The sequence below is a fragment of the Bradyrhizobium sp. CCBAU 051011 genome, assembly GCF_009930815.1.
Lineage (GTDB): Bacteria > Pseudomonadota > Alphaproteobacteria > Rhizobiales > Xanthobacteraceae > Bradyrhizobium.
The window spans coordinates 623,762-677,160 of record NZ_CP022222.1; the positions used below are offsets into that span (position 1 = coordinate 623,762).

General features: G+C 62.7%; 62 protein-coding genes and 1 riboswitch (1 of these 63 cut by a window edge). Of the genes, 38 read left to right on the plus strand and 24 right to left on the minus strand.

Features of this window, described 5'->3' with window-relative positions:
- Positions 1-27 precede the first annotated feature (27 nt).
- Positions 28-1,368: an adenylate/guanylate cyclase domain-containing protein gene (locus tag ACH79_RS03005; protein WP_161849696.1), complete on the plus strand. Its 1,341-nt coding sequence runs from the start codon at positions 28-30 to the stop codon at positions 1,366-1,368.
- 232 nt (positions 1,369-1,600) lie between these two features.
- On the opposite strand, the gene ACH79_RS03010 is transcribed toward ACH79_RS03005, so the two are convergent.
- Positions 1,601-2,533: a hypothetical protein gene (locus tag ACH79_RS03010; protein WP_161849697.1), complete on the minus strand. Its 933-nt coding sequence runs from the start codon at positions 2,531-2,533 to the stop codon at positions 1,601-1,603.
- Positions 2,475-3,233, minus strand: a complete 759-nt coding sequence (locus ACH79_RS03015) for a Crp/Fnr family transcriptional regulator (RefSeq protein WP_161849698.1) — start codon at positions 3,231-3,233, stop codon at positions 2,475-2,477. The genes ACH79_RS03010 and ACH79_RS03015 overlap by 59 nt, the downstream gene beginning before the upstream one ends.
- Positions 3,234-3,857: 624 nt before the next feature.
- Here ACH79_RS03015 and ACH79_RS03020 point away from each other — a divergent pair.
- The 9 genes from ACH79_RS03020 to ACH79_RS03060 all read left to right on the plus strand — a co-directional run bounded on the left by ACH79_RS03020 (position 3,858) and on the right by ACH79_RS03060 (position 10,688).
- A complete protein-coding gene (locus ACH79_RS03020; RefSeq protein ID WP_371419444.1) occupies positions 3,858-4,280 on the plus strand; it encodes an Rrf2 family transcriptional regulator in 423 nt (140 codons plus the stop codon).
- Positions 4,277-4,954 carry a class I SAM-dependent methyltransferase gene (locus ACH79_RS03025; protein ID WP_246738405.1) on the plus strand — a complete coding sequence of 226 codons (678 nt, stop codon included), beginning with the start codon at positions 4,277-4,279 and terminating at the stop codon, positions 4,952-4,954. Before ACH79_RS03020 ends, ACH79_RS03025 begins: the two co-directional genes overlap by 4 nt.
- A 1,276-nt stretch (positions 4,955-6,230) precedes the next feature.
- Positions 6,231-7,052, plus strand: a complete 822-nt coding sequence (locus tag ACH79_RS03030; RefSeq protein WP_161849699.1) for a hypothetical protein — start codon at positions 6,231-6,233, stop codon at positions 7,050-7,052.
- A gap of 253 nt (positions 7,053-7,305) precedes the next feature.
- Positions 7,306-7,755, plus strand: coding sequence for a nuclear transport factor 2 family protein (locus tag ACH79_RS03035; protein WP_065753417.1), 450 nt, complete (start codon positions 7,306-7,308; stop codon positions 7,753-7,755).
- 162 nt (positions 7,756-7,917) lie between these two features.
- On the plus strand, positions 7,918-8,184 hold the full coding sequence (locus tag ACH79_RS03040; protein ID WP_161856186.1) for a hypothetical protein: 267 nt from the start codon (positions 7,918-7,920) through the stop codon (positions 8,182-8,184).
- A 171-nt stretch (positions 8,185-8,355) separates the two neighbouring features.
- Positions 8,356-8,790 (plus strand): nuclear transport factor 2 family protein, encoded by a 435-nt coding sequence (locus tag ACH79_RS03045; protein ID WP_161849700.1) that lies wholly within the window; start codon positions 8,356-8,358, stop codon positions 8,788-8,790.
- Positions 8,791-8,881: 91 nt separating this feature from the next.
- Positions 8,882-9,793: a hypothetical protein gene (locus tag ACH79_RS03050; protein WP_246738406.1), complete on the plus strand. Its 912-nt coding sequence runs from the start codon at positions 8,882-8,884 to the stop codon at positions 9,791-9,793.
- 184 nt (positions 9,794-9,977) lie between these two features.
- Positions 9,978-10,394, plus strand: coding sequence for a hypothetical protein (locus tag ACH79_RS03055; RefSeq protein ID WP_161849701.1), 417 nt, complete (start codon positions 9,978-9,980; stop codon positions 10,392-10,394).
- A 156-nt stretch (positions 10,395-10,550) separates the two neighbouring features.
- Positions 10,551-10,688, plus strand: a complete 138-nt coding sequence (locus ACH79_RS03060; protein ID WP_161849702.1) for a hypothetical protein — start codon at positions 10,551-10,553, stop codon at positions 10,686-10,688.
- A 37-nt stretch (positions 10,689-10,725) separates the two neighbouring features.
- On the opposite strand, the gene ACH79_RS42845 is transcribed toward ACH79_RS03060, so the two are convergent.
- The 3 genes from ACH79_RS42845 to ACH79_RS03070 form a co-directional block, all read right to left on the minus strand.
- The gene (locus ACH79_RS42845) at positions 10,726-10,869 is read right to left on the minus strand and encodes a hypothetical protein (RefSeq protein WP_202639169.1); all 144 of its coding nucleotides are present in this window, start codon (positions 10,867-10,869) and stop codon (positions 10,726-10,728) included.
- Between the two features lie 117 nt (positions 10,870-10,986).
- Positions 10,987-11,493: a MaoC family dehydratase gene (locus tag ACH79_RS03065; protein WP_161849703.1), complete on the minus strand. Its 507-nt coding sequence runs from the start codon at positions 11,491-11,493 to the stop codon at positions 10,987-10,989.
- Positions 11,494-11,495: 2 nt separating this feature from the next.
- Complete coding sequence (locus tag ACH79_RS03070) at positions 11,496-11,957, minus strand: MaoC family dehydratase (protein WP_161849704.1); 462 nt, start codon at positions 11,955-11,957, stop codon at positions 11,496-11,498.
- A 202-nt stretch (positions 11,958-12,159) separates the two neighbouring features.
- Here ACH79_RS03070 and ACH79_RS03075 point away from each other — a divergent pair, with 202 nt between their 5' ends.
- Positions 12,160-12,453: a DUF4282 domain-containing protein gene (locus ACH79_RS03075; protein WP_028350758.1), complete on the plus strand. Its 294-nt coding sequence runs from the start codon at positions 12,160-12,162 to the stop codon at positions 12,451-12,453.
- 131 nt (positions 12,454-12,584) lie between these two features.
- Here ACH79_RS03075 and ychF read toward each other — a convergent pair whose 3' ends face one another.
- The 4 genes from ychF to ACH79_RS03095 all read right to left on the minus strand — a co-directional run bounded on the left by ychF (position 12,585) and on the right by ACH79_RS03095 (position 15,664).
- Complete coding sequence (gene ychF, locus ACH79_RS03080) at positions 12,585-13,682, minus strand: redox-regulated ATPase YchF (protein WP_161849705.1); 1,098 nt, start codon at positions 13,680-13,682, stop codon at positions 12,585-12,587.
- A 155-nt stretch (positions 13,683-13,837) separates the two neighbouring features.
- Positions 13,838-14,446, minus strand: a complete 609-nt coding sequence (gene pth / locus ACH79_RS03085) for an aminoacyl-tRNA hydrolase (protein ID WP_161849706.1) — start codon at positions 14,444-14,446, stop codon at positions 13,838-13,840.
- A gap of 21 nt (positions 14,447-14,467) precedes the next feature.
- Positions 14,468-15,187, minus strand: a complete 720-nt coding sequence (locus tag ACH79_RS03090) for a 50S ribosomal protein L25/general stress protein Ctc (RefSeq protein WP_161849707.1) — start codon at positions 15,185-15,187, stop codon at positions 14,468-14,470.
- A 183-nt stretch (positions 15,188-15,370) separates the two neighbouring features.
- Positions 15,371-15,664 (minus strand): accessory factor UbiK family protein, encoded by a 294-nt coding sequence (locus ACH79_RS03095; protein ID WP_161849708.1) that lies wholly within the window; start codon positions 15,662-15,664, stop codon positions 15,371-15,373.
- Positions 15,665-15,850: 186 nt separating this feature from the next.
- Between ACH79_RS03095 and ACH79_RS03100 the strand changes: the two genes are divergently transcribed.
- From ACH79_RS03100 to pgeF, 4 genes are read left to right on the plus strand one after another with little or no spacing between them, the layout of a single operon-like run.
- Positions 15,851-16,585: a dienelactone hydrolase family protein gene (locus ACH79_RS03100; protein ID WP_161849709.1), complete on the plus strand. Its 735-nt coding sequence runs from the start codon at positions 15,851-15,853 to the stop codon at positions 16,583-16,585.
- 12 nt (positions 16,586-16,597) lie between these two features.
- Entirely contained in the window at positions 16,598-17,443 is an 846-nt protein-coding gene (gene lgt / locus ACH79_RS03105; RefSeq protein ID WP_161849710.1) for a prolipoprotein diacylglyceryl transferase, read from the plus strand.
- An 8-nt stretch (positions 17,444-17,451) separates the two neighbouring features.
- The gene (locus ACH79_RS03110; RefSeq protein WP_371419355.1) at positions 17,452-18,579 is read left to right on the plus strand and encodes a class I SAM-dependent methyltransferase; all 1,128 of its coding nucleotides are present in this window, start codon (positions 17,452-17,454) and stop codon (positions 18,577-18,579) included.
- Positions 18,576-19,343 carry a peptidoglycan editing factor PgeF gene (gene pgeF, locus ACH79_RS03115; RefSeq protein ID WP_161849712.1) on the plus strand — a complete coding sequence of 256 codons (768 nt, stop codon included), beginning with the start codon at positions 18,576-18,578 and terminating at the stop codon, positions 19,341-19,343. Before ACH79_RS03110 ends, pgeF begins: the two co-directional genes overlap by 4 nt.
- A 5-nt stretch (positions 19,344-19,348) precedes the next feature.
- On the opposite strand, the gene ACH79_RS44705 is transcribed toward pgeF, so the two are convergent.
- Both ACH79_RS44705 and ACH79_RS44710 read right to left on the minus strand, forming a co-directional pair.
- Positions 19,349-19,573 (minus strand): zinc-binding dehydrogenase, encoded by a 225-nt coding sequence (locus tag ACH79_RS44705; protein ID WP_161849713.1) that lies wholly within the window; start codon positions 19,571-19,573, stop codon positions 19,349-19,351.
- A complete protein-coding gene (locus tag ACH79_RS44710; protein WP_161849714.1) occupies positions 19,542-20,129 on the minus strand; it encodes a zinc-binding dehydrogenase in 588 nt (195 codons plus the stop codon). The genes ACH79_RS44705 and ACH79_RS44710 overlap by 32 nt, the downstream gene beginning before the upstream one ends.
- A gap of 10 nt (positions 20,130-20,139) precedes the next feature.
- Here ACH79_RS44710 and ACH79_RS03130 point away from each other — a divergent pair, with 10 nt between their 5' ends.
- From ACH79_RS03130 to ACH79_RS03140, 3 genes are all read left to right on the plus strand, one after another.
- A complete protein-coding gene (locus tag ACH79_RS03130; protein ID WP_161849715.1) occupies positions 20,140-20,397 on the plus strand; it encodes a hypothetical protein in 258 nt (85 codons plus the stop codon).
- Positions 20,398-20,486: 89 nt separating this feature from the next.
- On the plus strand, positions 20,487-21,110 hold the full coding sequence (locus tag ACH79_RS03135; RefSeq protein WP_161849716.1) for a hypothetical protein: 624 nt from the start codon (positions 20,487-20,489) through the stop codon (positions 21,108-21,110).
- Positions 21,111-21,278: 168 nt separating this feature from the next.
- Positions 21,279-22,232 (plus strand): ribose-phosphate pyrophosphokinase, encoded by a 954-nt coding sequence (locus ACH79_RS03140; RefSeq protein WP_161849717.1) that lies wholly within the window; start codon positions 21,279-21,281, stop codon positions 22,230-22,232.
- Positions 22,233-22,475: 243 nt separating this feature from the next.
- On the opposite strand, the gene ACH79_RS03145 is transcribed toward ACH79_RS03140, so the two are convergent.
- Positions 22,476-23,285: an SDR family NAD(P)-dependent oxidoreductase gene (locus ACH79_RS03145; protein WP_161849718.1), complete on the minus strand. Its 810-nt coding sequence runs from the start codon at positions 23,283-23,285 to the stop codon at positions 22,476-22,478.
- 181 nt (positions 23,286-23,466) lie between these two features.
- The gene (locus tag ACH79_RS03150) at positions 23,467-24,051 is read right to left on the minus strand and encodes a 6,7-dimethyl-8-ribityllumazine synthase (protein WP_161849719.1); all 585 of its coding nucleotides are present in this window, start codon (positions 24,049-24,051) and stop codon (positions 23,467-23,469) included.
- Between the two features lie 78 nt (positions 24,052-24,129).
- Positions 24,130-24,282: riboswitch (FMN riboswitch) on the minus strand.
- A 185-nt stretch (positions 24,283-24,467) separates the two neighbouring features.
- On the opposite strand from ACH79_RS03150, the gene ACH79_RS03155 reads away from it, so the two are divergent.
- A complete protein-coding gene (locus ACH79_RS03155; RefSeq protein WP_161849720.1) occupies positions 24,468-25,445 on the plus strand; it encodes a tripartite tricarboxylate transporter substrate binding protein in 978 nt (325 codons plus the stop codon).
- Positions 25,446-25,453: 8 nt separating this feature from the next.
- Here the strand turns inward: ACH79_RS03155 and ACH79_RS03160 are convergent, their stop codons facing one another.
- Positions 25,454-26,149 carry a class I SAM-dependent methyltransferase gene (locus tag ACH79_RS03160; protein WP_161849721.1) on the minus strand — a complete coding sequence of 232 codons (696 nt, stop codon included), beginning with the start codon at positions 26,147-26,149 and terminating at the stop codon, positions 25,454-25,456.
- A 270-nt stretch (positions 26,150-26,419) separates the two neighbouring features.
- Between ACH79_RS03160 and ACH79_RS03165 the strand changes: the two genes are divergently transcribed.
- The gene (locus ACH79_RS03165; protein WP_161856188.1) at positions 26,420-27,463 is read left to right on the plus strand and encodes a glycosyltransferase family 2 protein; all 1,044 of its coding nucleotides are present in this window, start codon (positions 26,420-26,422) and stop codon (positions 27,461-27,463) included.
- Complete coding sequence (locus ACH79_RS03170; RefSeq protein WP_161849722.1) at positions 27,463-28,062, plus strand: bifunctional 2-polyprenyl-6-hydroxyphenol methylase/3-demethylubiquinol 3-O-methyltransferase UbiG; 600 nt, start codon at positions 27,463-27,465, stop codon at positions 28,060-28,062. The genes ACH79_RS03165 and ACH79_RS03170 overlap by 1 nt, the downstream gene beginning before the upstream one ends.
- Positions 28,063-28,070: 8 nt before the next feature.
- Here ACH79_RS03170 and ACH79_RS03175 read toward each other — a convergent pair whose 3' ends face one another.
- Positions 28,071-29,582, minus strand: a complete 1,512-nt coding sequence (locus tag ACH79_RS03175; RefSeq protein WP_246738408.1) for a hypothetical protein — start codon at positions 29,580-29,582, stop codon at positions 28,071-28,073.
- A gap of 177 nt (positions 29,583-29,759) precedes the next feature.
- Here ACH79_RS03175 and ACH79_RS03180 point away from each other — a divergent pair, with 177 nt between their 5' ends.
- From ACH79_RS03180 to proC, 3 genes are all read left to right on the plus strand, one after another.
- Positions 29,760-31,382, plus strand: a complete 1,623-nt coding sequence (locus tag ACH79_RS03180; protein ID WP_161849723.1) for a glycosyltransferase 87 family protein — start codon at positions 29,760-29,762, stop codon at positions 31,380-31,382.
- Positions 31,383-31,804: 422 nt separating this feature from the next.
- A complete protein-coding gene (locus ACH79_RS03185; protein WP_161849724.1) occupies positions 31,805-32,305 on the plus strand; it encodes a YbjN domain-containing protein in 501 nt (166 codons plus the stop codon).
- 193 nt (positions 32,306-32,498) lie between these two features.
- Entirely contained in the window at positions 32,499-33,320 is an 822-nt protein-coding gene (gene proC, locus ACH79_RS03190; protein WP_371419356.1) for a pyrroline-5-carboxylate reductase, read from the plus strand.
- A 145-nt stretch (positions 33,321-33,465) separates the two neighbouring features.
- Here proC and ACH79_RS03195 read toward each other — a convergent pair whose 3' ends face one another.
- From ACH79_RS03195 to ACH79_RS03210, 4 genes are all read right to left on the minus strand, one after another.
- Complete coding sequence (locus tag ACH79_RS03195) at positions 33,466-33,861, minus strand: thioesterase family protein (RefSeq protein WP_161849726.1); 396 nt, start codon at positions 33,859-33,861, stop codon at positions 33,466-33,468.
- 190 nt (positions 33,862-34,051) lie between these two features.
- Entirely contained in the window at positions 34,052-34,261 is a 210-nt protein-coding gene (locus tag ACH79_RS03200; RefSeq protein ID WP_161849727.1) for a tautomerase family protein, read from the minus strand.
- 111 nt (positions 34,262-34,372) lie between these two features.
- The gene (hisS, locus tag ACH79_RS03205; protein WP_161849728.1) at positions 34,373-35,875 is read right to left on the minus strand and encodes a histidine--tRNA ligase; all 1,503 of its coding nucleotides are present in this window, start codon (positions 35,873-35,875) and stop codon (positions 34,373-34,375) included.
- A 106-nt stretch (positions 35,876-35,981) separates the two neighbouring features.
- Complete coding sequence (locus ACH79_RS03210) at positions 35,982-36,512, minus strand: YegJ family protein (RefSeq protein WP_161849729.1); 531 nt, start codon at positions 36,510-36,512, stop codon at positions 35,982-35,984.
- Positions 36,513-36,736: 224 nt separating this feature from the next.
- Here ACH79_RS03210 and ACH79_RS42850 point away from each other — a divergent pair, with 224 nt between their 5' ends.
- On the plus strand, positions 36,737-36,955 hold the full coding sequence (locus ACH79_RS42850) for a hypothetical protein (protein ID WP_202639386.1): 219 nt from the start codon (positions 36,737-36,739) through the stop codon (positions 36,953-36,955).
- Between the two features lie 222 nt (positions 36,956-37,177).
- Here the strand turns inward: ACH79_RS42850 and ACH79_RS03215 are convergent, their stop codons facing one another.
- Both ACH79_RS03215 and ACH79_RS03220 read right to left on the minus strand, forming a co-directional pair.
- Positions 37,178-38,068 (minus strand): branched-chain amino acid aminotransferase, encoded by an 891-nt coding sequence (locus ACH79_RS03215; RefSeq protein WP_161849730.1) that lies wholly within the window; start codon positions 38,066-38,068, stop codon positions 37,178-37,180.
- A gap of 126 nt (positions 38,069-38,194) precedes the next feature.
- Positions 38,195-39,271, minus strand: coding sequence for a branched-chain amino acid aminotransferase (locus ACH79_RS03220; protein WP_161849731.1), 1,077 nt, complete (start codon positions 39,269-39,271; stop codon positions 38,195-38,197).
- Between the two features lie 319 nt (positions 39,272-39,590).
- On the opposite strand from ACH79_RS03220, the gene ACH79_RS03225 reads away from it, so the two are divergent.
- The 3 genes from ACH79_RS03225 to ACH79_RS03235 are packed head-to-tail and all read left to right on the plus strand — an operon-like array spanning position 39,591 to position 42,270.
- The gene (locus ACH79_RS03225; protein ID WP_161849732.1) at positions 39,591-40,139 is read left to right on the plus strand and encodes a MarR family winged helix-turn-helix transcriptional regulator; all 549 of its coding nucleotides are present in this window, start codon (positions 39,591-39,593) and stop codon (positions 40,137-40,139) included.
- A gap of 20 nt (positions 40,140-40,159) precedes the next feature.
- Entirely contained in the window at positions 40,160-40,876 is a 717-nt protein-coding gene (locus ACH79_RS03230; RefSeq protein ID WP_161849733.1) for a response regulator, read from the plus strand.
- Positions 40,877-40,884: 8 nt separating this feature from the next.
- Positions 40,885-42,270, plus strand: a complete 1,386-nt coding sequence (locus ACH79_RS03235) for an ATP-binding protein (RefSeq protein ID WP_161849734.1) — start codon at positions 40,885-40,887, stop codon at positions 42,268-42,270.
- Positions 42,271-42,449: 179 nt separating this feature from the next.
- On the opposite strand, the gene ACH79_RS03240 is transcribed toward ACH79_RS03235, so the two are convergent.
- Together ACH79_RS03240 and ACH79_RS03245 are read right to left on the minus strand one after the other, a co-directional pair.
- Positions 42,450-42,983: a DUF3617 family protein gene (locus tag ACH79_RS03240; protein WP_161849735.1), complete on the minus strand. Its 534-nt coding sequence runs from the start codon at positions 42,981-42,983 to the stop codon at positions 42,450-42,452.
- 104 nt (positions 42,984-43,087) lie between these two features.
- Complete coding sequence (locus ACH79_RS03245) at positions 43,088-43,393, minus strand: hypothetical protein (protein WP_161849736.1); 306 nt, start codon at positions 43,391-43,393, stop codon at positions 43,088-43,090.
- A gap of 166 nt (positions 43,394-43,559) precedes the next feature.
- Between ACH79_RS03245 and ACH79_RS03250 the strand changes: the two genes are divergently transcribed.
- The 4 genes from ACH79_RS03250 (at position 43,560) to ACH79_RS03265 (ending at position 46,835) form a co-directional block, all read left to right on the plus strand.
- On the plus strand, positions 43,560-44,021 hold the full coding sequence (locus ACH79_RS03250; protein WP_161849737.1) for a hypothetical protein: 462 nt from the start codon (positions 43,560-43,562) through the stop codon (positions 44,019-44,021).
- Positions 44,022-44,133: 112 nt separating this feature from the next.
- Positions 44,134-44,811 (plus strand): ribonuclease T2, encoded by a 678-nt coding sequence (locus ACH79_RS03255; protein ID WP_161849738.1) that lies wholly within the window; start codon positions 44,134-44,136, stop codon positions 44,809-44,811.
- A gap of 673 nt (positions 44,812-45,484) precedes the next feature.
- A complete protein-coding gene (locus ACH79_RS03260; RefSeq protein ID WP_161856190.1) occupies positions 45,485-46,345 on the plus strand; it encodes a 23S rRNA (adenine(2030)-N(6))-methyltransferase RlmJ in 861 nt (286 codons plus the stop codon).
- A 274-nt stretch (positions 46,346-46,619) separates the two neighbouring features.
- Positions 46,620-46,835: a cold-shock protein gene (locus ACH79_RS03265; protein ID WP_028350729.1), complete on the plus strand. Its 216-nt coding sequence runs from the start codon at positions 46,620-46,622 to the stop codon at positions 46,833-46,835.
- A gap of 164 nt (positions 46,836-46,999) precedes the next feature.
- Here the strand turns inward: ACH79_RS03265 and ACH79_RS03270 are convergent, their stop codons facing one another.
- On the minus strand, positions 47,000-47,623 hold the full coding sequence (locus tag ACH79_RS03270; RefSeq protein WP_161849739.1) for an outer membrane protein: 624 nt from the start codon (positions 47,621-47,623) through the stop codon (positions 47,000-47,002).
- A gap of 212 nt (positions 47,624-47,835) precedes the next feature.
- Here ACH79_RS03270 and uvrC point away from each other — a divergent pair, with 212 nt between their 5' ends.
- From uvrC to ACH79_RS03300, 6 genes are all read left to right on the plus strand, one after another.
- Complete coding sequence (gene uvrC, locus ACH79_RS03275) at positions 47,836-49,902, plus strand: excinuclease ABC subunit UvrC (RefSeq protein ID WP_161849740.1); 2,067 nt, start codon at positions 47,836-47,838, stop codon at positions 49,900-49,902.
- Between the two features lie 100 nt (positions 49,903-50,002).
- The gene (pgsA, locus tag ACH79_RS03280) at positions 50,003-50,617 is read left to right on the plus strand and encodes a CDP-diacylglycerol--glycerol-3-phosphate 3-phosphatidyltransferase (protein ID WP_161849741.1); all 615 of its coding nucleotides are present in this window, start codon (positions 50,003-50,005) and stop codon (positions 50,615-50,617) included.
- Positions 50,614-50,865, plus strand: a complete 252-nt coding sequence (gene moaD / locus ACH79_RS03285; protein WP_161849742.1) for a molybdopterin converting factor subunit 1 — start codon at positions 50,614-50,616, stop codon at positions 50,863-50,865. Before pgsA ends, moaD begins: the two co-directional genes overlap by 4 nt.
- 9 nt (positions 50,866-50,874) lie before the next feature.
- The gene (locus ACH79_RS03290) at positions 50,875-51,342 is read left to right on the plus strand and encodes a molybdenum cofactor biosynthesis protein MoaE (protein ID WP_057835868.1); all 468 of its coding nucleotides are present in this window, start codon (positions 50,875-50,877) and stop codon (positions 51,340-51,342) included.
- On the plus strand, positions 51,342-52,307 hold the full coding sequence (gene prmB / locus ACH79_RS03295) for a 50S ribosomal protein L3 N(5)-glutamine methyltransferase (protein WP_161849743.1): 966 nt from the start codon (positions 51,342-51,344) through the stop codon (positions 52,305-52,307). Before ACH79_RS03290 ends, prmB begins: the two co-directional genes overlap by 1 nt.
- A 106-nt stretch (positions 52,308-52,413) precedes the next feature.
- Positions 52,414-53,399: the 5' portion of an aspartate aminotransferase family protein gene (locus ACH79_RS03300; RefSeq protein WP_161849744.1), read on the plus strand. Its footprint extends 361 nt past the window's final position; 986 of the gene's 1,347 nt are visible here — the first part of the coding sequence; the start codon lies at positions 52,414-52,416; the stop codon falls past the right edge of the window.

A 53,399-nucleotide genomic window follows, 5' to 3' on the forward strand; every position in this document is an offset into this window, starting at 1 on the left:
GCGCGGTTTGTCACGCAGTAGGCCAACATGGCTGACATCCCGGCCACTCACTACGTCAGAAGTGACGACGTCCATATTGCCTATCAGGTGATTGGCGACGGTCCGCGCGACCTGCTGTTCGTCCCGGGCTTTGTCTCGAATGTTGAAGCGCTTTGGCAATCGCCGGCGCGCGCCGCCTTTTTTCGCAAGCTTGCGACGTTTGCGCGGGTCATCACGTTCGACAAGCGCGGCACCGGAATGTCTGATCGCGGCTCCCAGATCTTCACGCTTGAACAGCGGATGCACGACGTGCAGGCCGTGCTTGACCAGGTTGGCTCCCAGCGGGCCACCTTGTTTGGCGTGTCCGAGGGCGGTCCGATGTCGCTGCTCTATGCAGCGACATATCCCGAGCGCACGTCGGCTCTGGTGCTCTATGGCACCTATGCGCGACGCTCGTGGGCGCCTGACTACACATTCGCATGGACCGATGCGCAATGGAGCACTTTCCTCGACGACATTGAGCGCCACTGGGGCTCGGCAGATGCAATGAGTTTGCTGATGTGGGCGCCTAGCCTTACCGGCAACAAGCAGGCACTTGAGCAAATCGCCGCCTACTTCAGGGCCTCAGCAAGCCCCGGCGCGGCATCTGCGGTCTTGCGCATGAACCGGGAGATCGATGTCAGGGATATCCTGCCCGTTACGCGTGTACCGACCCTGATTTTGCATCGCACCGATGAGCGCGTGCTTGACGTCAGGCATGCGCGCTACATGGCGCAGCATATTCCTGGCGCAAAACTGATTGAGCTCAGCGGTCAGGATCATGTGGCCTGGGTTGGCGATCAGGATGCAATTATCAACGAGGTCGAAGAGTTCGTCACCGGGCATCGGCAAATAGCGGAGCCGGACCGGGTGCTTGCGACAGTGCTCTTCGTCGACATCGCGGGATCGACGGAACGCGCCTCCGCACTCGGCGACGGCGCTTGGCACGTGCTGCTCGACGCGTTCTATGCCAAAGCTCGGGGCGTGCTCGGCCAATATCGAGGTCGCGAAGTCAACACCGCCGGCGACGGTTTCCTGGCCACGTTCGACGGTCCTGCGCGCGCCGTGCGTTGCGCCAGCGCAATCGGCGATGCGGTGCGCCCCCTCGATCTGAAGGTCCGTTGCGGTTTGCATACCGGCGAGTGCGAATTCGTCGCTCACGATATTGTTGGTATTGCCGTGCATATTGGCGCGCGTGTCGCGGCGCTGGCGGCCCCGGGTGAAGTTCTGGTCTCACAGACGGTTCGCGATCTCGTCGCAGGCTCCGGATTGACGTTTGAAGAGCGCGGCCGTCACATTCTCAAAGGCGTGCCCGACAAATGGCGTCTGTTCCGTGCGTTGACGACCTAGCACGCTTCATCCGCCATGCGGTCAGAGCAACGAACGATCGCTTTTGGCCGTTTCGGACGTGACGAGCAAGATCGTCCATATCCGTTATCGCGGGCACAACGGAAGTGGCGCAGACCAACTCCGACCGCGCCTTTTGACCCATTGCGGAAGGCGCCTCTCCTCAGCGACGTCTAACCGAATTCGGTTTGGCGCTGGCAGTGATCAATGGTGCGCTGCTCTCAACTGTGCTCATTCAATTCGCGCTATCATTCCGCGGCTGGTTGCCGATGGTTCGATCGGAGCCCCGAGCTTGGACGTCGCCACCTTCCGACGTCCTTGCACGCGGCGCGTCGGTTTGTTCCTCGTCCGCAGGTGGCGAAGGTAGTTGGGGTTGATCTTTGCCGCGATTGCCGAGGAAGCGCCGGTGCAATTTTTCGCCCTGGTCGAAAATAATGTTGAGCAGCCAGCCTGCGATGGGTCGCGCGATCGCACGAAACGGTTTGGCGATGATGAAACCGCCTTTGACATTTTCGATCGGGAAGGCCAATGCGTTGATCAGCGTATCGGCGGAAACTTGCCGATAGTTTTCCGCCAAATGCTCCGTGTTCATCAGCATCTGGATGGCAGGTTTGTCGCTTTCACCGTCGACCAGGATCTTTGAGGAGAACTTATTGTCCGAGCCGGCTAGTGCATTGGCCTGCGCAGGTGCGATGGGATGCAAGCGCACGACGCTGGCTTCGGTTTGCTGGCGGTAATGCACGGCCAGCGTAAGCTGGCCCATCTGCACCGCAGCCAGCAACGTATTGAGATAGTCGGCATCGAGCTCGGGTTTGTCGAAACTTACGCCCGGAACCATTTCTATGATATCGAGAATGCGGCCCAGATCAGCGGCCGCTGCGGCGCGGTTAGCAAGACTGGCGGCTAGGTCGGCAATTGCCGTGGAGGCGTTCGCGAACTGTCCGCTGACGCTTTTCATGGCGCCTGTGGCCAGATTTTGAGTTTTGAAAGCACGCCCAACCCCTTCGTGAATTTCCGCGCCTCCGGCGTCACCGGTTCTCAGCGCCTCGCGACAATCGCGGCAGACACGGCCGATACGCCCAGTCCAGCAAGCCCCAAACTCGAAACGATCATCCACCGTGAGACTTGCCGGCTGACGGAAAATGCAGGCGCGGCGTCTCGGCTTCATTCGGGAGGATCCGATCGGTCTCATGGCGCATGATGCTATAGCATTCGCAGGTAGCTTCCTCGAGCCGCGGCCTGTCAATTTCGATCAAGCCCCGCCGATCGGATCTGATAGCACCAACGGCACGGAGTTTGGCAACCATCTGTGTCACGGTCGTTCGTCGCACTCCAAGCAATTGCGAAAGCGTTTCCTGCGTGACTGACATGATGGGGCCCTCGCTGCGATCGTGCAGCTCAAGCAGCCAACGGGCCAGGCGGGTCTCGACCGGGTGCAACCCATTACAGGCTGCGACGTGCTGGAGCTGCGATAGAATCCACCCCGTGTGCGCCTGAACCACGTCTCTGATGGCGCTGCTTCTCATGTAGGCAGCGTGAAACCGCGATACGGAAATCTGGGATGCGGTGCCGCCTACCCGCACGACCGCGGTCACGGAAGAACGGGAGGGCCCCAGGACCGATAGAGCGCCAAGGGCTCCCTCGCGCCCGATAACCGCGGTTGCAATCGTTGCTCCGTTCGGCATGTCGAGCATGAAGGAAATGGCCCCGCTGTGGGGAAAGTAAACATGCTCGCGTCGATCTCCCGATCGCACGACCACGGCATCCTGTTCAAGCGAGACCTTCTGGAGATGAGGGCTGAGCAACGCGAGGTCCGCCGGCGGCAATGCAGCTAGGAGACGATTACCGCCATTGGCAGGACGCCCCATCACCGGGGACTCCTTCTCTCAGCAGAACGCGCAGCTCTCCTGCAATGTCTTTGGCGGCTGCGTTGTCTGTGCTGCGGCGATACCAAATCGACCTTCATTGTGCTGGCTTGGAAATTACCTCTTGGATGCAACATTCACTCACTACCGCAACCCGCTGGGCCGGTAAAGGTCGCTAATGGCGATCATCTTTCGGGGACTAGGATGCAGGTTGCCGGTTACGATAAGAACAGTTGGCTTCGGCTCTGAGCGGAGTTGGGGAACCTACGGGAGCAGACTGCACTCTGGCAGCATCTTACAGCGCGACACTGGGGTGCCGGGGTCGTCATGATGTGCTTCCAGGTGCCATTGCGACGCTCGCTCGCCTGCAAAGTACCTCGGCAAGACGGGCGGTGGTGGATAGGTCGGTTGTGAGCCGAAGTGATCGACGACTTCCGCCTTTGGCCCCATAGCCGACGCCGGCATTTGGGACCCTTTCCGGACATTCGTATTTGCCCGACTTCAATGTTGAGCATCCGCGTCACCAGCGGTCTGTCGGACAGCTTGACACTCAATCCATCATGTAACAACATATGTTACATGAGAAGAGACAGTCGTTTATCGGACGTGCTCCACGTCCTTCTGCACATGGCCCGACAAGATACACCCGCAACCTCGGAGGTTCTTGCGAAGGCTATGCGCACCAATCCTGTTGTGCTTCGTCGGACAATGGCTGGTCTACGCGATCGAGGATTTGTTCAGTCCGAGAAAGGGCATGGCGGCGGCTGGACGCTTGCTTGCGATCTTTCGAAGGTGACGATGCTCGACATTTACCTGGCGCTCGGCAAGCCGGCCTTGTTTGCCTTCGGCAATCGATCCGACGCGCCGGACTGTTTGGTGGAGAAAGCCGTCAACGCCAACCTGAACCAGGCCTTCCTGGAGGCTGAGCAGAGGCTGATGACCCGGTTTGGCGAAATAACCCTTTCCAAGCTCAACGCCGACCTTCAATTGCGGGTTAAACAACGCCGTGACGCTCTCGACGTGGAGAAAATTCACGGAGGCGCGGCGTGAAACCTTCTGTCTTTGACGCACGCGCCGCCAGCTCTTACGCTGAAGGCCCACCACGACAAGTTCCTGGTTATTCGAGCTTGCACCGCATGGTGTCACTGCTACTCGCAGAGCGAACCCCACAGGATGGCCGCGTGCTGGTCTTGGGTGCTGGGGGCGGCCAGGAGCTCAAGGCGATGGCGGAAGCGCATCCAGGATGGTCATTCGACGGGGTGGATCCCTCCAGCGAAATGCTTCGTCTGGCCGTTCAAGTGGCGGGGCCGGACGCTGCACGCATGCGGTTTCATCGAGGCTACATTGACGACGCTCCCGGCGGGCCTTTCGATGCTGCCACATCCATTTTGACTTTCCATTTCATCCCTCATGACCAACGCCTCGAAACCTTAAAGCAAATGCGGCGTCGGTTGAGAGTCGGTGCACCCTTCGTCCTGGTCCATCTCAGCTTCCCGCAAACTGAGCCTGAGCGGTCGATATGGATAGACCGTCATGTCGCGTATGGCCTGTCGAATGGATTAGAACCGGCCGATGCCAAGAGAGCCCGCCAAGCAATCAGCAACGGACTAACAATCCTGTCGCCCGAAGAAGACGTGGCCATGCTCCGCCTTGCCGGATTTTCGAATGCTAGCCTGTTCTATGCAGGATTGAGCATCAGAGGCTGGGTCGCCTACGCCGAATAGCTCTGTCCGTCGCCGGCACAGAGGCGTTGGCCAATGTGCCCTCCAGAGCGCGTGGCCGGCCTCCATCACCGGGATCTTGGCCAGGGCCGATGCTTGGCGCGCCATTTCGGGCCGGGGCCCCGCATGTAGTGCAGCTCGGGCCGGTAGCTATCGCGTACGTCCATAACCAGGTTGTGAGCGACGCTGGCGAAGTCGGAAGCTGTCTCGGCCGTCTTGCGGGCAAAACCAGATATTGCGGTCCAGCGCGCACAAGCGGGTGCGATCGCACGGGGGCTGACGATGCTTTTCCAGATCATCTTTTTTCTCCGTCCGGTTGGATTTGGGCACTGTGATGATCTATCGGATCGGAGCAGCGACCGCGCCAGAGCGATTGCCGTACCTGCAGAGCGATTGCTGCTAACGCCTGTGCCTCAGCTCGTGAAAGAACCACTAGAGATTGCGTGGCTTGTCAGGCAAATCAGGCATGGCTTGGTCCAGTCGTCCTTGCAAAAATATTCCGCTTCGCGATTACCCCAAATCACTCCTACAACTCCCGCCATCCCGCACCCGCTGGAGGGGCGTATCGCGATCGTCACGGACGTTGGGCGCGGGATGCGGTGGACGCGGCAGCGTCGGGCGCGCCAGTAATCGCAGGGCGGGCTTTGTCCTGTGAGCGATCGAACGGTGCGCGACGAACGGCGCTTAAACGCCTTCGCCAGAACTTTGATTTGGCAGCATGCGGGCCAATCGAAACATTCTGGCGGGGGAAGCCGCGGACGGCAAAGGCGTGTGGTTCTGGCACCCGTGGCTGGTGTCAAGCTGGCGGAGATTGATCTGTCACAACCGGGCTTCGATCGATCGTCAATTCGTCAGCGACGGAGGCCAAAGGAATTCGGCTCCGGGAAGAGCGCGCTATAAACCGTTAAAACCATTGCGCAGGGAAGGCCGGGTGTTCCGGCGCACCTGCAGTCCGCCGTGTGCACCCCTGTGCGCACGACTGCGGGTGTCATGGGCACCCGGCCTTCCCTGCGCCCTCTTCGATTTTCGAGGGCAACGCAGATCGCAAAACTCGGGCGCAATGCGCCGCGAGAATGTGGAGATGTGTCCACCGTCATTGCGAGCGGAGCGAAGCAATCCATCTCTCCGAGCACGCAGAGCCATGGATTGCTTCGTCGCTGCGCTCCTCGCAATGACGCGGAGCGAGCGTTGATGGCTGTTTGACATTCGAATCCGCGCATTGTCGTCTGCCACAAAAACCTGTCTAGTGACGAACAAAAGGCCACCACGGGAGACTCTCTTGAAAACAATCCGCGCGGCAATCCTGCTCGCACTCGTGAGCCCACCGGCCTTCGCGCAAACCAAGGACAAGGCGCCGAACGCCGACCGGCCATTGCTCGCGACATTCTGCGATGCCGCTGACATCAAGGGATCGGCCTGCAGGCGGGCCAAGGCATATCCCGGCGGCAAGCGGTGCGACGTCAAGCTGCGGCCGGATCGTTACAGCGGCAAATTCCTCGCCGACGGCAGCACGCTTCTCGTCGTCAATTACGAGAGCGGCTGCGAAGCGCACGCCAATGATTTCGGCGGCTCCGTGATCTTCGAGCAGAAGGATGGCGCCGCCATCTTCAACGGATATCAGCCGGGCTTTCAGGTCAACGATTGCATCACGCTTGCGCGCAATGACAAGCAGGACCGGTTGATCTGCATCACCGGCCATATCGGGCAAGGCCATCTCGAATCCGGCGTCGCCGAAATGGTGTTCACCCGCGACTTCAACAAGACGATCGATATGTCCCTGAACTATTTCGTGACCGGAGAGGACGCGGTCGGCGCCTACGGATCCAACGTCGTCGAGTGCAAGGAGACGTCGAAATATTTCGGCTTCGCCAGGCTCGGCGCCGGACCAGCGCCCGATACGGTTGCCGTCGAGATCGCCCATGCCGACAAGGCGACCATCGAGACCGCATGCACCAAGGGCTTTCCGAAGCCGAAGCAGCTCTTTGGCGAGCTTGGGCCCGGCGAGGCCTATGTCCCGCCCGGACACGAGAAGAAAGCGAGGTTCGTGATTGACCTCACCACCAGCAAGGCCGTGCCGGAAGCAGAGTTCGCCAAGCGGTAACATGAGCCGCTATGGTTACCCGAAAATAGCGTCGCCGGCATTGCGAGCGCCGCCGCGGGAGCCGCCCCGCCGCGCAACGGTGATGGCCTACCGCAGGCCGGCGTTGTGCAGCCGCCGTTGAACCTTTCGCCGGGCAGGCGCGTCAAAGCCCTTTCAGAATACTTTAAGTCCTTTTGCCGATTGTTGGTCGTGCCGTTCCGTTCACAATGGATACGGCCCGCGAAAGCCGGCTCGAACACAGGTAGGTGGGCGAATGACCGAGGGATCGAATCGCCAGCGCGTGCTGGATTTCCTCAACGTCCTGTATTCCGGCGACGTCGAAGCCGCGCTGGAGCGCTGCACCGACGATTGCGAATCCCTCGCCAACGCCCCGATCGACATCCTTCCGCATATGGGTCATCGCCGCGGCAAGGCCGAGCTGCGCGAGATGTGGAATGCGGTGCGCGCCCGCTATTCCGAGCTGCGCTGCGAGGTGCCGATGCTGGTCACCGAGGGCGACAAAGCGGCCGCGTTCATCCGCGTGTTCTTCCGCAAGAACATCAATCAACGCATGGTGCAGTTCGACATCGCCGGCTTCTACACGCTGCGCGACGGCAAGATCAGCCACATCAGGGAAATCATCGACACCTTCGACCTGGTCCAGCAACTGCTCGAGCGCGACATCGCCGCGATCCTGACCGGCCGGCGGCCCGACCCGATCTAGCGCGGTCGTTCACTCGGACCAGCGACGCGGATCCCTGATGGCCCGTCGCGCAATGACGCATCAACAGGCAGCACATCCGCACCGCTCATTTTCCCGGCACCCTTGAACCTCATCGCGTTCAACGTGACACACCACAAGGCTTGTTCCGGACCAGATGAAGATATGAAAATCGCGTTGCTGGCTTTGCTTGGTTTGGCGTTGGGGGCGCTGGGAGGCGCGGCACTGGGCATCGGGGCGGGTCTGGTCTGGGTGGAAATCTTCAGAACCACGAGTTTTGAAGGCTATAGCGGGATGCTGGTGTTCTTCACCTTCATGCCGCTGGGGGCCGCAATCGGCGGTATCGGCGGTGCCCTGCTGTTCGGCATCATCGCCATCCGCGACGCCGAGATCGCCATCGAACGCGAGCCGGTGCGTCGCCACGACCGCTAAAGCGGCCTAAACCGCCGCATTTGTGCAATGCAGAAACGGCAATTGCGTTTTGGCCGAACTACTCTATTTCTGGCTGCAACAGTGAAGTTCGGCATTTCGGCCCGGCATCGATGAAGACGCTCCGTTGGCGCGCTTGCCGTTTTTAATTCCAGTTCCAAGGACCAGATCAAAATGACAGAGCATAGTCTCTGGCGTTTTTCGCGCGCGTTGCATCGCGCGATCAATGAACGCCAGCCTGCCGATCTCGAAGCCGTGCTCGACGAAGACGTCGACTGGGCGATCTATGGACCGATTGACATGTATCCGTTCTTCGGCTCGCGCCGCGGCAAGGCCGCCGTGATCGATGTCATCAGGCAGATCGCCGACAATTTCCGCGTCCACCGCTTCGACCGCGAATCGATCATGCTGGGCGTGGACTCGGCCGCCTCGATGATGCGCTATTCGCTGACCGCGCTGGATTCGAACAAGCCGATCAGCCTGCGCATCGCCCATTTCGCCCAGTTCAAGGCCGGCCGCCTGACCAACTTCCGTGTGCTGGTCGACACCTTCGACCTGGTCGAGCAGACCGTGGGCTATCCGATCAACCTGCCGCGGATGGCGGTTTAGTTCGGTCGTTCGCTGCACCCGCCATAATTTCGCAACAGAGCGAACGCATTCTGGGCGCGACTTGGAATGCGGGCGGGCAATGATTCCGAAAATGCGATTTGGCTGGGCGCGGCTGCCAATGCTGGTGGCCGGCGTAAGTTTGGCTGCGATGCTGGCGGCCGCGGCGCAAACGCCGCCGGCGGACGACGAACCGGAGACGCAGGAGGCTGAAGAGGTCGAGCAGGCGCCTGCGGCTCCCAGCGTCAACGACGTCGACATCATGAAGGACATCGACGTCGATAAACTCGACTGGAGCCAGCTCAATGTCGATGCATCGACCCTGATGGACCTGGCGGCGAAAGGAAGCAGCTCGTCGAAAGGCGCGGCCAGCGCCGACGCTTCATGGTCCGCCAATGAAAGGGCGAACGGCACTTCCGCGGTGTCGGTCAAGCAATCGATCTCGCCGTTCTGGGATACGCGCATCGGCGCCGACATGACGGTCGCCCGGCAAGGCACGGCGACGACGTCCGAACTGCTTTCGGAACGGCTGGCCAATGGCGGCAGCCTGCCGCAATCGTCCGGCAGCGCCTGGGCGGCGATCACCGCTCCCGGCGTGGCCTCGATCTGGGACAAGACCGCAGTCGAAGCCCGCGTCGATCCCGGGTCCGAGCAGAGCAAGCTCGGCACCTCCTTAAGCAAGTCGCTGCCGATCAGCGAGCAATATTCGCTGACGCTACGAAACGACTACAACCTGATCCAGCAGGGCATCGTGCCGGTGCCCGGCATCGTCAGCCATCCGTCCCGCAGCTACGAGACCGACCAGTCGGCACGGCTCAGCATCGCCGATACCGGCACCAGCTTCCTTGCTGGCCAGACCCTGTCGACCTCCGATGACAGGTGGCTGCGCAAGGTCGGCGCCGAGCAGAAGCTGTTCGACGGCGTCACCATCTCCGGCTCGATCGGCGAAACGCCCTCGGGCGTTGCCAGCAAGAGCCTCAGCGCAGGCTTCAGGCGGAGCTGGTAAGGAGTGAAATCGGCCGATTTGGCTAGGGTTTTCAGCCCCTTAAGGTTAACGCCGGAGAATGAACGACCATTGCCGCAGATTGGCCAAGATGCGGTCAAAATCGGCGGGACAGATGGGACCCGCTCCACTTCGTCGTGCGGGGGACTGTCCGCGCTCGCCTGAAAGCGAAACAGAGGAATAGCCGATGAACGCTACCAATCGTTCCGAACAGACTGATGCAAACACGGAGGTCGACAGCGATCTCGCCGCCGTCTCCGAAGTCGAGGCCGGCATCCGCGATTTCGTTCGCAACGATATCGCCTATCTGCGCCGCCCCGCAGTCGCTCCGGACACCGCGCCGCTCGACGCCAATGCGGAAGCCACCGTCAACAACGTCAATTCGCTGATCCAGCGCGTCGCCGGCACCTCGCTGGCGGAAATCGAGAAGCTGATTTCCGAACTCGAAAGCCTCCGCGACCTGCTGCATGCCGAAGGCCAGCGCGTTCAACGCGAGATCTCGGGCTACGCCCAGCTCAGCCAGGCGGCGATGAAGTCGACGCGCATGATCGCCGACAACGTCACGCAGTGGAAGCGCGCCGCCGACGGTCTGCGCAACGCCTGATCTGATCGTTGCAAAAATCTAACACTCCGCCGCGTTCCGTACCGGAGCGCGGCGGTTTTGTTTGGCTGTGTTCGATCTGAACTTTATAAGCACGGTCGCGTCCAAGCACCGCTGTCGTCACGTGGCGACAGGCATCTTTTTAAGGACACACCGGCGATGCAAAACGTTCAGCCAGACAACGTCGATTCAATGCCGTTGCGGCAATCGTCCCATAGCATGGGCACGCTCGTGATCCGCTTCGTCGGACTGCTGACGCTCGCGGTCGTGGCAATGACGCTTATCTGGAGCCGCTGAACTTTTCGTCAGCGTTCACGACTATCCGATCCCACGATTACTGACGCGCGAACGAGGTTTCCTCGATCGTGTAGACGCCGTCGGCGTAGGACTTCACCACCATGGTGGCGGTCAGCATCACCGCCAGCGTGACGGTTGCGAAGACAAAGCCGACGAATTTCAGGCTGCTGCGATCTGCCATGTTCATCCCCTCGGTACTTCCCCTGAGACGCTTATGGCAGGCAGAAAGTTCAAATTGCGTTAGCAAAAAATCGGTTTCGCGGAGTCATGGATGACGAAACACTAACGAAACAATTGGCTAACCATGTTGCCCCGGACGGTCCCCTGAAATCCCACCCCGCCGCGGCACGAAGGCGGTGGCGAGGAACGAGAACACGGCTTCGCCGCGCTGATTGATGCCGGTATTGCGGGCCTGGAGGATGCCCCATTCGGGACGCTTCTCCGAGGTCCGCTTGGTTTCGACCTGGTTGGAGAAGCTGACGGTATCGCCTGCCAACACCGGCCTGATCCAGCGCAGTTCGCGAAAACCCGGCGACGGCCCCCATACCGCGACCCGCTCACCGCGCGCGGCGGCTTCCGCCGACAGACGCTTGCCGTCGGCGACCAGCAGCTTCATGCACACCGCCGCAACGTGCCAGCCCGATGCGGCCAATCCCCCGAACAGGGATTTGCGCCCCTCCTCCTCATCGAGGTGAAAGCGCTGCGGATCGAACTGCGCAGCAAACCGCTTGATGTCGTCGGCGGTAAAGGTAAACGAGCCGAACTCGCGCCGGGCGCCGATCTCGATATCCTCAAAGAAGCGCATCGCTACTCCGCTCCCGCCTCGAGACGCCGACGCACGATGATCGGCGACTCCATCTCGCACAGCACGACGCCTGCCGCATTGTGGATCGTGCCCTTGAAGGTCACGATGCCCGTCTCGGGGCGGCTCTTCGAAATCCTGGCCTCCGCGACGTCGACATCCAGCATCAGGTCGTCACCCGGGCGCAGCGGCGCCAGCCAGCGCATTTCATTGACACCGGGCGAGCCGAGCGAGGCGGTGCGGCCGATGAAGCCGTCGAACAGCATTCGCATCATCAGCGAGCCGAGATGCCAGCCCGAACCGGACAGCCCCTTCAGCATGGATGCGTTGGCCGCCTCCTCGTCCAGATGCATCGGCTGCGGGTCGTATTCGGCGGCGAAGGCCAAAATCTCCTCGCGCGTGACATGGCGCGGTCCGAACGTGCCGAAATGGCCGGGCTTGAAGTCTTCGAAGGTCAGCGTGGTCATGTCTGGGAATTGGGGATTGGCTGTGGGCAAGCCCGAATGTGGCCGTTATTTGCGGCAATCTCAACCCGCCCACTCGCATGGCTCGTTCGCCGGGAAAGAGTGCCGTCCGCGGTCTCGACCTTGGCTTGCCCGAAGCAATTTTCGGGGCTAGCCCTGTGTTATCTGGGGACCAGCTTATTTGACTCGCCGGGGAGGGCCACCGATGTTCGATTTTCAGGATCTGTTTCAGTGGGATCGTTTCATTACGCCCACGATCATCAAGACTTTCTACTGGCTGGTCATCGGCTTGATCGTGCTGTTCGGCCTCTCCGGGATCTTTTCGGCGCTTGCAGCGATGGCGGTCAGCCCGTTCGGCGGCTTCATCCTGCTGTTGTCCTCGATCGCCGGCGTCGTGGTCGGCGTGGTGTTTTCGCGCATCGCCGCGGAGTTCATCCTGATCGTCTTCCGCATCAACGAGCATCTCGGAGCAATCCGCGATCAGGGCGGGATGCGGTAAGCATGGGGGAATTGTAGGGTGGGCAAAGCGTAGCGTGCCCACCATTTCTCTCGCGCTGCTGGAAAGATGGTGGGCGCGGCGCGACGCGCCTTTGCCCACCATACGGATCTGCCTCTGCGACAGCCAATATCTCAGGTATTAAACCTGAAATGCATCACGTCGCCGTCGGCGACGACATATTCCTTGCCCTCCAGCCGGAGCTTGCCGGCATCGCGGGCGCCGGCTTCGCCGCTCAGCGCGACGTAGTCGGGATAGGCGATGGTCTCGGCCCGGATGAAGCCCTTTTCGAAATCGGTATGGATGACGCCGGCCGCCGCGGGCGCCTTGGTGCCGCGATGAATAGTCCAGGCGCGGGCCTCCTTCGGCCCCACGGTGAAATAGGTGATGAGGTCGAGCAACTGGTAGCCGGCGCGGATCAGGCGGTCGAGGCCGGCCTCTTCCAGGCCGAGGGTATCGAGAAACTCGGCGCGCTCTTCGCGTGACAGGGTCGCAATCTCGGATTCGATCTTGGCCGAGATCACCACCGCGACCGCGCCTTCCTTCTTGGCGTGCTCGAACACCTGCTTCGAAAAGCTGTTGCCTTCCTTGGCCGAACCTTCCTCGACGTTGCAGACGTAAAGCACTGGCTTCGACGTCAGGAGGCCGAGCATGCCGAAGGCACGCTCTTCTTCCGGCTTGCGCTCGAGAAAGCGCGCGGGCTTGCCGTCGCGCAGCAGCACCAGGGCGCGATTGACGAGGTCGAGCGCCTCCTTGGCGTCCTTGTCGTTACCCTTGGCCTTCTTTGCCAGATTGTCGACCCGCTTTTCCAAGCTGTCGAGGTCGGCAAGCATCAGCTCGGTTTCGATGGTTTCGATATCGGCCAGCGGCGCGATCTTGCCTTCGACATGAGTGATGTCGGAATCCTCAAAACACCGCACCACATGCGCGACCGCGTCGACCTCTCGGATGGTGGCGAGGAACTGGTTGCCGAGGCCTTCGCCCTTGGAGGCGCCACGGACGAGACCGGCGATATCGACGAAGGTAAGCCGCGTCGGAATGATCTGCGCGGACTTGGCGATATCGGAGAGCTTGTCGAGTCGGGGATCCGGCACCGCGACCTCGCCGACATTCGGCTCGATCGTGCAGAACGGATAATTCGCCGCCTGCGCCGCTGCCGTCTCCGTCAGCGCGTTGAACAGCGTCGACTTGCCGACATTGGGCAGGCCGACGATACCGCATTTGAATCCCATCGTGTCCTCAACTATTTCTCTTCGTCATGGCCGGGCTTGTCCCGGCCACGTCCTGTTTCGTGCCGGCAAGGAAGACGTGGATGCCCGGCACATCTGCGTGAAGACGCGCTTCGCGCTTTAGGCCGGGCATGACGGCGGAGCAGTAACGCGAAAAATCAGCCCTGCTTCCCGTCGTCTGCCTTGTCGAAAATTCCCTTGGCCTGCAGCGCCAGATGCACCTTGTTCGCAAACGAGGAGTCGTGCCCTGCCGCCAGCAAGCCGGCATTGTCGGCCACCGCCGCGCACAAGGCTTCCACCCAGGCCCGGTCGCTCTTCGCAAAGTCCGACAACACGTGGCTGTGCACCATTTCCTTGATGCCGGGATGACCGATCCCGAGCCGCACCCGGCGATAGTCGTTGCCGATATGCGAGGAGATCGAGCGCAGCCCGTTGTGGCCGGCGATACCGCCGCCGACCTTGACGCGCACTTTTGCCGGCGGCAGTTCGAGTTCGTCCTGAAACACGGTGACATCGGAAGCACCGAGCTTGAAGAAATTCGCAGCTTCCTGAACCGCGCGCCCGGACTCGTTCATGTAGGTGGTCGGCCGAAGCAGAACGACCTTCTCGCGATCGAGCGTGCCTTCGGAAGTCTCGCCCTGAAAACGGCGGCGCCACGGTGCGAAACCGTGACGCCGCGCAATTTCATCGACGGCCATGAACCCGATGTTGTGCCGGTTGTTCGCGTATTTCGAACCGGGGTTACCGAGACCGACAAACAGGCGCATGACGCGGCATCCTGCCGCTGCTTACTTCTTCTTGTCGCCGCCCGCCGGCGCCTTGGCGGCCGCCGCCGGAGCTGCAGCACCCGCCGCAGGCGCGGCGGCAGCAGGAGCGGCACCCGCCGCCGGAGCAGCCGTGCCGGCAGCCGCAGCAGCAGCCGCAGCCTTCTGCTCTTCAGCATAGCCGGACGGCGGCACGATGGTCACCAGCGTCGCGTCCTCACGCGACAGCGCCTTCACGCCGGTCGGCAGCTTGATGTCGGAGAGATGCAGCGAGTAGCTGATTTCCAGCGCGCCGACGTCGGCTTCGAGGTACTGCGGGATGTTATCGACCGAGCATTCGAGATCGATGGTGTGGGTGACGATGTTGACGGTGCCGCCACGCTTGACGCCGGGCGAGGTTTCGCCGTTGACGACGTGCAGGGGAACGCTGACGCGGATGGTGGCGCCTTCGCCCAGCCGCAGGAAGTCGACATGCAGCGGGAAGTCCTTCACCGGATCGAGGTGGAAGTCGCGCGGAATCACGCGGTGCTTCTTGCCCTCGAGATCGATGTCGAACAGCGTGGTCAGGAACCGGCCGGCCAGGATGCGCTGCCGCAGTTCCTTGTCGTCGACCGAAATGGTCACGGGGGGCTGGTTGTTGCCGTAGATCACTCCGGGCACTCTCCCGGCGCGACGCTCTGCCCGGGCGGCCCCCTTGCCGCTCTGCGGACGCGCGGTCGCCTTCAATTCCTTGACGGTCGCCATCGTGCTAAGTCCTTGTTTTCTAAAAAGTTAAAGGCCGCATCGCGGCCCGTTGGCGTCCCACAGCAAGCCTCCAGGGGTGCGGGGGCTGCGGACGTGGCGGGCTTTTAGCCCCAAAGCGACGAAATGACAAGGAAATGAAGGGATTTTTCTTGGGTTTGCACCCTCCAGGGAGGGTGAAATCCCCTACCCGTCCGCCTGCGTGCTGCCGGCATCCGGCACCGCGGGCGAAATGCCGAGCTTGGCTTCCAGCGCCGCGATCCGGCTCTTGAGCGCCTCGTTTTCCTCGCGCGCCAGGCGGGCCATGTCCTTGACCGCGTCGAACTCCTCGCGCTTGACGAGATCGAGGTCGCGCAGGATGCGCTCGGCCTGGTTGCGCATGACCGTATCGACCTCGCGCTTGACGCCCTGCGCGGCGCCGGCGGCGTCGTTCATCAGACGGCCGATCTCGTCGAAAAACCGATTGCTGGTCTGGGTCATCTTAAAACGCTCCGGTCGCTGCAAATTGATCGTCACGACAAGACAATGGCAATCCCGGGAGTAACGTTCAAGAGCGCGGTTCAAAGCCCGACGTGACGGCCGTTCGCCTTGTCATGCTGCGGTTTCCTTGCAATCGTATCGAACACCCAGCCAGACACCAGAATCACAAAGCAAAAAGAAACGCCCATGATCGACCAGCAGATCGATATTGCGACCAAGGACGGCAAGACCACGACCTTCATCACCCATCCCGAGCGCGGCGGGCCCTTCCCGGTCATCATCTTCTACATGGATGCGCCGGCGATCCGCGAGGAACTGCGCGACATGGCGCGCCGCCTCGGCACGTCGGGTTATTACGTGATGCTGCCAAATCTGTATTACCGTTCGGGCGTCATGGAGCTGGGGCCGATCCCGCCGGATCCAGAGGCGCCCGAGCGGAAGCGGATGTTCGGCTTCATGAACTCCATCAACATTCCCATGGTGATGGAAGACACCAAGGCATTGCTCGCCTTCGCCGAGACGCAAGAAGCAGCAAACACGAAGATCGTCGGCACCGTCGGCTACTGCATGAGCGGCCGTTACGCCGTCAACGCAGCGACGCAGTTTCCGGATCGCGTGAAGGCGGCGGCTTCCATCTACGGCACCCATCTTGCGACCGACCAGACCGACAGCCCGCATCTGGCTGCATCGAAGACCAAGGCCGAATTGTATTTCGCCTGCGCCGAGACCGACATCTACGCGCCGCAGGAGATCATCGACAAGCTGAAGCAGGCAATGCAGGGAACGAAGAACGAGGTCGAGATCTTTCCAGACACCCATCACGGCTTCGCTTTCCCGAAGCGGCCGGTCTATCACCGCGACGCCGCCGAGCGGCATTGGGAGCGGCTGTTGGCGCTCTATCGCCGCAACCTCGCGCAGTAGACATCCCGCACGATGCCCTTCCTCACCATTACCTTTCCGGAAATCGATCCGGTCGCCATTTCGATCGGACCGCTCGCGATCCGATGGTATGCGCTGGCCTATATCTGCGGCATCGTGCTTGGATGGATCTATGCGCGCGCGCTGATCAGAAGCGAGAAAGTGTGGGACGGGCCGGCGCCGATTGCGCCCGTGCAGCTCGACGACTTCATTCTCTGGGTCACGCTCGGCATCATCATCGGCGGCCGCACCGGCTATGTGCTGTTCTATAACCCGGCCTTCTTCATCCAGAATCCTGCCGCCATTCTCAAACTATGGGAAGGCGGCATGTCCTTCCATGGCGGCTTTCTGGGCTGCGTCGCGGCGGTGATGCTGTTTGCGCTCAAGAACAACATCTCCATCCTGTCGCTCGGCGACATCACTACCGCCGTCGCTCCGATCGGAATATTCCTCGGACGGCTCGCCAACTTCATCAAGGGTGAGCTGTGGGGGCGAGAGGCGGATGCCAGCGTGCCCTGGAGAATGGTCTTTCCCGACGACCGGTTGCAACTCTTCCGCCACCCAAGCCAGCTCTACGAAGCGGCGCTCGAGGGCGTCTTGCTGTTTGCGGTCCTGGCGATCATGGTCCGGATGGGCGCCCTGAAGCGACCGGGCCTGATCCTCGGCAGCTTCATTGCGATCTACGCGCTTGCGCGCATCGCCAGCGAATTCTTCCGTGAACCCGATCCCCAGCTCGGATTTTTGTGGGGCGGGCTGACCATGGGTATGCTTTTGTCGGTGCCGATGATCATTGCCGGGGTCATCCTGATCATGATGGCATGGCGCCGCGGAACGCCGCAGCATATAGAGAAGTCGATTTAAGGCAGGCCGTGACCGAATTTTCACCGTTGCAGGCGGAGATCCACAAGCTGATCAGATCGTCAGGACCGATGCCGGTCTGGCGGTACATGGAGCTGTGCCTGATGCATCCCGAGCACGGCTATTACGTGTCGCGCGATCCGCTGGGCCGCGAGGGCGATTTCACCACCGCACCCGAGGTCAGCCAGATGTTCGGCGAACTGCTCGGCCTGTGGGCGGCCTCGGTCTGGAAGGCGATCGGCTCACCGCCGACGCTGCGGCTGGTCGAGCTTGGTCCTGGCCGGGGCACCATGATGGCGGACGTGCTGCGGGCGGTCCGGGTGCTGCCACCGCTCTATCAATCGCTCCACGTCGACCTCGTCGAGGTCAATCCGGTGCTGCGCGAGAAGCAGCAAGCGACGCTGTCCGGCGTGCGCAACATCACCTGGCATGACAACATCGACGACGTGCCCGAGGGCCCCGCGGTCATTCTCGCCAACGAATATTTCGACGTGCTGCCGATCCATCAGGTGGTCAAGCGCGAGACCGGCTGGCACGAGCGCGTTGTCGAGCTCGACGCCAACGGCAAGCTGGTATTCGCAGCCGCGGACGAGCCAATACCGCGCTTCGAGGTGTTGCTGCCGCCGCTGGTGCGCGCGGCTCCTGTCGGCGCCGTGTTCGAATGGCGGCCGGACAACGAGATGATGAAGATTGCGACGCGGGTGCGCGACCAGGACGGCGCGGCGCTGATCATCGATTACGGGCATGTGCGCAGCGACGCCGGTGATACTTTCCAGGCGATTGCCCGCCACAGCTTTGCCGATCCCCTGAAAAATCCGGGACAGGCCGACGTCACCGCCCATGTCGATTTCCAGGCGCTGGCGCGCGCGGCCGAAGACGTCGGCGCGCGCGTTCACGGGCCGGTGACGCAGGGGGAATTCCTCAAGCGGCTCGGCATCGAGACCCGGGCGGTCACGCTGATGGGAAAAACCACCGCGGAAGTCTCTGCCGATATTTCCGCTGCGCTGAAGCGCCTGACCGACAGCGGCCGCGGCGGCATGGGATCGATGTTCAAGGTGATTGCGGTCACCGAGCCCAATCTCACTTCGGTCGCAGGTCTCAGCGACGAACCGCAGGCCGCCGGAGACGAAACGGAATGACGTTCGGATCACCGCTGCTCGCTGCCATTCCCGGCCTGCGCCACGCCTTCTTCTCCCGCGAGGGCGGGATATCCAGTGGAATTTATGAAGGCCTCAATGGCGGGCTCGGCTCGAACGACGATCCGGCCAATGTCGTGGAAAATCGCCGCCGGATGGCCGAGCAGATGGGCGTTGCGCCCGAGCACTTGCTCAGCGCGCACCAGATCCACTCACCCGATGTCGTGGTGGCGACCGGGCCATGGCAAGGCGACAAGCCGCGCGCCGACGCGCTCGTCACCCGCACCGAAGGCATCGCGATCGGCGTCACCGCCGCCGATTGCGGGCCGATCCTGCTTGCCGATGCCGGCGCACGCGTGATCGGCGCGGCACATGCCGGCTGGAAGGGCGCACTGACCGGCGTCCTGGAATCCACCATCGAGGCGATGGAAAAACTCGGCGCCGATCGCTCCGGCATCGTCGCCGCCATCGGCCCGCTGATCCGCCAGCATTCCTATGAAGTCGGCGGCGAATTCGTCGAGCGCTTCCTTGATGCCGACGCGGAGAATGGCGTATTCTTCATCCCCTCGGCTCGATCAGGCCATGCCATGTTCGACCTCGCCGGCTTCATCCGCATGCGGCTGGAGAATGCCGGCATCCTGATGATCGACGACATCGGCGTCGACACCTATTCCGACGAGCGCTTCTACAGCTACCGCCGCTCGGTGCATCGCAAGGAGCCGGACTACGGCCGCCACGTCCACGCGATCGCGCTGGCAGCGGAGTAATTCCCCTACTTCACCTTCAACACCACCTTGCCGCGCGCCCGGCCTGCTTCAAGATAGGTCAGCGCAGCCGGCAATTGTTCGAAGGCAAATTCGCGATCGATCACCGGCTTGATCGCACCGCTCTCTACGAGCCCGGCGATCTCGCGCAGTTGATCGCCGCTCGGCTCGGTGAAAAACCAGCAATAGGTCGCGCCGGCTTCAGTGCTCGCGGCATAGACCTTGCGGCTCATCAGCCAGACCGCCGCGCGGACCAGCCAGCCTGCGCTCCTCGCGGCGGGCGAAATCGCGGTCGGGCGGACCACTCAGCGAAATCACGGCGCCGCCCCGCTTCACCACCTTGAAGGCGTCGACGGTGAATGCGCCGCCGAGCGTGTCGTAGACGATGTCGTAATCGCCACCCGCTTCAAGATAGTTTTCGCGATCATAGGCAATGACCCTGTCGGCGCCGAGCGATTTGACGAAGTCGACGTTCTTCGAACTCGTGGTCGTGGTGACGTGAAGGCCGAGATGGCTGGCGTACTGGACCGCGAAAGTACCGATGCCACCGGCGCCGGCATGGATCAGGATGCGCTGGCCGGCTCGCGCCTGGACGCGCGCAAATCCCTGCAACGTCGTCAGCCCCACCAGCGGCAGCGCCGCGGCTTGTGCATGCGAGATGGCGGCCGGCTTCCGGGCTACGAATTCTTGCGGCAGCGCGATCTTTTCGGCAAAGGTGCCGATGGTCTCGCGCGAGGCGCGCGCATGGACCGCATCCCCAGGTTTGAAGCTGACAGCACGCGCCCCCACCGACAGCACGATGCCGCTGGCATCGAAGCCGAACGGGGCGCGGCAGTTGATATTTCGAGACGCGCTTCAGATCGCCATGCACGATCTTGACGTCGATCGGATTGAGGCTGGCGGCATGAATTTCGATCAGGACGTCGCCGGGGCCCGGGGCCGGATCGGCAAGCTCGGCAACGCGCACATGATCGGCGATCGCGCCATAACCGTCGAGAACGAAGGCTCGCATCGATCAATCCTGCGGGGTTGGAGAATTCTGGCAACAACAAGGTGAAGCAGGATGGGCGCGAGGCAATCTTTTTGGTGAGCCGGTGCGTTCGCTGCCCTAGACCTTAACACATTTTAACGATATCGCAGGGGGCAATGAGGAACCCCCTGACCGCTTCGTGCCTGCAAGCCCCGCGCGCCATGATCGCGGCAGTGCTGCTTGTTGCCGCCTCCGCGCTCGGCGGCTGTGCCGGCGGCGGCGGCGCGGCCAGCGGGTCCTACGCGATGGCAACGAGCGCGGGCGGCGGGCCCACCGTGGCGTTCGAATCGATCGACGGTCCGCCGCCGCAGGTGTTCGACCGCATGGTCAGCGTGCTCGACAGCGAATCGAAGCTGCGCAACCTGTCGATCGTCTCCCGCGAGGGCGGTGCTTCCTATCGCGTGCGCAGCTATCTCTCGGCACAGGTGGTTCGCGGCAAGACCGTGATTGCCTGGGTCTGGGACGTCTATGACAACAACCAGCAGCGTGCGCTGCGGCTTTCCGGCGAAGAGCCGGCCGGCAAGGCCGGCCGCGACGCCTGGGCGGCGGCCGACGACCTGGTCTTGCGCAAAATCGCGCAGGCCGGCTTCAGCGGTCTCTCCGGCATGGTTAACGGAACCCCCGACACGGCGCCAGCGCCGGCCCCGGAGCGCCGCGGTCCGGCGGTCGCGAGTGTGGAAGCGACGGCACCCGCCCAAGATGCCGTGGGCGTCACGGCGCTGGGCTACAGCGCCCAATAATTGGCCCCGGAATAGTCCGGTAACGGCCTATTTTTCGCCGGGAAAACCGGGGCGACGGGTTGCCAGCCGAGCCACCTGCCTGATATCTCCTCGCTCATCAAAACGCGCCGGTTCCCGAGGATTTCTATGCTGAACGTCGTATCCAGCAAGGCGCGAGGAGAAGCGTCAATGGCGGCCAAGAACGGCTCGATCAAGCTGGTCGCCGGCAATTCCAACCCCGCGCTGGCCCAGGAAATCTCCAACTGGCTGCATATGCCGCTGACCAAGGCGACGGTCCGCCGGTTCGCGGACATGGAAATCTTCGTCGAAATCCAGGAAAACGTCCGCGGCTCCGACGTCTATGTAATCCAGTCGACGTCATTCCCGGCCAACGACCACCTAATGGAACTCCTGATCATCACGGACGCGCTGCGCCGGGCCTCGGCCCGCCGCGTCACGGCGGTGATTCCCTATTTCGGCTACGCCCGGCAGGACCGCAAAGTTGGCTCGCGCTCGCCGATCTCGGCCAAGCTGGTTGCCAACCTGATCACCCGTGCCGGCGTCGATCGCGTGATGACGCTCGACCTGCACGCCGGCCAGATCCAGGGCTTCTTCGATATCCCGACCGACAATCTCTACGCCTCGCCGGTCATGGTGCGCGACATCAAGGAGCGCTTCGATCTTTCCAACGTCATGGTGGTGTCGCCCGACGTCGGCGGCGTGGTTCGCGCGCGCGGCCTTGCCAAGCGCATCAACACCCCGCTCGCCATCATCGACAAGCGCCGCGAGCGCGCCGGTGAATCCGAAGTCATGAACGTGATCGGCGACTGCGCGGGCTATACCTGCATCCTGATCGACGACATCGTCGATTCCGGCGGCACGCTGGTGAACGCGGCTGACGCGTTGATCGCCAACGGCGCCAAGGAAGTCTATGCCTATATCAGCCACGGCGTGCTCTCGGGCGGGGCTGCCACGCGCATCGCCTCGTCGAAGATGAAAGAGCTCGTCATCACCGACTCGATCCTGCCGACGGAAGCGGTCAACAAGGCCGCCAATATCCGCACGCTGTCGATCGCGCCCCTGATCGCGGAAGCGATCAGCCGCACCGCGTCGGAAGAATCGGTGTCGAGCCTGTTCGACTGAGGCAGGCTTGTAGGGTGGGCAAAGGCGCACTTGCGCCGTGCCCACCGTTCATCTTCGACCGTGATCCTGATTGGTGGGCACGCTTCCGCCTTCGCTCTGCGAGCTAGAGCATGATCCGGAAAAGTGTGCAGCGGTTTTCCGAAAAGATCATGCTCAAACAAAAAGATAAAGCGGGATGACGATTCGAAGAAAAGTCATCACGCTTTAGGCTGACAAGTCGCTTTGCCCACCCGGCTCGCCACCTCATTCAAATCCCGGCCGCGGCACCAGGTTCATCAGCATATTGGCGTAACCGCCATCTACTATGATCTCCTCGCCGTTGATGTAGGACGCGCGGTCGCTGGCGAGGAACAGGATGGCATCGGCCATGTCCTGCGGCATGCCGACCCGGCGCAACGGTACCACGGCGGAGCGCCGCTCGGTCACGCCAGGCGTATCGTAGAAGGCCTGACTCATTGGCGTGATCACCATGCCGGGACTGACGACGTTGCTGCGGATGCCGTGCGGCCCCCATTCATTGGCGAGCTGGCGCGACAGCATGATCACGCCGGCCTTGCTGACGCTGTAGGCGCCGCTTTGCCCCTGCGCATTGCTGCCGGCGATTGAGGCCACGTGCACCAGGCTGCCGCGGCCATGGGCGCGCATTTGCCGGCCGAACACCTGCGCGCAAAGGAAGTAGCCGGTCAGGTTGACGGAGAGAACCGCGTTCCATTCGGCAAGCGTCAGGGCGTCGAGCGCGCCGGGACGCAGCACAGCGGCGGTGTTGACCAGCACATCGCACGGCCCTAGCGATTGTTCGACCGTCGCGGATGCCGCAGTGACGCTCGCGACATCGGAAGTGTCGCAGCGGGCAATGGCATGGTCAGAACCGAGCTTGCCAAGCTCGGTGCGCGTCACCTCGAGACCGCGTTCGTCGAGATCAATGGCGGCGACGCGGGCGCCGGACTGGGCAAGGCTTAACGCGACGGCGCGGCCGATGCCACCGCCGCCGCCCGTCACCACGCAGACGCGGCCTGAGAGGCCGAGCCAAGATTCGTCTCCGGCTTTGACCATTGATGACCTCCAATCCTGCATCCGTTCGTCATTGCCTGCGACAAACGCAATGCGTTTGCGCAAGGGAGCGAAGCGACGAAGCAATCCATCTTTCTTGCAGGCTATGGATTGCTTCCGCCTTCGCCAAGGCTTCGGCGGACAAGTCGCTTCGCTCGCAATGACGGGTTCTGCTACCGCCCCATTACCCCACGATCCCCGCGGCCACTTGTCCGCGCAAACGCTCAAGGCTGTGCAGCGTGTTGGCGCAGGCTTCCGCGACCTCGATGCCCTTGATGACAAAGTGCTTGCGGAAGAAATCGTGGTGCACGGCGCTGTCGTGGAATTGCTGCGGCGTCAGCACCGCCGAGAATACCGGCACTTCGGTTCGAAGTTGCACGTCCATCAGCGCCTTGATGACGGTGTCCGCGACGAATTCATGGCGGTAGATGCCGCCATCGACCACCAGCCCCGCAGCCACGATCGCGGTGTAGCGCCGTGTCTTGGCGAGCAGTTGCGCATGCAGGGGTATCTCGAACGAGCCCGGCACCTCAAACAGATCGACCTGCGCGCGCGTGATATGGCGCGCTTCGATCTCTTCGAGGAAGGCGATGCGGCATTCCTCGACCACATCGCGGTGCCAGGACGACTGCACGAAGGCGATGCGCTGCGGCTTGACGAAGCGCGGATGCACCGGCGCCGGCGGTCGCTCGGGCACGTCAGGCACGTGACTGGCTTCGGCTGGCTGGGGTGGAGATTGGACTTCAGGTTCTAGCAACGTCTGATTCATGGCTTTCCTCTTTCAGGACCAGAATCAGGGCACACGGAACGACGTCGGCCGACGCGCAAACGTGCGCAGGCCGCCGCAAACCGTTCTCTTTCATCCGGACTATAACCGTCGGCTTCGGATTCACACCGAATCTGCTGACCCTTCTTCCCGGGAGAGAGGAAGGCGCTCGCGGGCTTGGGCTACGTCACCCTTACCGCCGGTGGGGATTTTCACCCCGCCCTGAGAACATCGGCCGCCCGGAATGGACGACCTACCTGAGAATATGACCAAGGCCGGGGCGGCAGCAAGCGCCTTTGACATGGGGAATCGGCATGTCCCCATGCCGCCGGGACAGGGCGCGCAGCAAAGGCTGACGACCTTTACTCAGGCCGCCGCAGTTGGGATAGGGTTGTACTCAAAAAGGGGGGATACTCGACATGAAACTTCTACGCCGGAATTTCCTCCAACTTGCCGGCGCGCTGATCGCCGCGCCCGCCTTGCCGCGCCCGGCATCGGCGCTGGATTATCCGACACGGCCGACGAAAATCGTCGCGGGCTTCGCTGCCGGCGGCGGCGTCGACATCACAGCACGCCTGATCGGCCAGTGGCTGGCCGACCGTCTCGGCCAGCCCTTCGTGGTCGAGAACCGGACCGGCGCCGGCGGCAATATCGGCACCGAGGCGGTCGTGAACGCGGCACCCGACGGCTACACGCTGCTGCTGGCGACCGTGCCGAACGCGGTGAACGCCTCGCTCTACGAAAAGCTCAATTTCAACTTCGTCCGCGATATCGCGCCGGTCGCCGGCGTCATCCGTGTGCCGATGGTGGTGCTGGTCCACCCCTCGGTGCCGGCGCAGACGCTGGCCGAGTTCATCGCTTACACCAAGGCCAATCCCGGAAAGGTCAACATGGCCTCGGCCGGCAGCGGCAGCGCGCCGCACATGGCGGGCGAGTTGTTCAAGATGATGACCGGCGTCAACATGGTCCATGTCCCCTATCGCGGCCAGGGCCCGGCGATGACGGATCTGATCGGCGGCCAGGTGCAGATCCTGTTCGCCGCCGCGCCCGGCACCGCCGATCACATCAAGACCGGCAAGCTGCGTGCGCTCGCGGTGACGACCGCCACGCGCATGGCCGAGCTGCCGGAGGTGCCGACGGTGGGCGATGCCGTGCCGGGCTACGAAGCCAGCCAGTGGTACGGCTTCGCCGCGCCGAAAAACACGCCGGCCGAAATCGTCGACAAGCTCAACAAGGAGATCAACGCGGCGATTGCCGACCCCGGCATGAAGGCCCGGCTTGCCGCGATCGGCGGCGCACCGATGCCGGGATCATCAGCCGATTTCGGCAGGTTGATTGCGGACGAAACCGAGAAGTGGGGCAAGGTGGTTCGCGCGGGCGGGCTCAAGCCGGAGTGATGCGCCGGCTACATCTTGCGCGCGAAGGTGACGTATTGCGCGCCGAGTGGAAGCCAACCGAGCCTGGCTTCAAGCGGTCGCAATCGCGCCAGCGCCCGCGGGAAGAACAAATTGTATTGAATGCGCGGTGACGTCCATCCCGCATCACCCATTCTTTTCGCAAGATTGCGCGCGAAAATCAGCTTGGCGTTCTCGTCGAACGGGCATGTGTTCACCGCATGAACGGTGAGCGGGTTCAACGGATTGTGCTCGAAGATCGCGATCAGTCCGCCCGGCCGGGTAATCCGGTGCAATTCGCTCAGCCATGTCACGTGCTCGCCATGCGCGATGTGGTGGAACACGCAAGCCGAGAACGCGACATCGAACGAGGCGGTTTCGCAGGGAATGCGGCCCCCCTCGATCAGAACGCAATTGCCGGTCCCGGGGTAGCGCTGCTTGCCCAGCGTGAGGCTGCGCTCCGAGACGTCTGACGACGTCAGGGCAGCGTCCGGAAAATACGTTCGAAAGAACGGAATCGAATTGCCGATCCCTGAGCCGAAATCGCAGATCCGCGATACGCCGATCTGCTCGCGCTCGACGATCTGCCGGAGCTGCCTGATCTTGTATTCGGCGAAATATTCCGGACCCTCGCCAGTGACCGCGACATTCTCGCGATGCTGCTCGTAATAGGCGTCGGCGAAACGATCGAATTCGGCCTTGTCCATGCTGGCGATCCAGGTTCCCGAAAAAGACGCCGGCGGGGCGGGTGTGCACGGGCCGACGGTCGTCGTGACGCAACGTTTAGACAGCGCCTAAACATTTGATTAATTGCGCCAAGCTTGGCTTCGACGAATCGTAGCCCCGCGGCTCTAAAAATTGATGAACAATTAACCGGGCTTCATCGATTATCGCAGGTAGCGCTTCGCATCGATTCATTTGCCGGACAGGCTGCCAAACCCATGGAAATTCAGGACGGAATGCCGCGTCCCGGCAAGATGTTTCTGTCCATCGTTGTACCCTGCTACAACGAAGAAGAGGGCTTGCGCGAATTCCACTACCAGATGACTTCAGCCGCGCGCGCGCTGTGCGGCCAGCGGTTCGAGCTGATCCTGGTCGATGACGGCTCGACCGATGACACCTGGAAGCTGATCAACCAGCTCTGTGCGGAAGATCGCAATGTCGTCGCCGTACGGCTCTCGCGCAACCACGGCCACCAACTGGCGCTGACGGCGGGATTGTCCACTGTGCGCGGCGACCTCGTGCTGGTCATCGACGCCGACTTGCAGGACCCGCCCGACCTGCTGACGCCGATGTACGAGATGATGGCGCGCGAAAACGCCGACGTGGTCTATGGCCTGCGGCGCAGCCGCGCCGGTGAAACCCGCTTCAAGAAGAAATCGGCCGAGGCTTTCTATCGCCTGCTCGCCAGGATCACGCGCGTCCAGATTCCGGTCGATACCGGCGATTTCCGGCTGATGAGCCGCCGCATCTCCGACCAGCTCGTGCAGATGCCGGAGCATGATCGCTTCATCCGCGGCATGGTGGCCTGGCTCGGCTACAAGCAGGTCGCCTACGAATACGACCGCAATCCGCGCCATGCCGGCACCACCAAGTATCCGCTGGCAAAAATGATCGGCTTTGCCGCCGACGCGCTGATCAGCTTTTCGATGGTGCCGCTGCGGATCGCGACCTATGTCGGCGCGCTCCTCACCACGGTCCTCACCTTTGTCGGCATCGGCGCCGTCGTTAGTTGGGTCCTCTCCGGCACCGTGCCCGGCTGGACCAGTCTGACGCTGCTGGTCGTCATGATCTCCTCGGTCCAGCTCCTCGTGCTGGGGCTGATCGGGGAATATATCGGCCGTCTCTATATCCAGTCCAAGAACCGCCCGCTGTTCGTGATCTCGCACATCCACCGGCGCGGGCGGCTGCCGCACCATGCGACCGACGGCGAGGATCGCGTCGAGCAAGCGCCGTTCAAGACCCTGCTGGCCCAATCGGGACCGAACGCGCGCAGCCATGCCTATGACGAGGCCTCCTGATGAAGGCGATCCTGAACCATCCCGCGCTGTACCAGGCCTATCAGAACGCCGGCGGCTTCTTCGGCGCCCGGATCAAGGCGATCGCCGACTATCTGACACTGCGGCCGGGAATGCGGGTGATCGACATCGGATGCGGGCCCGGCCACATCCTCCGCCATCTGCCCGAAAACATCGACTATACCGGCTTCGATATCGACGACGCCTATATCGCCTATGCAAGGCGATCGTTCGGCCATCTCGGGAAGTTTCATTGCCGCCATTTCGACGCCACAGCCGCCCGTGAGTTCGCCGGCGCCGACGTCGTCATGATGAATGGCGTCCTGCATCACATCGGTGACGACGGCCTGCAGACCACGCTTGCCGACATCCGCGACGTGCTCAAGGAAGACGGAGTCCTGTTCACGCTCGACGGCTGCTATCGCGAGGGACAGTCTCGTGTCGCCAAATGGCTGCTCGACAATGACCGCGGCGAATTCGTCCGCGACCGCGACGGCTACGACAAGGTGCTTCGCCGCGCGTTTGGAAAAGTGAACCTCGCGATTCGCGACGACTATTCGCGCGTACCCTACACGTTCATCATCGGCGTCTCGCAGAAGTAGCCGCGCCGTCAATCGTTCCGGCGCAGCACGTCGATCCCCGCGACCGAGCCGACGAGCGTATAAGGCTTGAGTAACTGCGACACCTCGGCGTCGGCGCGGGCCCAGGCGCCCCAGTCATTGCGCAGATTGTCGACCAGGACGATGTCGGGCGGCAGCTTCCTGAAATCCTCGATCAGCCATTTGCGTTCCAGCGCCAGATAGTTATTCAGCTTCGCATCGGTCACCGCGTCGACAAGAGTCCTTTCGCGCGTCAGCCGCACGAATTCGCGGATCCAGAGGTTTTCCTGGCGCGAAACCCACATGCCGTTGACGTCGCGCACCAGCGGATGCCCGATCGCCGCCTCACCGCTCAGCACCAGTATTCTCGGGTTGGATTTGAGGCCGGCGACCGTTTCCCTGACCGGGCCGACATGAACATTGCCATAGAACCACAGCAAGCCGAGCCCAAAGGTCATAGCCAGCGCGACCGCGGACGCGACCTCGAGACGGCGCGATCGCCAGTCGACCACACGCGTCAGCGCATAGCCCATCGCGAGCAACGCCACTGCGACCATCGGATAGGAATGATAGGCCCAGCCGCGCCGCTGCAGGAAGAACGATACGGCAAATCCCGCGGAGGCGAGCATCGTCACCATCAGCAACGTGTCGATCTCGCTCTTCTGCCGCACCAGCAGCACCGAGACGATCGCGATCGCGAACACCAGCGTTGCATCATTCAGGAAGATCACCGAGGCCGGCATCGACCACGACAGATAGGTGTCGCGCACCAAGGGATAGGTGACCGTGAAATATTCGGGATAGAAGACATATGTGCTGACGCTGACTGCGATCACCAGCACCGCCGCGATGATGTTTTCGGGCGCCAATAGCGTCAGCCACGAGCGCGAGCGAAACGCGCTGAACAGAATGCATAACGCGGCCGGCACCGTGAAGAACGGCTTGAACGCCAGCGTGATACCGGCGCCGGCGCCGGCAATCAGGATCGCCCAGAACGGCAACGGCTCGCGGTTGCTGCGCAGCGCATAGACCGCAAGCGCCGGAAGGAAGGTGAGCGTTGCGATATGTTCGCGCTGGGCGAAGACATGCATCGGCAGGATCGTCACCACGGCTGCGGCCCATATGACGAATGGACGCCACCTCAATTGCGCCAGCGTCGATGACAGACGCAGGATGCGCGATACCGCAAACAGGGAGGCGGCAGCCAGCAGCAGAAGCTGGGCATCGATCACGTGCCGCGGATCGACACCGAGGACGCGCGCCAGCGCGACGCCCGGCAGATAGGCAAAGGCCGCCATCGGCGGATTGATCTCGATGATGTCGCGATAGAGATGCTGGCCATCCAGCATGCGTTCGCAGACGACGAGCAGCCAGCTCACATCCGTATTGAGGGGAACGACCTGCCGCAGCAGGACAGCGACGACGAAGACAATGCCGGTCAGCAGCAGCGTCGGCCCCAGCCCTTCCCGTTCCGCCGTATCAGACGGCGAACAGCGGGGAGCCGCGGCGAATTCCGAGATCATGAGCCAGTCCTGCGAACAAGTGTCCGACGCTAGCGAAGGAGCGTTAACGCGCGATTTGCAAACCGCCCGCGACGCATCGACGCAGGGCGAAACATTCACGAATCCTTAAAGCCGGCGCCCTAGAGGTATCTGTCGTGCCCAACTCCAGATCGCCCGGGCGACGCACATGGAGCAAGCATGACACACGCCGCTGACGTTGCCGATACGGAGGCAGCAAGGCCCGCGGATCGGGCCTGGCAGACGCCAATCCTTCAGACCAAGCTCCTGGTGCCGATGGCCATCGCGCTCGGCTCGTTGCTGGCCGGCGCAATCTACACCTGGTTTGCCGGCGAGGACGTCAACTGGGACTGGCTGAACTACCACGAGTACAATGTCTGGGCTGTCATCACCGGCCGCTATGGCATCGATGCCCTGCCGGCCGGCTTCCAGACCTATTTCAATCCGACCGTCTATTTCCCGGTCTACTATCTGCGCCACCTGTTGCCATCGCCCTATGGCCTGATGATTATCGGCGCGGTACACGGCCTCAATCTGCTGCTGATCTATTTTCTGGTGCGCATCCTGTTGCGGGAAGCGGCGACGGCAAGTGCGATCGCAGCCGCGATCCTGATCGCCGCAGTCGGGCCGATGACGCTTTCGGAAGTGGGCACGAGCTTCTCCGACATTCTCACCGCGCTTCCGGTTGTTGCCGGCTGCATCCTGATCGTATCGGCGGATGGATCGCGTCCCGGACGTTATGTGCTCGCGGGACTCCTGATCGGCGCGGCCGTCGGACTGAAGTTGACCAATGTCGCCTTTGCGCTCGGCGCGGCCGCCGCCGTACTCGTTGCGACGCGGCCGCTACTGGCGACGCTCTGCCTCGGCGTTGGCGGCGCGATCGGTGCCCTGGCGACGGGCGGCGCTTGGGGACTGATGCTCTGGCGCGAGATGGGCAATCCGATCTTCCCGCTCTTCAACGCCGTGTTCCAGTCCCCCGAACTGGTTCCGATGAACATCATGGACTGGCAGTTCATGCCCCGGGGCCTGCTCGACGCCCTGGCGTATCCGTTCTACTGGCTGGTCGGCGACAACAGGAGCTCTGAATATCCGTTCCGCGATGCCAGATTTGCGGTCGCAACCGTGCTGCTCGTGCTCGGCATCGGCCGGAGCCTTATCACCAACACTTCGATCCTCACGCGCCGCGACGTTCAGTTCCTGGTGTTTTGCATCGTCTCATACGCCACATGGCTCGGAATATTTGCGATTCATCGCTACGCGATCGTGCTGGAGCTGTTGTGTGCGCCCCTGATCGTCCTGCTGATCCACCGCAGCATCGCGGCGATGTCCGGAGTTGCCTCGCCGGGCGCAGCTTCGATGTCGACGAATTCGGTGATGCTTGTCCTGGCCGCGGCGATCGCGCTGTGGACGCAACCGGCTGATTGGTTCCGCCGCCCCTGGTCCAATCCCTATAATCCGAGCATCTCGAAATCCCTTGAGCAGCCCGCTTTGTACTTTCTGGTCGATAAACCGCTGGCCTATGTCGCTCCGCTGCTGCCGCCGCAATCACGGTTCTTTCAGATCGCCGACATCGCGCTTCCCATCATGCCTGACGGCCAGTTCGACCGCCGCATCCGCACCGCGTTGAAGGCTCCGTTGCCGGGCGGCGCATGGGCGTTGAATACGCGCGGCAAGCCGATCCGCGAGCCGCTGCTGGAACGATATGGTTTGCGCGTCGATGCGTCCCGGCCGTGCGTCGAAATCGAAGGCGCGTGGCTCGGGACTGCGATCGAGGCGTGTCCGCTGATTGCGCGCGAGAAGTAGGACCACGGCGTTCCCGCCGTTCCTTCAGGCCGCCTGTTGGCCGGTCTTTTGCAGTTCGAGAATCGGGTGCCATCGGGCGACGTGACGTCAGGCTGCCCTGAGAAAATTAACCACACATTAACTAATGTGGCAGACCCGCCTCATTTTACGGCGCGACAGACTCCTCGACGCTCGAATCCGATTCCGGTTTGTTCTCAAATTAATAACCGTAGCCTCGAACACCCTGTGGACGACGCCGCTTTGGCCTGTGGATGGACTCAGGGGTCAGTTGCGCAGATTCCGCAAATCACATCACTTGAACCTCGGCAGGCCCCAAGACGAACAGCGATCAGGGGATTGCAGCCGGCAGCGCCGCCTCAGTTCAACGCGCGCCGTGCTCCGCGTGCGTATCAGAAGAATTCAAGAAACAGGGTCGAGACGGCATGTCCCTCCTCGAAAGCATTTTTGATTCCCGGAACAACCCGCTCGCGGCAGTCGAGGACATTGCCGCCGAGAACAACTGGGCGTTCGAGCGTTCCGGCGAAGACGAAGTCACGATCGTCTCCAAGGGCAACTGGACCGACTACCATCTCTCCTTCACCTGGATGCCCGAGATCGAGGCGCTGCACCTCGCCTGTTCCTTCGACATGAAGATTCCGCCGGCGCGCCGCGCCGAGGTGCAGCGGCTGATCGCCGCCGTCAACGAGCAGCTATGGGTCGGCCATTTCGATATCTGGACCCATACCGGCATGATCATGTACCGGCAGGCGCTGGTCTTGCCGGGCGGGCTGACCGCCTCGACCTCGCAATGCGAGGTGATGCTGGCCGGCGCCATCCACGCCTGCGAGCGCTATTACCCCGCGTTCCAGTTCGTGGTCTGGGCCGGAAAGAGCGCCGCCGAGGCCATGAGCGCGGCGATGTTCGATACCGAGGGCGAGGCGTAAGCCCACCGTCGTCTCCACGAACGCGGCGTCGTTCCTGCGAACGCAGGAACCCATACTCCGTGACCGCGGGGCTCAAGCAAACTGCTTGTGGCCCCTTCCGAGCTTTACTAGAACCGGCTGTGGTTATGGGTCCCTGCCCCCGAGCGCAATTGCGCGCTAGGCAGGGACGACGGCAAAGCTTGTGGTGACGACTTTGAACAACACCAACGCACTTCAAAACCTCCACGACACCATCGCGCTGGCCGGCGCCGGCAAGATGGGTGGCGCGATGCTGACGGGATGGCTGGCCGGCGGCCTCGACGCCAACCGCGTGCTGGTAGTCGAGCCCCACCCGTCCGAAGAGATCAAGGCGCTCGCCGTCAAAGGCGTCCGTCTCAATCCGAAGGACGCCGGCACGGTCGATACGCTAGTGGTGGCGGTGAAGCCGCAGACGTTTCCCGAAGCGGGTCCGATATTGAAGTCCTTCGTCGGATCGAACACGCTTGTCGTCTCGATCATGGCGGGCACGCCGATCGCGGCGCTCGAAAAAGTCTGCGGCGGCATGGTGGTTCGCGCGATGCCGAACACGCCGGCTGCGATCGGCCGCGGCATCACGGTTGCGGTCGCGGCGAAAAATGTCAGCGCCGCGCAACGCGCCACGGCCGATGCGCTGCTGCGCGCCACCGGCTCGGTCGAATGGGTCGACGACGAAGGCCTGATGGATGCGGTGACCGCCGTTTCCGGCTCCGGCCCCGCCTATGTCTTCCTGCTCGCCGAAGAGTTGGCGCGCGCCGGCGTCGAGGCCGGCCTGCCGGCGGAGCTGGCCAGCAGGCTCGCGCGCGAAACCGTCGCGGGCTCCGGCGAATTGTTGCATCGCTCGGAACTTGCTTCCGCCACGCTGCGCCAGAACGTCACCTCCCCCGGCGGCACCACCGCCGCCGCGCTTGAAGTGCTGATGGCGAAGGACGGAATGCAGCCGCTGATGATCCGCGCGATCGCCGCGGCGACGAAGCGTTCAAAGGAATTGGCGAAGTAAGTGGAATCGTACGGTGGGCAAAGCGACTTGTCCGCCTTAGCTCGCAGAGCGAAGGCGGAAGCGTGCCCACCGTCACGAGCGCGATGCTTGATGGTGGGCACGGCGCAAATGCGCCTTTGCCTACCCTACGGCTCCGAGCAAGCCGCTACTTTCCCGCAAACCGCTTCGTAAACATCTCGACATTGACGAGGCCGCGGGCGTGGCGGCCGTCGCCTATTCTGCGCTCGCCCTCGAAGGCTTCGACCTCGAAGCGGATCACGCGGCGTTCGACGGCTACGACCTTTCCCGTGACCCGCACCGTGGCGCCGACCAGAGAGGCGCCGAGATGGCGGATGTCGACTTCGGTGCCGACCGTGATCCATCCCGGCTGGAGATAGGGCCTGATGGCGTCGCCCGAGGCCATCTCCATTTCCAGGATCATCATCGGCGTCGCATAGACCATCGGCATATCAGGCACGAAATGCCCGACCGTGCGCTCCGGCGGCACGACGAGGCTGCGTTCCGCGCTCATGCCGACCTTGATGAAATCGCGTGCATCCATGGATTGCTCCCTTCCCTCTCCCCTTGTGGGAGAGGGTGGATCAATCGCGCCGAACGCGCGATTGAGACGGGTGAGAGGTCTCTGTCCGCGAGTGAATCTCTCGCGTCGGTAATCGCGGATAGAACCCTCATCCGGCGCGGATTTCATCCGCGCCACCTTCTCCCACAAGGGGAGAAGGAAAAAGGCAGGGTTACTTCTTCGCCGCGGCAGCCGCCGCGCGCTCCACGAAGGTCTTGCCGCCCTTCATCTTGTGGGCCAGCGGCGCTTCGTTGATCTGGATCACTACCGCATCGGCATCGACGCCGAGATTCTTCACCAGCGCCTGGGTGATGTCACGCATCATGCCGGCCTTCTGCTCGTCAGTGCGGCCGGCGGCCATGCTCACGGTAATCTCAGGCATTGGTAGTGCTCCCTTTGTTTTTGCTTACTCGCAGATTGTCATTGCCGGGCTTGCCCCGGCAATCCATCATTTTGAAGATGGATACGCGGGTCAAGCCCGCGTATGACGAATTCAGCTACCCCACTTCACGTCATGGCGCGCCAGCACCTCGCGCACCTTGGCGACGATCTCGCTCTCGCCGCAGGAAAACTGCGCCGGGCGAGTTTCGCGCCATTCCTGATTGGAAGCGATCGCGGCCGCGGCCTTCGCGCCCTCGATCAGGTCCTTGATCTGGATTTCGCCGCGCGCCTTCTCATCCGAACCCTGAATGATCACGCAAGGCGAATTGCGACGATCAGCATATTTGAGCTGGTTGCCCATGTTCTTGGGATTGCCGAGATAGAGCTCGGCACGGATGTTCGCATTGCGGAGCTCTGCGACCATCTTCTGGTAATCGGCGACGCGGTCGCGGTCGAACACGGTGACGACCACGGGCCCAAACTCCGGCCGCGTATCGAGCTTGCCGAGCATCGTCAGCGCCGCCTGCAGCCGCGACACGCCGATGGAAAATCCCGTCGCCGGCACCGGCTCGCCGCGGAAGCGCGAGACGAGGCCGTCGTAGCGGCCACCGCCGCCGACCGAGCCGAAGCGCACGAGGCGGCCCTTTTCGTCCTTGGTTTCGAGCGTGAGTTCGACCTCGTAGACGGGGCCGGTGTAATATTCGAGGCCGCGCACGACGGAAGGATCGATGCGAACGCGGTCACCGTAGCTTGACGCGGCAACCAGCGTTGAAATATCGGTGAGTTCGCTAGCGCCCGCCTGGCCAACTTCCGTATTCGCGACAAGCGTAAGGTTCGTAACGATTTCTTCGTTCGTTCCCGTCTCTGGACAAGTCGATGCGAGTACACGGTCGATAGCGTCGACCGGCAAGCCAGCTCCTTTAGTGAAGTCACCGCTCTCGTCCTTGCGCCCTTCTCCGAGCAGAGCACGGACGCCCTCTTCACCCAAGCGATCAAACTTATCGACGGCACGTAGAACTGTAAGCCGGCGCCCCGCATTCTCTTGGCCGCCTAATCCAATGGATTCAAGCACCCCATCCAGCACCTTGCGGTTATTGACCTTCACCACATAAGAGCCGCGCGGAATGCCGAGCGCCTCCATCGTGTCTGCCGCCATCATGCACATCTCGGCGTCCGCAGCCGGCGAGGCCGAGCCCACCGTGTCGGCGTCAAATTGCATGAACTGGCGGAAGCGGCCGGGGCCGGGCTTCTCGTTGCGATAGACGTAACCGGCGCGGTAGCTGCGATACGGTTTTGGCAGCGCGTCGAAATTCTCGGCTACATAACGCGCCAGCGGCGCGGTCAAATCGTAGCGCAGCGAGATCCACTGCTCATCGTCGTCCTGGAACGAGAACACGCCCTCGTTCGGCCGGTCCTGGTCGGGCAGGAATTTGCCGAGCGCGTCGGTGAACTCCATCGCCGGGGTTTCCACCGGCTCGAAGCCGTAGCGCTCGTAGACTTCGCGGATTTTCTCGACCATCTGACGCGTGGCCGCGATCGCGGCCGGGCCACGATCTTCCAGCCCGCGCGGCAGACGCGCCTTCAATTTCTGCGGTTTTTTCGGTTTCTCGGCCATGGCGGCTAGGTACCAGCCGAGGCGCGGCAGGGCAACCCGGACCGATGCCCCCTCTCCTGCGTTGGCGAAGGAAGGAGCTCGCCGCCTTCCTGGCTCCGGCTTTCGCTTAAGGGGATTCCATTCGCGCCCGAAGCGCTTCGGCATCGGCCTTCGGCATTGATTTCAGGAGCGGCTTGATGGTCTCGCCGCCGACGATCTTGTCATTGCGCATGAACATCCAGTCCGAGATGTCGGCTTCCTTGAACTCAGCCATGTCGCCGGCCTTCTTGCCGGGCAAGTCACGCGGTACATTGGCGAACCTTCCCGAATAGCGACCCTCACCGATCTTCTTCACATCGGCCATCCAAATGTGCTCGTTCCCGCTTCCCCGTTTGGGAAAGCGCGCCTTGAGGGAGTGACCGGTCTCCGACGGTTTTGGGGCATCGTAGGAGGCCCAGAACGCCGGCAGCGTGGCCCGCGCCTTTGCGATGGCAGCATTCATTTCCGGATTGCCGGAGTTGATGTCGATCACCGGCGAGCGGTCCTGGGAGCGATCCTGGGCCCAGACGTTTCCCGTGGGGGAGCCGAGAACCGCGAGGGCCGCTGCGAAGGCCGCCGCCACGACGCATTTGGAGCATATTGAGAGGGCTGGGGTCATTGTCACCGTTTTATCAACCGAAATCTATCCACAATCCGGAAAGTTGGTCGCACAAGGGCGCTGAAGAGTTCACGACTCCCGCTCGCACGGGAAGAGGGCAAAGAGGAGTGCTACTCCGTGCCTTTTGATGGCTCACTGCAGGCATGGAGGACCATGCTTGGCCGCCAACCTGGGAACCACACGTTGCGCGCCGAATTACCTGTAGGTCTCCAAAGGAGAGCGCTATGAAGAAGCTTATCACCGTCACCGCACTTACGCTGCTGTGCGGCTCGGCCTTTGCCCAGAACACCGGTCCCGCTCCGCAGACCGGCATGGAGAAGCCCGGAACGACGAGCGGCGCCAAACCAGATGGTTCGATGGACACGACCGGCATGAGCGCAACCAAGGGCAATATCAAAAGGGAAAAGGACGGTGCACCGGCCCCAAAGGACGAGAAGAAGTAAGCCGTTCGCTCATGCCGCGAGCGCATCAAGCTAAATGTCGATGAAGGAGCGGGACGTTTGGATGCGGCACCGAGGAGGCCAATGCGCCGCAGCGGCCATTGCGGACGAAGTCCGTGCTGAATGAGGGGTTTGTATCCGCGGCGCAGGCCATCGCCTGGCCTCGTGAGGTGACACCTCTCCCGCAAGGTAAGAAGGTAGATCCGCCAAGGGAAATGACGGACCTTAGGCAGCCGCGGCCTTTCCCTTGGGCTGCACTTCAGCGGTGTAGTCCGCCATCAACTGCTCGGAGATCTTGCCGGGCGTGAACCTCCAGTTCGCGATCTCGGAGACCGGCGTCACTTCGGCGGCGGTGCCGGTGATGAAGCATTCGGTGAAGCCGTCGAGTTCCTCCGGCATGATGCGGCGCTCGATCACTTCGATGCCGCGGCGCCTGGCAAGGTCGATTGTAGTGGCGCGGGTGATGCCGGCGAGAAAGCAATCGGCGATCGGCGTATGGATCGTGCCGTCCTTGATGAAGAAGATGTTGGCGCCGGTGCATTCGGCGACGCGGCCCTGCCAGTCCAGCATCATCGCGTCCGCATAGCCGGCGCGCTCCGCCTTGTGCTTACTGATGGTGCAGATCATGTAGAGGCCGGACGCCTTGGCCATCGCCGGAATCGTCGTCGGATCGGGCCGCCGGTATTCGGCCATGCCCATCCGGATGCCCTTCAGCTTCTCGGCCGGATCGAAATAGCTCGGCCAGTCCCAGGCGGCGATGGCGAGATGGATGGTATTGGATGGCGCCGACACGCCCATCATCTCCGAACCGCGCCAGGCGATCGGGCGCAGATAGGCGTCCGGCAGATTGTTCGTGTCGATCACGAGCTGCTTGGCGGCGTCGATCTCGGCGACCGACCAGGGAATCTCGAAGTCGAGGATATTGGCCGAGGCCTTCAGCCGCTCGGAATGCTCGGTGCTCTTGAAGACCCTGCCGCCATAGGCGCGCTCGCCCTCGAACACGCAGCTCGCATAATGCAGGCCATGGGTCAGGATGTGGACGTTGGCGTCGGCCCACGGCACCAGCCGGCCATCGTACCAGATGACGCCGTCGATCTTGTCGAACGAAACTCCCATGGTCTCCTCCCGGATTGGCGCTGTTTCGATGAGCCGCGCGTCAGCCCCGCGCGACTCGACGAGACGCGCGCTACTGAGGGCTTGAAGTGATCTATCGCTTGAGCGGCGGAATTATTCCGCCGCCGGTCACAGGACCTTCCTGATCCAGTCGTGCGGGTCCGCCGCGCGACCGTACTGGATGTCGACGAGCTTCTTGCGCAGCCCCATGGCGACAGGGCCGGCGACGCCGCCGCTGATCTGGAAATCGCCGCTCGCCGAACACACCTTGCCGATCGGCGAGATGACGGCCGCGGTGCCGCAGGCGAACGCCTCTTTCAGCTTGCCGCTGGCGGCATCCTTGCGCCACTGATCGATCGTGTAGAGCTCCTCGCGCACGACCGTGCCGGAATCCTTCGCCAGCGCGATAATCGAATCGCGGGTGATGCCCGGCAGGATGGTGCCGAGCGGCGGCGTCGAGAGCGAGCCGTCGTCGAATACGAAGAAGACGTTCATGCCGCCGAGCTCCTCGATATAGCGGCGCTCGACCGCATCGAGGAAGACGACCTGATCGCAGCCGTGCTCGATGGCCTCGGCCTGCGCCCGCAGGCTCGCGGCGTAATTGCCGCCGCACTTGACGGCGCCGGTGCCGCCGATCGCGGCGCGGGTATAGTTCTCCGACACCCAGATCGACACCGGCGCGGGTCCGCCCTTAAAGTAGGAGCCGACCGGTGAGGCGATGACGGCGAAGATGTATTCTGCCGACGGCTTCACGCCGAGGAAGACCTCGCTCGCGATCATGAAGGGCCGCAGATAGAGGCTGCCCTCGCCGCCCGGTATCCAGGCGCTGTCGATGCGAACGAGCTGCTCGACCGCTTCGATGAATATAGCCTCGGGCAGCGGCGCCATCGCCATGCGCTCGGCCGAATTATTAAAGCGCCTTGCGTTGGCTTCGGGGCGGAACAGGTTCACGCCGTTGTCGCGCTTGTAGGCCTTCAGGCCTTCGAAAATCTCCTGCGCGTAGTGCAGAGCAGCTACGGCTGGATCGAGCGAGAAATTGGCGCGGGGTTCGACGCGCGCGTCATGCCAGCCCTTGGCCTGGTTGTAACGGACGATCGCCATGTGATCGGTGAAAACCCGGCCGAAGCCGGGGTCCGCGAGTCGTGCCGTGCGCTCCTGCTCGGAGGTCGGGTTCGCCGCAGGCTGGATTTCGAATTTTAAGCTCATTCCCTTGCTTCCCGCTGTCGAAATCGGCGCGATTTGGCGCCGGCCTGCCTCGGTGGGCCTGCTGGCTTGATAGGTCTGGACCTTCACCGCCACGCGGCCGGTTCCTGCGCCGTCATGTCCGTGACGACATGCTTTTGCGGGATGCCGAAGTCCAGTATGTTTGCCGAAATGCCGCTCGACAATCGCACGGTAGTTCAATTTGCGGCCGTTGCCGCCATCGTTGGCTTTTCCGGCTGCCTGACACGTCACCAAGTTTGAAACGACTTAATGTTTCGTCGTGGCTGGTAGTTTTGTAACATTGAACCCAAGATATGTCAACATGACTGACATAAATTTCTCAAGGGGCCCAACCAACCCCGATTCGCAGGGGTCCGCCAGCCCTGCCCCACGGCTTGGGGAAATGCGCTGGGACATTATCGAGCTGTTGTTCTTCGCCTATCGCGACTTCGTGGGCGACGCCGACCATGAGCTCGAGGCTTTCGGCTTCGGTCGTGCCCACCACCGGGTGATGCATTTCGTCTACCGCTATCCCGGCCTCAAGGTCGCCGACCTCCTGGACGTCCTGCGCATCACCAAGCAGTCGCTTGGCCGGGTGCTCAAGCAATTGCTCGACGAGGGCTACATCATCCAGAAGACCGGCAACAACGACCGCCGGCAGCGCCTTCTTTACGCCACCCCGAAGGGCGAAGCGTTGGTGGCAAAGCTCGCAGGATTGCAGACCGATCGCATCACCCGCGCGCTTCGGGATATCAACCCCGAAGGCGTCGCGGCGATCGGCCAGTTCCTGCGCGCGATGATCGATCGCGACGACCCCGACAAGGTGTTGGAGGCGATCTTCGGGGCCGGCAGCAAGAAGCCAAGGGAGTGATCGTGGCGCAAGGAGCAACCATGGCTACAGCCGCCGCGCGCCCGCCTCGGCAACTGGCCGACGACGCCCCGCATTTGCTCTTGGTCGACGACGACCGCCGTATCCGCGATCTGCTGTCGCGGTTCCTGTCCGGCGAGGGTTATCGCGTCACGACCGCGTCGAGCGCGACCGACGCGCGCTCCAAACTGCTCGGCCTGCATTTCGATCTATTGATCCTCGACGTCATGATGCCCGGCGAAACCGGGTTCGACCTGGCGCGGTTCATTCGCACCTCGTCCTCGGTGCCGATCATCATGCTCACGGCCCGCCATGAGGCGGAGGCGCGGATCGAGGGCCTGCAGATCGGCGCCGACGATTATGTCGCCAAGCCGTTCGAGCCGCGCGAGCTGATCTTGCGGATCGGCAATATCCTCAAGCGCTCCGCGCCGCCACCGGTGGAAGCGCTGGAGCAGATCGCGTTCGGCCCTTACGTTTTCCATCTCGATCGCGGCGAGCTGCGCGAGGGCGAGGAGATCATTCACCTGACCGACCGCGAGCGCGAAATGCTGCGCATTCTGGCCAATAGCCCCGGAGAGACGGTGCCGCGCGCGGCGCTGACCAGCGGCGGCACGGTGAATGAGCGCGCAGTCGATGTGCAGATCAACCGCCTGCGGCGCAAGATCGAGCGCGATCCCGCCAATCCGCTGTTTCTGCAGGCGGTACGCGGCATCGGCTATCGCCTGGTTGCGTCGCCCTGAGCTAACTCATGAGCACGCTCGACACCGGCCTGACGCTCATCCGCAATGCGTCGCAACGCGTCTCCAGGGCCAATGGCTGGATGGGCAACGCGTTCAAGAGCTGGATGCCGACAGGCCTCTACGCCCGCGCGCTGCTGATCATGATCGTGCCGATGGTGATCCTGCAAACGGTCGTGGCATTCGTGTTCATGGAGCGGCACTGGAACACGGTGACGCGACGGCTGTCCGCGGCGGTGGTGCAGGACATCGCCAGCCTGATCGACGTCTACAAGGCATTTCCGCAGGACAAGGACCGCGCACAGTTGCGTCGCATCGGCCAACGCCTGCAACTGGTCGTCGATTTCCTCCCCGTCGGCGACATGCCACAGCCCGGGCCAAAGCCGTTCTTCTCGCTGCTCGACCAGACACTCTCGGTGCAGCTCGGCCGCCAGATCGGGCGCCCCTTCTGGATCGACACGGTCGGCAAATCCAACCTGGTCGAAATCCGCATCCAGCTCGACGACGCCGTGATGCGGGTGTTCGCGCAACGCAGCGCCGCTTATGCCTCCAATTCGGAGATCTTCATCTTCTGGATGCTCGGCACCTCCTCGATCCTGTTGATCGTCGCGGTGCTGTTCCTGCGCAACCAGATCAGGCCGATCCTGCGGCTGGCGGAGGCCGCCGAAAGTTTTGGCAAGGGACGCGAGGTGCCGAACTTCCGCGCGCGCGGCGCACGCGAGGTGCGGCAGGCGGCACAGGCGTTTCTGCAGATGAAGGCGCGCGTCGAGCGCTCGATCGAGCAGCGCACCGCGATGCTGGCCGGCGTCAGCCACGATCTGCGCACCATCCTGACCCGCTTCAAGCTCGAGCTCGCGCTGATCGGCGACAGCCCCGAGGTCGACGGGATGCGCAAGGATGTCGACGAAATGGCCGGCATGCTGGAGGCTTATCTTGCCTTCGCGCGCGGCGACAGCGGCGAGGTCGCGCAGCCGACCGACATGACGATGGCGCTGGAAGAACTGCGCAGCGATGCCGAACGCCATGGCCACACCGCGACGGTGACGTTCCACGGCCTGCCGGTCGTGACGGTGAAGCCGGCCTCGTTCAAGCGTTGCATCGCCAACCTCGTCTCCAACGCGGCGCGCCATGCCAACACGGTCGCCATTACCGGCCATCGCGACCACCGCTATCTGACCGTGACGGTCGACGACGACGGGCCTGGCATTCCCGTCAACATGCGCGAAGAAGTGTTCAAGCCGTTCCTGCGGCTCGACGATGCCCGCAACCAGGACGAGGGCGGCACGGGCCTCGGGCTCGCCATCGCCCGCGACATCGCCCGCTCGCATGGCGGCGACATCACGCTCGGCGACAGCCCAATGGGCGGCTTGCGCGCGGCGGTAAGAGTGCCGGTGTAACTTCTCCCTCGCCCCGCTCTTGCGGGGAGAGGGTCGGGGTGAGGGGCTCTCTCCGCGATCGTGATGTATCGATAGACCTGCACCCCCTCACCCGGATTGCTTCGCAATCCGACCTCTCCCGCAAGCGGGAGAGTTAAAGGAGTACGCGGATTCAGCGCGACAACGCGAATTACTGACCCTCACTTCTTCGGGATCAGCGCCTTCATCTTTTCCATGTCCTTGACGTTCATCTTCATACCGCCGGGCATGATGATGTCGCCAGGCTTCTGATCGGCCTTGCAGGCGCCCACCCATTTGGCCTCGATCGTGCTTTTGCTGTCGCGCGCGGCGCCGGCCAGGCCACCCTCGCTCTGCGAGCTCGTTTTCACGGTGTAGGCGGAATTGAAGTCGCCGGTGATTTCGGCGCGTGACTTGACCGTGATGCCGCCAATACCGCAGACGGAATCGGTGACATAGCCGGTCGCCGTCTTCTGGATATCCTGCTTGGAGCAGATCTCCTTGGCCATCGGCGCCATGGCCGTGCTCATATCCTTGTCCGTGGTCGCGTCAGTGCACTGCTGCATGGTCATCTCGGGCACCGTGCCGCCGCTCACCACCTTCATCTCCCACAGCCCGGCCTTGCGCATCGGCAATTCCACGGCGATGGCGCCGCTAGCCGGTAACACGGCCAGCAAACCTACAGCCAAACAGGACACAAGAAGCAGTCGTCTCATCCGTGCGCTCCCCTGAATTTTTCAACGCTATCGTGCGCGCGCGAAGTGACACACGCTTTGCGTGGCGAAAACATGTCCAGCCAGAGAAGCTTTGGAGGTCGCGCTCAGTAAAGCGTGCGCAGCGGCCGCTCGGCGGCGCCATAGGGCACCCAGCGGCAGGCAAACGAAACATATCCGCCGTAATTCGGCTGCACGCCGAGGAATTTCACCACCTTGCCGTAGCGGGCGCAGTGGTCGACGGCGAGCTGGCGGGCATCGGCCTGCGTCGCGAGCGTATAGGCGATGATGCCGCCGGTGTCGTTGCCCTTGAACGGCGGCACCGTGTCGATGTCGAACCACTGCGCCTGCGCCGGCGCCCCCGCCAGCATCCCACCCATGGCAATCAGGCACGCGGCCAGAATTCTTCGCATCGCAGACTCCATTTCGCTCGACGCCCACCATAGTGTGCGCCGATGGCCGTGAAAAGAATGGTTGCAGCACGGGACGGACTTGGTCGTCAGGTGTTGCCGCGCTGCACTTGACCTTGTCGGGGCTTCGCGGCACCGTCCCCTGTGTTGGTTTACCGGCGGATTCCCCATGCGCAACCTGTTCACATCCTTGAGAGCCCTCGGCCCAACGGCTGCGGCTCTCGCCCTGCTGGTCTCCAGCCACGCCGCTCAGGCCGCCAATCCGTTGGAGCTGAATTTCGGCCTGTTCGGCCCGAAATATGACGGCCGCGTCGCCGAATGCGAGCGGGCGCTGCCGACCATCGCGTCGCAATTCCAGGAGAAGGAGGGCAAGTTCTGGAATTCGGCTCTGGTGATCACCGGCTTCGGCCGGATCCACGAAACCGCGTTTCGACCCTGGCAGTCCGACAACATTCCGCGCCGCTTCTGCAGCGGCGACGTGATGCTGAGCGACGGCAAGATGCGCAGCGTGCACTACTCGATCATCGAGGATGGCGGCTTTGCCGGCTTCGGCCAAGGCGTCGAATGGTGCGTGACCGGGCTTGACCGCAACTGGGCCTATAGCCCGGGCTGCAGGGCCGCCCGGCCCTGATCCCGGCATTTCAGTCCGGTCGAGCCGGCCGGCCTGTGGGATTTTCAAATTTTGTTCTTGAAATGTTCCGGTTCCCTGCTAGGCTCCCGGTAGTCGAGTAGAGGGGCGTTCGATGCACCGGTCTGTTATTTCGCGACTTCTGATTTCGCTGACGCTTGTTGTCGTCTCCGCCGGGTTGGCGTCCGCGCAGGACCGCCGGCAGAACGCCCCGGGCGAATTCGATTTTTACGTCCTGGCCCTGTCGTGGTCGCCCTCGTTCTGCGAGGCGGCGGCCGAGCGCGGCAATAGCGGGCGTTCACAGGTCCAGTGCAGCCGCCCCTATTCGTTCGTGGTTCACGGCCTGTGGCCGCAATATGAGCGCGGCTTTCCCGAATATTGCCAGCGGCCGTCGCCGCGGCTCGACCGCAACATCATGACCTCGATGCTGGACCTGATGCCGGCGCCCGGCCTGATCTTCAACGAGTGGGACAAGCATGGCACCTGCTCCGGCCTCGGCGCCCGCGCCTATTTCGAGAGCGTCCGCAAGGCCCGCGCAGCGGTGAAAATCCCCGAGGAATTCCTCGAATTGTCCGAGCAGAAGACTATCGCCCCCGGCGATCTCGAGGCCGCCTTCATCAAGATCAACCCGGGCCTGAGCAGCTCGGCTATTTCGGTGGTCTGCTCGAGCCGCCGCCTGAGCGAGGTGCGGATTTGCCTGAGCAAGGACATGCAATTCCGCGCCTGCGACGAAATCGACCGCCGCACCTGCCGGCGTGACGAGGTGGTGATGCCGCCGGTGCGGGGCGGCTGAAGCCTGCCTTCCGTCATGCCTGCCCAGACATAGCAATCCGCCCTGCGCAGACTTGTCTACACCTGTCTGCGTCCCGGTCATCCACGGCTTTTATTGTCGTCTGCAAGGCACGTGGATGGCCGGGCCCTTTTCTCCGCCAAAGCCGCGTCAGGCAAGAATATCAAGGCTGATGTGATCGGTTAGCCCAGTCGTGCCGATCCATTGCTGCCATGATCGAAAACAAGGGAATCGTTCGAGCCCTTGAAGTCTATAGTCGTCCTGCCGTACTGCTGGGTGACGATAACCATCATCCAGCGAATAACCACTGATCGAGAAATCGACGCTGCCGCTGCCGTTGTCGACCCGAACGACATCGTTGCCATCCCCCTTGGCAAAATTGATCGTGGATTATCACCCGTCACCTTGATCTAATCGTCACCGGTGCCGGCCGTCACGGTCGAAGCTCCGCCGACTCAGTTGCCAGCGCCACTATCGACGACGGAATAATCACGGGTCGACACATGGTCATCGCCGTCGTCAGCCGACACAGGGTGATACATCCTAAGATTGAAGTTACCGGTATGACTCCGATGACCCCAGCATCTCACCAATGCAATTGGAGATGTCATCCCGCCACCCGCAGCTTGACGACATGGGTTACTTTCCTCGTCCCAATGTCGTAACCCGTCCCACCATGAACTACCGACACGCCTTTCATGCCGGCGGCTTTGCCGATGTCATCAAGCACATCGTACTGGTGCGCATGCTGACCTATCTGCAGGAAAAGCAGGCCCCGTTTCGCGTCATCGACACCCATGCCGGCGCCGGGCGCTACGATCTCACCGGTGAGGAAGCGCGCCGCGGCGGAGAATGGCTGACCGGCATTGCGCGGGTGATGCAGGCACGGTTTTCACAAACCGCGCTGCCGTTGGTGACCCCCTACCTCGACATCGTCAGGGCATTCAACGCGCCGGGCACGCTCGAGGCCTATCCGGGATCGCCCTTGATCGCCCGCGCGCTGCTGCGGCCGCAGGACCGACTGACGGCCTGCGAAATCGAGCCTGGTTCCCGCCGGCAATTGGTCGATGCGTTGCGCCGCGATAGCCAGGCGCGGGTGGTCGATCTCGACGGCTGGACCGCATTGCCGGCCTTCGTGCCTCCCAACGAGCGGCGCGGTCTGGTGCTGATCGATCCCGCGTTCGAGCAAAAGGACGAGTTCGAAAGGCTGGCCGGCGCATTCGCCGAGGCCTACGCGAAATGGCCGACCGGCAGCTATCTGATCTGGTATCCGGTGAAGACCCGTCGCGCCACCGATACCCTGGCGCGGCTGGTCGCAGGCGCTGCCGCTGCCAGCAAGCCAGCCGGAAAATGTCTGCGGCTCGAATTCAGCGTCGCTCCACAGGAGGCCGGCGGCCCGCTCGCCTCCACCGGGCTTTTGATCGTCAATCCACCGTGGACGCTTGCGGGTGAATTAAAGACAATTCTACCCGAACTCGAAAAACCGCTCGGCCAGGGCGGGGCCGGCCGGTTCAAGCTGGAGACACCCAAGCCTTAAGAGTTACGCCTAAAGCGCCAGCCTTGAACGAAAAGTGCGAATGGACCGTAGGCAATTTACGCGAAACCGTATTATGCTCAGGCCATTGGGACTGGCTTTACGTTCCGCTTCCGCGAATGGTTGCGGCGGAGTGATCAAGGCCGAATAAAATCCAAGTCGGTCGGCGGCATGGCCCCGACCGGCTCAGGTGGCCAAGCTTCCGGCAGCGAATGTCCGGTCAGCCGAAGCGCGAGGTGCGCGTAGCGGCGGAGCAATACGGGGGAGGAGTTTCCCGATGGCCATGACTGGAACAGTCAAGTTCTTCAATGGAGAACGCGGCTACGGCTTCATCAAGCCCGATGACGGCGGCCGCGATGTGTTCGTGCACATCACCGCCGTCGAGCGGGCCGGGTTGAAGGATTTGACTGAAGGGCAGCGCATTACGTTCGAGGTCGAACCGGACAAGAAGGGCAAAGGCCCCAAGGCGGTCAACCTGGTGATTTCATCGTGAGCTGACGCTCGCGCGGAACGCGGACTGAATTCTTGCTGCGAAGACTACGCTGGGCACGGCACCGCCACCCGGAGCGTTGGGCCTCGTGACGCGCAACCCAACAGGCAAAAAAAATCCCGGCGACCTACTGCCGCCGGGAGATGGTAGTCGCCAGTTTCTTGTTTTCAGAAGCGATAGTTCACGCCGGCCCGTATCAGGCCGAACCGGTAACCGTTCGACGCACCTGTAATGACGAAGTTGCTGTTGGCCAGATCGACATAGAGATATTCGATCTTGGCGCTCCAGTTCCTGTCCAGGCCCACCTCGGCGCCGGCGCCGAGCGTCCAGCCGGCATTGGTATGGGATTCCGTCAGGCCGAACGTGGCGGCGCGCAGCTCGCCGAAGGCGAGACCGCCGGTGCCGAAGAACAGGACGTTGTTGAACGCATAACCGGCGCGGCCGCGAACCGTGCCGAACCAGGGATTGGAAAACTTCCACGGCGCGAAAGTTTCTTCGGCGCCGGTCGCCTGAATGTCGCCCTCGAGGCCGAACACCCACGGTCCGTTCTGCCAATTATAGCCGGCCTGGACGCCGCCCACAAAGCCGGACGGCTTGGTCGGATTGTTTGCGACCGAACCCCAGGCATAGCCGAGGTTGCCGCCGAGATAAGGGCCGGCCCAGCTATCGGGACGGTACAGCGTCGGGTTGGCTGTCAAGGGTGCGCGCGATCCGTAGAGATCGGCTGCCTGTGCCGACACGGTCCAGCCTGCAGCGATCAGCGCCAGCGCGCCCGACACCACCTTGCTCATCACGCAACTCCACGCAACACCGCGACCCGCCGGTCGAAGAGACCGGCTTGGTTACGGAACTCCACTTTTTTCGCTAAGATTTATCGAGAGTTTTAAGTTAAAGGGTTGTTAAGCCGGATTACTTGCCCGCTCATCATTCTTAAGAATGCGTTACCGGCGCCCTCTCCCGCGAGCGGCTGGCGATGCTGCCCTGCAGCGCTTAATTTAGGCCCATGGATCACGATTCTACCGACCATCCGAAGCCTCCGCGCAAGGCGCGGCGGGGTTCCCAGCCGGACTTGCCGCCACAGGACCTGACCGCCGCCGACATCGATCCCGCGACATCAGCCGCCGAGGAAGACGACGAGGCGCGCCTGCCGGAAGCGCCCGAGGAGCCTGCCGAGGCGATTGCCGAAGGCCCGCTGGCGGTCGGCCACACGGCCATCGAAAACGCGGTGAGGCTGGCGCCGACCTCGCCCGGCGTCTACCGCATGCTCAATGCCTCCAGCGACGTGCTCTACGTCGGCAAGGCCAAGAACGTCCGCAAGCGGCTGTCGTCCTATGCCCGCGTCAATGCGCCCTTGCCGGCGCGCATCCTGCGCATGATCGCGGCGACGGTTACGGTCGAGATCGTCTCCACCACGACTGAGACCGAAGCGTTGCTGCTGGAAGCCAACCTGATCAAGCAGCTGCGGCCGCGCTTCAACGTGCAACTGCGCGACGACAAGTCGTTTCCCTACATTCTGATCACCGGCGACCATTGGGCGCCGCAGATCCTCAAGCATCGCGGCGCGCAAACAAGGCCCGGACGATATTTCGGGCCGTTCGCCTCCGCCGGCGCCGTCAACCGCACCATCACGGCGCTGCAGCGCGCGTTCCTGATCCGCTCCTGCACCGACGGCTTTTTCGAGAGCCGCACCCGGCCGTGCCTGCTCTACCAGATCCGCCGCTGCTCGGGGCCCTGCACGCGCGAGATCGATTTTCCCGGCTATAGCGAGCTGGTGCGCGAAGCGAACGACTTCCTGTCCGGCCGCAGCCACGCCGTGAAGCAGCTGCTCGCCGGCGAGATGGAGAAGGCATCCACCGAACTCGAATTCGAGACCGCGGCGCTGTATCGCGACCGTCTCGCCGCGCTGTCGGCGATCCAGTCGCAGCAGGGCATCAATCCGCGCACCGTGGAAGAAGCCGATGTGTTCGCCATCCATCAGGAAGGCGGCTATTACTGCGTGGAAGTGTTCTTCTTCCGCACCGGCCAGAACTGGGGCAACCGCGCCTATTTCCCGCGCGCGGAGAAGTCGTTTACGCCGGAGGAAGTGCTGGCCTCGTTCCTCGCGCAATTCTACGACGACAAGCCGCCGCCGAAACTGATCCTGCTGTCGCACGACATTGAGGAATGCCAATTGCTGGCCGACGCACTTTGCGTGAAGGCCGGCTACAAGGTCGAAGTCTCGGTCCCCAAGCGCGGCGAGAAAAAGGAATTGGTCACGCATGCGCTGACCAATGCGCGCGAGGCGCTTGGCCGCAAACTAGCCGATACGGCGACGCAGAGTCGTCTCCTGGAATCGATAGCCGCCACGCTCGGACTGCCGCAGGTGCCGAAGCGCATCGAGGTCTACGACAACAGCCACATCCAGGGCACCAACGCCGTCGGCGCGATGATCGTGGCGGGACCGGATGGCTTCATCAAAAACCAGTATCGCAAGTTCAACATCAAGTCCGAGGGACTGACGCCGGGCGACGACTACGCGATGATGCGCGAGGTGCTGGAGCGGCGCTTCAAAAGGCTGTTGAAGCCGCCGGAGGGCGACGCGGCCAAAGCGAAAGCCGACGACGATTCGTTCCCGCAATGGCCCGACCTCGTCATCATCGACGGCGGCCGCGGTCAGCTCAACGCTGTCAGGGAGATTTTCGGGGGTCTGGGACTTACCCAGGTCTCGCTGATGGCGGTGGCAAAGGGCCCGGACCGCGATGCCGGGCGGGAGACCCTGTTCATGCCGGACCGCGAAGCCATCAAGCTCGAACCGCGCGATCCCGTGCTGTATTTCATCCAGCGGCTGCGCGACGAGGCGCATCGCTTCGTGATCGGCTCGCACCGCAAACTGCGGAAAAAAGACATCAGGGAAGCCGGTTTGCAGGAAATCCCGGGCATCGGCCCGTCACGCAAACGTGCCTTGCTGCATCACTTCGGAACGCTGAAGGAGATCGAGCGGGCATCGATTGCGGACCTCGGCAAGGTTCCGGGCGTTAGCGCCGAGAGCGCCCGCAAGATCTTCGAGTTTTTCCATGCACAGGCGGGTTAAGGGGACTTGGGTCAAAGGCATGTCATTTGGGCGTCGCCTGCGACAGATGATCTAGGCCCGCACGGTTGACCTTCACGTTCCAGCGGTATTGGTAAGACGGATGAACATCGCAACAGCCAAAGGGCAGACCAAGACCCTGTCCCTGCCGAATATCCTGACCTACGCCCGTATTGCCGCCATTCCGGTGGTGGTCGGCTGCGTTTTCGCCCAGTCCATCCTGGACGGCCCGCTGTGGCTGCGCTGGGTGGCCCTGGCCGTCTTCATTGCCGCTGCGGTGACGGACTACCTCGATGGCTACTATGCGCGAATCTGGGACCAGCAATCCGCTTTCGGCCGCATGCTCGATCCGATCGCCGACAAGCTCCTGGTAGCGTCCTGCCTCTTGATGCTGGCAGCCGACAGCAGCATCCATGGCTGGACCCTTTGGGCAGCTATCGTCATCCTGTGCCGCGAAATCCTGGTCTCGGGCTTGCGGGAATATCTCGCGGCGTTGCGGGTCAGCGTACCCGTGACCAAGCTGGCAAAATGGAAGACCACGATCCAGCTCGTCGCGATCGGCTTCCTGATTGCCGGGGAGGCCGGCGAGCAGTTGCTGCCCGCGACCACCCTGATCGGCATCGTCTTGTTGTGGATGTCGGCGATCTTCACCATCTACACCGGCTACGACTATTTCCGCGCCGGCATCCATCACCTCATCAAGGAGGATGAGGGATGAGGATCAAATATTTCGCCTGGGTGCGCGAACGGATCGGCGTGGCGGAGGAAACCGTCGAGCCGCCGGCCGACGTGCGCACGGTGAGCGATTTGATCGGCTGGCTCTCCAGCCGCGGCGACACCTACGCCTATGCCTTCGAAAGGCCGAAGGTGATCCGCGCCGCGATCGACCACGCCCATGTCAAGCCGGACGCCGCGATATCAGGCGCGCGCGAGATTGCGTTCTTCCCGCCGATGACCGGCGGTTGATCTTTACCCATGTCCGTCACCGCGACCATTCGCATCCAGGAAGCCGATTTCGACGCTGCGCAGGAGATCGCGGCGCTCACCAAAGGTCGCACCGATATCGGCGCAGTCGTCACCTTCAGCGGCATTTGTCGCGGCAGCGAGAACGGCGAACCGATCGCGGCGCTGACGCTTGAGCATTATCCCGGCATGGCGGAAGCCGAAATCGGGCGCCACGCCGATGAAGCGCTGTCGCGCTGGCCGTTGCAGGGTCTCACCATCATTCACCGGTTCGGCCGCATCGCGCCGGGCGAGAACATCGTGCTGGTGGTGACGGCGTCACCGCATCGCCAGGCAGCCTTCGAAGCAGCGGAATTCCTGATGGACTACCTCAAGACCAACGCGCCGTTCTGGAAGCGCGAGGAAAGCAAAAAAGGCACGAGCTGGATCGAAGCCCGCGACCATGACGACGCCGCCGCGGCGCGCTGGACCAAATCCTGATGGCCAAGCGTGCGAAACCTGCGGCGAAGCGCAGCGCCAGCCCAACAAAACTGCCCAAGGTCGGCGCGGGCGAATTGGTGACGCTGCTCGATTTCGTCCGCTACGCCGTCAGCCGCTTCGTCGAAGCCAGGCTGGTATTCGCCCACGGCACCACCGATCCGGTGGCGGAAGCCGCCTTCATCGTATGCGAGGCGCTGCATCTGCACCCTGATCAATTCGAGAGTTTCGCGACCGCGCGGGTCACGGCGGCTGAAGGCAAAAAGATCCTCGATCTGATCGCGCGCCGCGTCACGACACGAAAGCCCGCGGCCTATCTCGTCAACAAGATCTACATGCGCGGCCTGCCCTTCTATGTCGACGAACGCACCATCGTGCCGCGCTCCTTCATCGGCGAATTGCTGGACCAGCATTTCGGCGGCGACGGCGACGAAGAGGCCGGTTCGCTGATCACGGAAGCGGGCGCGGTGGAGAGCGTGCTCGACCTCTGCACCGGCTCGGGGTGCCTTGCCATTCTGGCCAGCCGGAATTTTCCGAATGCCGCGGTCGACGCAGTGGATATCTCAAAGGACGCCCTCGAAGTCGCCGCGCGCAATGTCGGGGATTACGGGCTTGAGGATCGCCTCACGCTGTACCGCGGCGACCTGTTCAAGCCGCTGAACAGCAAGCGCTACGACCTCATCATTTCCAATCCGCCCTATGTCGATGCGCAAGGCATGGCCGGCCTGCCGCGCGAATGCCGCGCCGAACCAAAGCTCGCCTTCGACGGCGGCGCTGATGGCCTCGATATCGTCCGCCGCATCCTCGACGAGGCGTCCGCGCACCTGACGCCGCAGGGCGGACTGCTATGCGAGATCGGCCGCTGCCGTCCGCAGCTCGAAGCCGCCTATCCGCATCTGCCGCTGCTCTGGCTCGATACTGAGGATTCCGAGGGCGAGGTATTCTGGATCGCTGCGACCGATCTTTGACCCGGCATATTGCGGGGAAATATCACGGCGTACTGGCGTTCCCGTTCAGCGGCGAAACTGATAGATTGGCAGCTAATCGCTGCCCCGAACATCAAAGAGGCCGCCCATGCTGGACAAGAGCCCCCGCCCTACCCCCGTCAATGTTCCGAACGATCTCGCCGCGCACTGGATGCCGTTCACCGCGAACCGGGCGTTCAAGAAAAACCCGCGGCTGCTCGCCGGCGCCAAGGACATGCATTACTTCACCGTCGACGGCCGCAAGATCATCGACGGCGCCTCGGGCATGTGGTGCACCAATGCCGGCCACGGCCGCACCGAGATTTCGGCGGCGATCGCCAAGCAGGCCGAGGCGCTCGACTATGCGCCGCCGTTCCAGTTCGGCATTCCGCAGGCGTTCGAACTCGCCAGCCGCATCGCCGAGCTCGCCCCCGCCGGCCTCGACCACGTGTTCTTCTGCAATTCCGGCTCGGAAGCCGCCGACACCGCGCTCAAGATCGCGCTGGCCTATCACCAGATCAACGGCCAGGGCAGCCGCATCCGCCTGATCGGCCGCGAGCGCGGCTATCATGGCGTCGGCTTCGGCGGCACCTCCGTCGGCGGCATCGTCGGCAACCGAAAACTGTTCGGCTCGCTCTTGACGGGCGTCGACCATTTGCCGGCGACCTATGACCGCGAGAAGCAGGCCTTCAGCACGGGCGAGCCTGAATATGGCGCGCATTTCGCCGACGAGCTCGAACGCCTCGTCAATCTGCACGGCGCCAACACCATTGCTGCCGTGATCGTCGAGCCGATGGCGGGATCGACGGGCGTGCTGCCGGCGCCGAAGGGCTATCTCAAGCGGCTGCGCGAGATCACCCAGAAGCACGGCATCCTCCTGATCTTCGACGAGGTCATCACCGGATTTGGCCGGCTCGGCTTTGCCTTCGCCGCCGAACGCTACGGCGTGGTGCCTGACATGCTGACCTTCGCCAAGGGCGTCACCAATGGCGCCGCCCCGATGGGCGGGGTGCTGGTGCGCGACACCATCCACGACGCCTTCATGAGCGGGCCGGAATACGCCGTCGAACTGACCCATGGCTACACCTATTCGGC

Excerpts from the sequence above, each read along its gene's own strand:
- ACH79_RS03005 (WP_161849696.1), top strand. The coding sequence starts at position 28 with ATGGCTGACATCCCGGCCACTCACTACGTCAGAAGTGACGACGTCCAT.
- ACH79_RS03010 (WP_161849697.1), bottom strand. The coding sequence starts at position 2,533 with ATGAAGCCGAGACGCCGCGCCTGCATTTTCCGTCAGCCGGCAAGTCTC.
- ACH79_RS03015 (WP_161849698.1), bottom strand. The coding sequence starts at position 3,233 with ATGGGGCGTCCTGCCAATGGCGGTAATCGTCTCCTAGCTGCATTGCCG.
- ACH79_RS03020 (WP_371419444.1), top strand. The coding sequence starts at position 3,858 with ATGGCCCGACAAGATACACCCGCAACCTCGGAGGTTCTTGCGAAGGCT.
- ACH79_RS03035 (WP_065753417.1), top strand. The coding sequence starts at position 7,306 with ATGACCGAGGGATCGAATCGCCAGCGCGTGCTGGATTTCCTCAACGTC.
- ACH79_RS03040 (WP_161856186.1), top strand. The coding sequence starts at position 7,918 with ATGAAAATCGCGTTGCTGGCTTTGCTTGGTTTGGCGTTGGGGGCGCTG.
- ACH79_RS03045 (WP_161849700.1), top strand. The coding sequence starts at position 8,356 with ATGACAGAGCATAGTCTCTGGCGTTTTTCGCGCGCGTTGCATCGCGCG.
- ACH79_RS03050 (WP_246738406.1), top strand. The coding sequence starts at position 8,882 with ATGCGATTTGGCTGGGCGCGGCTGCCAATGCTGGTGGCCGGCGTAAGT.
- ACH79_RS03055 (WP_161849701.1), top strand. The coding sequence starts at position 9,978 with ATGAACGCTACCAATCGTTCCGAACAGACTGATGCAAACACGGAGGTC.
- ACH79_RS03060 (WP_161849702.1), top strand. The coding sequence starts at position 10,551 with ATGCAAAACGTTCAGCCAGACAACGTCGATTCAATGCCGTTGCGGCAA.
- ACH79_RS42845 (WP_202639169.1), bottom strand. The coding sequence starts at position 10,869 with ATGGCAGATCGCAGCAGCCTGAAATTCGTCGGCTTTGTCTTCGCAACC.
- ACH79_RS03065 (WP_161849703.1), bottom strand. The coding sequence starts at position 11,493 with ATGCGCTTCTTTGAGGATATCGAGATCGGCGCCCGGCGCGAGTTCGGC.
- ACH79_RS03070 (WP_161849704.1), bottom strand. The coding sequence starts at position 11,957 with ATGACCACGCTGACCTTCGAAGACTTCAAGCCCGGCCATTTCGGCACG.
- ACH79_RS03075 (WP_028350758.1), top strand. The coding sequence starts at position 12,160 with ATGTTCGATTTTCAGGATCTGTTTCAGTGGGATCGTTTCATTACGCCC.
- ychF (WP_161849705.1), bottom strand. The coding sequence starts at position 13,682 with ATGGGATTCAAATGCGGTATCGTCGGCCTGCCCAATGTCGGCAAGTCG.
- pth (WP_161849706.1), bottom strand. The coding sequence starts at position 14,446 with ATGCGCCTGTTTGTCGGTCTCGGTAACCCCGGTTCGAAATACGCGAAC.
- ACH79_RS03090 (WP_161849707.1), bottom strand. The coding sequence starts at position 15,187 with ATGGCGACCGTCAAGGAATTGAAGGCGACCGCGCGTCCGCAGAGCGGC.
- ACH79_RS03095 (WP_161849708.1), bottom strand. The coding sequence starts at position 15,664 with ATGACCCAGACCAGCAATCGGTTTTTCGACGAGATCGGCCGTCTGATG.
- ACH79_RS03100 (WP_161849709.1), top strand. The coding sequence starts at position 15,851 with ATGATCGACCAGCAGATCGATATTGCGACCAAGGACGGCAAGACCACG.
- lgt (WP_161849710.1), top strand. The coding sequence starts at position 16,598 with ATGCCCTTCCTCACCATTACCTTTCCGGAAATCGATCCGGTCGCCATT.
- pgeF (WP_161849712.1), top strand. The coding sequence starts at position 18,576 with ATGACGTTCGGATCACCGCTGCTCGCTGCCATTCCCGGCCTGCGCCAC.
- ACH79_RS44705 (WP_161849713.1), bottom strand. The coding sequence starts at position 19,573 with ATGAGCCGCAAGGTCTATGCCGCGAGCACTGAAGCCGGCGCGACCTAT.
- ACH79_RS03130 (WP_161849715.1), top strand. The coding sequence starts at position 20,140 with ATGCCGCTGGCATCGAAGCCGAACGGGGCGCGGCAGTTGATATTTCGA.
- ACH79_RS03135 (WP_161849716.1), top strand. The coding sequence starts at position 20,487 with ATGAGGAACCCCCTGACCGCTTCGTGCCTGCAAGCCCCGCGCGCCATG.
- ACH79_RS03140 (WP_161849717.1), top strand. The coding sequence starts at position 21,279 with ATGGCGGCCAAGAACGGCTCGATCAAGCTGGTCGCCGGCAATTCCAAC.
- ACH79_RS03145 (WP_161849718.1), bottom strand. The coding sequence starts at position 23,285 with ATGGTCAAAGCCGGAGACGAATCTTGGCTCGGCCTCTCAGGCCGCGTC.
- ACH79_RS03150 (WP_161849719.1), bottom strand. The coding sequence starts at position 24,051 with ATGAATCAGACGTTGCTAGAACCTGAAGTCCAATCTCCACCCCAGCCA.
- ACH79_RS03155 (WP_161849720.1), top strand. The coding sequence starts at position 24,468 with ATGAAACTTCTACGCCGGAATTTCCTCCAACTTGCCGGCGCGCTGATC.
- ACH79_RS03160 (WP_161849721.1), bottom strand. The coding sequence starts at position 26,149 with ATGGACAAGGCCGAATTCGATCGTTTCGCCGACGCCTATTACGAGCAG.
- ACH79_RS03165 (WP_161856188.1), top strand. The coding sequence starts at position 26,420 with ATGTTTCTGTCCATCGTTGTACCCTGCTACAACGAAGAAGAGGGCTTG.
- ACH79_RS03170 (WP_161849722.1), top strand. The coding sequence starts at position 27,463 with ATGAAGGCGATCCTGAACCATCCCGCGCTGTACCAGGCCTATCAGAAC.
- ACH79_RS03175 (WP_246738408.1), bottom strand. The coding sequence starts at position 29,582 with ATGATCTCGGAATTCGCCGCGGCTCCCCGCTGTTCGCCGTCTGATACG.
- ACH79_RS03180 (WP_161849723.1), top strand. The coding sequence starts at position 29,760 with ATGACACACGCCGCTGACGTTGCCGATACGGAGGCAGCAAGGCCCGCG.
- ACH79_RS03185 (WP_161849724.1), top strand. The coding sequence starts at position 31,805 with ATGTCCCTCCTCGAAAGCATTTTTGATTCCCGGAACAACCCGCTCGCG.
- ACH79_RS03195 (WP_161849726.1), bottom strand. The coding sequence starts at position 33,861 with ATGGATGCACGCGATTTCATCAAGGTCGGCATGAGCGCGGAACGCAGC.
- ACH79_RS03200 (WP_161849727.1), bottom strand. The coding sequence starts at position 34,261 with ATGCCTGAGATTACCGTGAGCATGGCCGCCGGCCGCACTGACGAGCAG.
- hisS (WP_161849728.1), bottom strand. The coding sequence starts at position 35,875 with ATGGCCGAGAAACCGAAAAAACCGCAGAAATTGAAGGCGCGTCTGCCG.
- ACH79_RS03210 (WP_161849729.1), bottom strand. The coding sequence starts at position 36,512 with ATGACCCCAGCCCTCTCAATATGCTCCAAATGCGTCGTGGCGGCGGCC.
- ACH79_RS42850 (WP_202639386.1), top strand. The coding sequence starts at position 36,737 with ATGAAGAAGCTTATCACCGTCACCGCACTTACGCTGCTGTGCGGCTCG.
- ACH79_RS03215 (WP_161849730.1), bottom strand. The coding sequence starts at position 38,068 with ATGGGAGTTTCGTTCGACAAGATCGACGGCGTCATCTGGTACGATGGC.
- ACH79_RS03220 (WP_161849731.1), bottom strand. The coding sequence starts at position 39,271 with ATGAGCTTAAAATTCGAAATCCAGCCTGCGGCGAACCCGACCTCCGAG.
- ACH79_RS03225 (WP_161849732.1), top strand. The coding sequence starts at position 39,591 with ATGACTGACATAAATTTCTCAAGGGGCCCAACCAACCCCGATTCGCAG.
- ACH79_RS03230 (WP_161849733.1), top strand. The coding sequence starts at position 40,160 with ATGGCTACAGCCGCCGCGCGCCCGCCTCGGCAACTGGCCGACGACGCC.
- ACH79_RS03235 (WP_161849734.1), top strand. The coding sequence starts at position 40,885 with ATGAGCACGCTCGACACCGGCCTGACGCTCATCCGCAATGCGTCGCAA.
- ACH79_RS03240 (WP_161849735.1), bottom strand. The coding sequence starts at position 42,983 with ATGAGACGACTGCTTCTTGTGTCCTGTTTGGCTGTAGGTTTGCTGGCC.
- ACH79_RS03245 (WP_161849736.1), bottom strand. The coding sequence starts at position 43,393 with ATGCGAAGAATTCTGGCCGCGTGCCTGATTGCCATGGGTGGGATGCTG.
- ACH79_RS03250 (WP_161849737.1), top strand. The coding sequence starts at position 43,560 with ATGCGCAACCTGTTCACATCCTTGAGAGCCCTCGGCCCAACGGCTGCG.
- ACH79_RS03255 (WP_161849738.1), top strand. The coding sequence starts at position 44,134 with ATGCACCGGTCTGTTATTTCGCGACTTCTGATTTCGCTGACGCTTGTT.
- ACH79_RS03260 (WP_161856190.1), top strand. The coding sequence starts at position 45,485 with ATGAACTACCGACACGCCTTTCATGCCGGCGGCTTTGCCGATGTCATC.
- ACH79_RS03265 (WP_028350729.1), top strand. The coding sequence starts at position 46,620 with ATGGCCATGACTGGAACAGTCAAGTTCTTCAATGGAGAACGCGGCTAC.
- ACH79_RS03270 (WP_161849739.1), bottom strand. The coding sequence starts at position 47,623 with ATGAGCAAGGTGGTGTCGGGCGCGCTGGCGCTGATCGCTGCAGGCTGG.
- uvrC (WP_161849740.1), top strand. The coding sequence starts at position 47,836 with ATGGATCACGATTCTACCGACCATCCGAAGCCTCCGCGCAAGGCGCGG.
- pgsA (WP_161849741.1), top strand. The coding sequence starts at position 50,003 with ATGAACATCGCAACAGCCAAAGGGCAGACCAAGACCCTGTCCCTGCCG.
- moaD (WP_161849742.1), top strand. The coding sequence starts at position 50,614 with ATGAGGATCAAATATTTCGCCTGGGTGCGCGAACGGATCGGCGTGGCG.
- ACH79_RS03290 (WP_057835868.1), top strand. The coding sequence starts at position 50,875 with ATGTCCGTCACCGCGACCATTCGCATCCAGGAAGCCGATTTCGACGCT.
- prmB (WP_161849743.1), top strand. The coding sequence starts at position 51,342 with ATGGCCAAGCGTGCGAAACCTGCGGCGAAGCGCAGCGCCAGCCCAACA.